At 44.7% G+C, this 57,671-nt stretch carries 51 protein-coding genes, 3 pseudogenes and 1 riboswitch (1 of these 55 running past the window's edge); of the genes and pseudogenes, 27 read left to right on the top strand and 27 right to left on the bottom strand.

The window, feature by feature from the left end:
* The 3 genes from MiSe_RS09815 to MiSe_RS09805 form a co-directional block, all read right to left on the bottom strand.
* Positions 1-13, bottom strand: the 5' portion of a protein-coding gene (locus MiSe_RS09815) for an AAA-like domain-containing protein (protein WP_226578168.1). Its footprint begins 947 nt before the window's first position; 13 of the gene's 960 nt are visible here — the first part of the coding sequence; its start codon is at positions 11-13; its stop codon lies beyond the left edge, outside the window.
* 484 nt (positions 14-497) lie between these two features.
* The gene (locus tag MiSe_RS09810) at positions 498-1,736 is read right to left on the bottom strand and encodes a threonine/serine exporter family protein (protein ID WP_226578166.1); all 1,239 of its coding nucleotides are present in this window, start codon (positions 1,734-1,736) and stop codon (positions 498-500) included.
* Between the two features lie 458 nt (positions 1,737-2,194).
* Positions 2,195-3,412: a sensor histidine kinase gene (locus MiSe_RS09805; RefSeq protein WP_226578164.1), complete on the bottom strand. Its 1,218-nt coding sequence runs from the start codon at positions 3,410-3,412 to the stop codon at positions 2,195-2,197.
* 350 nt (positions 3,413-3,762) lie between these two features.
* On the opposite strand from MiSe_RS09805, the gene gorA reads away from it, so the two are divergent.
* On the top strand, positions 3,763-5,205 hold the full coding sequence (gene gorA / locus MiSe_RS09800; RefSeq protein WP_226578162.1) for a glutathione-disulfide reductase: 1,443 nt from the start codon (positions 3,763-3,765) through the stop codon (positions 5,203-5,205).
* Between the two features lie 36 nt (positions 5,206-5,241).
* A pseudogene (locus tag MiSe_RS09795) lies at positions 5,242-5,841 on the top strand (ATP-grasp domain-containing protein); the annotation flags it as partial.
* 1,115 nt (positions 5,842-6,956) lie between these two features.
* Here MiSe_RS09795 and MiSe_RS09790 read toward each other — a convergent pair.
* On the bottom strand, positions 6,957-7,103 hold the full coding sequence (locus MiSe_RS09790) for a hypothetical protein (RefSeq protein ID WP_226578156.1): 147 nt from the start codon (positions 7,101-7,103) through the stop codon (positions 6,957-6,959).
* Positions 7,104-7,802: 699 nt separating this feature from the next.
* Between MiSe_RS09790 and nuoH the strand changes: the two genes are divergently transcribed.
* The 5 genes from nuoH (at position 7,803) to MiSe_RS09765 (ending at position 11,951) form a co-directional block, all read left to right on the top strand.
* On the top strand, positions 7,803-8,921 hold the full coding sequence (gene nuoH, locus MiSe_RS09785) for an NADH-quinone oxidoreductase subunit NuoH (protein WP_226578153.1): 1,119 nt from the start codon (positions 7,803-7,805) through the stop codon (positions 8,919-8,921).
* Between the two features lie 105 nt (positions 8,922-9,026).
* Positions 9,027-9,605 carry an NAD(P)H-quinone oxidoreductase subunit I gene (gene ndhI / locus MiSe_RS09780; protein ID WP_226578192.1) on the top strand — a complete coding sequence of 193 codons (579 nt, stop codon included), beginning with the start codon at positions 9,027-9,029 and terminating at the stop codon, positions 9,603-9,605.
* Positions 9,606-9,776: 171 nt separating this feature from the next.
* Positions 9,777-10,424 carry an NADH-quinone oxidoreductase subunit J gene (locus MiSe_RS09775; RefSeq protein WP_226578190.1) on the top strand — a complete coding sequence of 216 codons (648 nt, stop codon included), beginning with the start codon at positions 9,777-9,779 and terminating at the stop codon, positions 10,422-10,424.
* A gap of 68 nt (positions 10,425-10,492) precedes the next feature.
* Entirely contained in the window at positions 10,493-10,798 is a 306-nt protein-coding gene (gene nuoK / locus MiSe_RS09770; RefSeq protein ID WP_226578149.1) for an NADH-quinone oxidoreductase subunit NuoK, read from the top strand.
* Between the two features lie 232 nt (positions 10,799-11,030).
* Complete coding sequence (locus MiSe_RS09765; RefSeq protein ID WP_226578146.1) at positions 11,031-11,951, top strand: NAD(+) kinase; 921 nt, start codon at positions 11,031-11,033, stop codon at positions 11,949-11,951.
* 662 nt (positions 11,952-12,613) lie between these two features.
* Here MiSe_RS09765 and MiSe_RS09760 read toward each other — a convergent pair.
* A complete protein-coding gene (locus tag MiSe_RS09760) occupies positions 12,614-13,201 on the bottom strand; it encodes a PEP-CTERM sorting domain-containing protein (protein ID WP_226578143.1) in 588 nt (195 codons plus the stop codon).
* A 1,152-nt stretch (positions 13,202-14,353) separates the two neighbouring features.
* On the opposite strand from MiSe_RS09760, the gene MiSe_RS09755 reads away from it, so the two are divergent.
* Positions 14,354-14,527, top strand: coding sequence for a hypothetical protein (locus MiSe_RS09755; protein ID WP_226578141.1), 174 nt, complete (start codon positions 14,354-14,356; stop codon positions 14,525-14,527).
* Positions 14,528-15,299: 772 nt separating this feature from the next.
* Here the strand turns inward: MiSe_RS09755 and MiSe_RS09750 are convergent.
* The 3 genes from MiSe_RS09750 to MiSe_RS09740 all read right to left on the bottom strand — a co-directional run bounded on the left by MiSe_RS09750 (position 15,300) and on the right by MiSe_RS09740 (position 17,719).
* A complete protein-coding gene (locus MiSe_RS09750) occupies positions 15,300-16,022 on the bottom strand; it encodes a PEP-CTERM sorting domain-containing protein (RefSeq protein ID WP_226578138.1) in 723 nt (240 codons plus the stop codon).
* 536 nt (positions 16,023-16,558) lie between these two features.
* Entirely contained in the window at positions 16,559-17,227 is a 669-nt protein-coding gene (nblB, locus tag MiSe_RS09745; protein ID WP_226578134.1) for a phycobilisome degradation protein NblB, read from the bottom strand.
* Between the two features lie 249 nt (positions 17,228-17,476).
* Positions 17,477-17,719, bottom strand: coding sequence for a hypothetical protein (locus MiSe_RS09740; protein WP_226578131.1), 243 nt, complete (start codon positions 17,717-17,719; stop codon positions 17,477-17,479).
* A gap of 333 nt (positions 17,720-18,052) precedes the next feature.
* Between MiSe_RS09740 and MiSe_RS53730 the strand changes: the two are divergent.
* Positions 18,053-18,169, top strand: a pseudogene (locus MiSe_RS53730) (glycine betaine ABC transporter substrate-binding protein); the annotation flags it as partial.
* A gap of 21 nt (positions 18,170-18,190) precedes the next feature.
* Here the strand turns inward: MiSe_RS53730 and MiSe_RS09730 are convergent.
* The 3 genes from MiSe_RS09730 to MiSe_RS09720 form a co-directional block, all read right to left on the bottom strand.
* Entirely contained in the window at positions 18,191-19,927 is a 1,737-nt protein-coding gene (locus MiSe_RS09730) for an iron uptake porin (protein ID WP_226578128.1), read from the bottom strand.
* 77 nt (positions 19,928-20,004) lie between these two features.
* Entirely contained in the window at positions 20,005-21,021 is a 1,017-nt protein-coding gene (locus MiSe_RS09725) for a substrate-binding domain-containing protein (protein WP_226578126.1), read from the bottom strand.
* A gap of 138 nt (positions 21,022-21,159) precedes the next feature.
* The gene (locus MiSe_RS09720) at positions 21,160-21,741 is read right to left on the bottom strand and encodes a hypothetical protein (protein WP_226578123.1); all 582 of its coding nucleotides are present in this window, start codon (positions 21,739-21,741) and stop codon (positions 21,160-21,162) included.
* A 635-nt stretch (positions 21,742-22,376) separates the two neighbouring features.
* Between MiSe_RS09720 and MiSe_RS09715 the strand changes: the two genes are divergently transcribed.
* The 3 genes and pseudogenes from MiSe_RS09715 to MiSe_RS09705 all read left to right on the top strand — a co-directional run.
* Positions 22,377-22,853 (top strand): helix-turn-helix domain-containing protein, encoded by a 477-nt coding sequence (locus tag MiSe_RS09715; protein ID WP_226578121.1) that lies wholly within the window; start codon positions 22,377-22,379, stop codon positions 22,851-22,853.
* Between the two features lie 247 nt (positions 22,854-23,100).
* Entirely contained in the window at positions 23,101-23,319 is a 219-nt protein-coding gene (locus tag MiSe_RS51985; RefSeq protein ID WP_307731297.1) for a hypothetical protein, read from the top strand.
* Between the two features lie 225 nt (positions 23,320-23,544).
* A pseudogene (locus MiSe_RS09705) lies at positions 23,545-24,672 on the top strand (RNA-guided endonuclease InsQ/TnpB family protein); the annotation flags it as partial.
* 274 nt (positions 24,673-24,946) lie between these two features.
* Here the strand turns inward: MiSe_RS09705 and MiSe_RS09700 are convergent.
* The 3 genes from MiSe_RS09700 to MiSe_RS09690 form a co-directional block, all read right to left on the bottom strand.
* Positions 24,947-25,111 (bottom strand): hypothetical protein, encoded by a 165-nt coding sequence (locus tag MiSe_RS09700; protein ID WP_226578115.1) that lies wholly within the window; start codon positions 25,109-25,111, stop codon positions 24,947-24,949.
* Between the two features lie 276 nt (positions 25,112-25,387).
* Positions 25,388-25,834, bottom strand: a complete 447-nt coding sequence (locus MiSe_RS09695) for a hypothetical protein (protein ID WP_226578112.1) — start codon at positions 25,832-25,834, stop codon at positions 25,388-25,390.
* Positions 25,835-26,448: 614 nt separating this feature from the next.
* Positions 26,449-28,221 (bottom strand): AAA-like domain-containing protein, encoded by a 1,773-nt coding sequence (locus MiSe_RS09690; RefSeq protein ID WP_226578108.1) that lies wholly within the window; start codon positions 28,219-28,221, stop codon positions 26,449-26,451.
* A gap of 355 nt (positions 28,222-28,576) precedes the next feature.
* On the opposite strand from MiSe_RS09690, the gene egtD reads away from it, so the two are divergent.
* The 8 genes from egtD (at position 28,577) to MiSe_RS09650 (ending at position 38,493) form a co-directional block, all read left to right on the top strand.
* Entirely contained in the window at positions 28,577-29,548 is a 972-nt protein-coding gene (gene egtD / locus MiSe_RS09685; RefSeq protein WP_226578105.1) for an L-histidine N(alpha)-methyltransferase, read from the top strand.
* Between the two features lie 136 nt (positions 29,549-29,684).
* Positions 29,685-30,803 (top strand): mechanosensitive ion channel family protein, encoded by a 1,119-nt coding sequence (locus MiSe_RS09680; protein ID WP_226578103.1) that lies wholly within the window; start codon positions 29,685-29,687, stop codon positions 30,801-30,803.
* Positions 30,804-30,857: 54 nt separating this feature from the next.
* A complete protein-coding gene (gene ovoA / locus MiSe_RS09675) occupies positions 30,858-32,201 on the top strand; it encodes a 5-histidylcysteine sulfoxide synthase (protein WP_226578100.1) in 1,344 nt (447 codons plus the stop codon).
* Between the two features lie 164 nt (positions 32,202-32,365).
* On the top strand, positions 32,366-33,127 hold the full coding sequence (locus MiSe_RS09670) for a hypothetical protein (RefSeq protein WP_226578097.1): 762 nt from the start codon (positions 32,366-32,368) through the stop codon (positions 33,125-33,127).
* Positions 33,128-33,250: 123 nt separating this feature from the next.
* Positions 33,251-34,207 carry an amidohydrolase family protein gene (locus MiSe_RS09665; protein ID WP_226578093.1) on the top strand — a complete coding sequence of 319 codons (957 nt, stop codon included), beginning with the start codon at positions 33,251-33,253 and terminating at the stop codon, positions 34,205-34,207.
* Positions 34,208-34,312: 105 nt separating this feature from the next.
* Positions 34,313-34,567, top strand: a complete 255-nt coding sequence (locus MiSe_RS09660) for a hypothetical protein (RefSeq protein WP_226578090.1) — start codon at positions 34,313-34,315, stop codon at positions 34,565-34,567.
* Positions 34,568-35,217: 650 nt separating this feature from the next.
* On the top strand, positions 35,218-35,541 hold the full coding sequence (locus MiSe_RS09655; RefSeq protein ID WP_226578087.1) for an H-type lectin domain-containing protein: 324 nt from the start codon (positions 35,218-35,220) through the stop codon (positions 35,539-35,541).
* Between the two features lie 705 nt (positions 35,542-36,246).
* Positions 36,247-38,493 (top strand): pyridoxal phosphate-dependent decarboxylase family protein, encoded by a 2,247-nt coding sequence (locus MiSe_RS09650; protein WP_226578084.1) that lies wholly within the window; start codon positions 36,247-36,249, stop codon positions 38,491-38,493.
* A gap of 651 nt (positions 38,494-39,144) precedes the next feature.
* Here the strand turns inward: MiSe_RS09650 and MiSe_RS09645 are convergent.
* Positions 39,145-40,671: an esterase-like activity of phytase family protein gene (locus MiSe_RS09645; protein WP_226578081.1), complete on the bottom strand. Its 1,527-nt coding sequence runs from the start codon at positions 40,669-40,671 to the stop codon at positions 39,145-39,147.
* An 85-nt stretch (positions 40,672-40,756) separates the two neighbouring features.
* Positions 40,757-41,545 carry a 7-carboxy-7-deazaguanine synthase QueE gene (locus MiSe_RS09640; protein WP_226578078.1) on the bottom strand — a complete coding sequence of 263 codons (789 nt, stop codon included), beginning with the start codon at positions 41,543-41,545 and terminating at the stop codon, positions 40,757-40,759.
* Positions 41,546-41,547: 2 nt separating this feature from the next.
* Here MiSe_RS09640 and MiSe_RS09635 point away from each other — a divergent pair, with 2 nt between their 5' ends.
* Positions 41,548-41,841, top strand: coding sequence for a hypothetical protein (locus tag MiSe_RS09635; RefSeq protein WP_226578075.1), 294 nt, complete (start codon positions 41,548-41,550; stop codon positions 41,839-41,841).
* On the opposite strand, the gene MiSe_RS09630 is transcribed toward MiSe_RS09635, so the two are convergent.
* From MiSe_RS09630 to MiSe_RS09615, 4 genes are all read right to left on the bottom strand, one after another.
* Positions 41,838-42,731 carry a hypothetical protein gene (locus tag MiSe_RS09630; RefSeq protein WP_226578072.1) on the bottom strand — a complete coding sequence of 298 codons (894 nt, stop codon included), beginning with the start codon at positions 42,729-42,731 and terminating at the stop codon, positions 41,838-41,840. The two genes, MiSe_RS09635 and MiSe_RS09630, sit on opposite strands and share 4 nt — an antisense overlap.
* A gap of 406 nt (positions 42,732-43,137) precedes the next feature.
* Complete coding sequence (locus tag MiSe_RS09625) at positions 43,138-44,025, bottom strand: hypothetical protein (RefSeq protein WP_226578070.1); 888 nt, start codon at positions 44,023-44,025, stop codon at positions 43,138-43,140.
* A 156-nt stretch (positions 44,026-44,181) separates the two neighbouring features.
* A complete protein-coding gene (locus MiSe_RS09620; protein ID WP_226578067.1) occupies positions 44,182-44,694 on the bottom strand; it encodes a hypothetical protein in 513 nt (170 codons plus the stop codon).
* Between the two features lie 189 nt (positions 44,695-44,883).
* On the bottom strand, positions 44,884-45,189 hold the full coding sequence (locus tag MiSe_RS09615; RefSeq protein ID WP_226578064.1) for a hypothetical protein: 306 nt from the start codon (positions 45,187-45,189) through the stop codon (positions 44,884-44,886).
* A gap of 397 nt (positions 45,190-45,586) precedes the next feature.
* Here MiSe_RS09615 and MiSe_RS09610 point away from each other — a divergent pair, with 397 nt between their 5' ends.
* The gene (locus MiSe_RS09610; protein ID WP_226578061.1) at positions 45,587-46,558 is read left to right on the top strand and encodes an anti-sigma factor antagonist; all 972 of its coding nucleotides are present in this window, start codon (positions 45,587-45,589) and stop codon (positions 46,556-46,558) included.
* 106 nt (positions 46,559-46,664) lie between these two features.
* On the opposite strand, the gene MiSe_RS09605 is transcribed toward MiSe_RS09610, so the two are convergent.
* Complete coding sequence (locus MiSe_RS09605; RefSeq protein WP_226578058.1) at positions 46,665-48,632, bottom strand: HEAT repeat domain-containing protein; 1,968 nt, start codon at positions 48,630-48,632, stop codon at positions 46,665-46,667.
* A 607-nt stretch (positions 48,633-49,239) separates the two neighbouring features.
* On the opposite strand from MiSe_RS09605, the gene MiSe_RS09600 reads away from it, so the two are divergent.
* Complete coding sequence (locus MiSe_RS09600) at positions 49,240-49,665, top strand: nucleoside deaminase (RefSeq protein WP_226578055.1); 426 nt, start codon at positions 49,240-49,242, stop codon at positions 49,663-49,665.
* On the opposite strand, the gene MiSe_RS09595 is transcribed toward MiSe_RS09600, so the two are convergent.
* The 3 genes from MiSe_RS09595 to MiSe_RS09585 all read right to left on the bottom strand — a co-directional run bounded on the left by MiSe_RS09595 (position 49,654) and on the right by MiSe_RS09585 (position 52,448).
* A complete protein-coding gene (locus tag MiSe_RS09595; RefSeq protein WP_226578052.1) occupies positions 49,654-50,304 on the bottom strand; it encodes a response regulator in 651 nt (216 codons plus the stop codon). The two genes, MiSe_RS09600 and MiSe_RS09595, sit on opposite strands and share 12 nt — an antisense overlap.
* 260 nt (positions 50,305-50,564) lie before the next feature.
* Positions 50,565-51,755, bottom strand: a complete 1,191-nt coding sequence (locus tag MiSe_RS09590) for a sensor histidine kinase (RefSeq protein WP_226578049.1) — start codon at positions 51,753-51,755, stop codon at positions 50,565-50,567.
* Between the two features lie 21 nt (positions 51,756-51,776).
* The gene (locus MiSe_RS09585) at positions 51,777-52,448 is read right to left on the bottom strand and encodes an alpha-ketoglutarate-dependent dioxygenase AlkB (protein ID WP_226578047.1); all 672 of its coding nucleotides are present in this window, start codon (positions 52,446-52,448) and stop codon (positions 51,777-51,779) included.
* A 112-nt stretch (positions 52,449-52,560) separates the two neighbouring features.
* Between MiSe_RS09585 and MiSe_RS09580 the strand changes: the two genes are divergently transcribed.
* The 4 genes from MiSe_RS09580 to sipA all read left to right on the top strand — a co-directional run bounded on the left by MiSe_RS09580 (position 52,561) and on the right by sipA (position 55,396).
* Positions 52,561-52,977 carry a Spy/CpxP family protein refolding chaperone gene (locus tag MiSe_RS09580; protein ID WP_226578044.1) on the top strand — a complete coding sequence of 139 codons (417 nt, stop codon included), beginning with the start codon at positions 52,561-52,563 and terminating at the stop codon, positions 52,975-52,977.
* A 147-nt stretch (positions 52,978-53,124) separates the two neighbouring features.
* The gene (locus tag MiSe_RS09575; RefSeq protein WP_226578041.1) at positions 53,125-53,625 is read left to right on the top strand and encodes a Coq4 family protein; all 501 of its coding nucleotides are present in this window, start codon (positions 53,125-53,127) and stop codon (positions 53,623-53,625) included.
* Positions 53,626-53,839: 214 nt separating this feature from the next.
* Positions 53,840-53,985, top strand: a riboswitch (cobalamin riboswitch).
* Between the two features lie 38 nt (positions 53,986-54,023).
* Positions 54,024-55,019: a sirohydrochlorin chelatase gene (locus tag MiSe_RS09570; protein WP_226578038.1), complete on the top strand. Its 996-nt coding sequence runs from the start codon at positions 54,024-54,026 to the stop codon at positions 55,017-55,019.
* A 128-nt stretch (positions 55,020-55,147) separates the two neighbouring features.
* Entirely contained in the window at positions 55,148-55,396 is a 249-nt protein-coding gene (gene sipA, locus MiSe_RS09565) for a regulatory protein SipA (RefSeq protein WP_226578035.1), read from the top strand.
* Positions 55,397-55,614: 218 nt separating this feature from the next.
* Here the strand turns inward: sipA and MiSe_RS09560 are convergent, their stop codons facing one another.
* From MiSe_RS09560 to MiSe_RS52595, 3 genes are all read right to left on the bottom strand, one after another.
* Positions 55,615-56,373: a HEAT repeat domain-containing protein gene (locus MiSe_RS09560; protein ID WP_226578188.1), complete on the bottom strand. Its 759-nt coding sequence runs from the start codon at positions 56,371-56,373 to the stop codon at positions 55,615-55,617.
* Between the two features lie 61 nt (positions 56,374-56,434).
* Positions 56,435-56,971, bottom strand: coding sequence for a GNAT family N-acetyltransferase (locus MiSe_RS09555; RefSeq protein ID WP_226578032.1), 537 nt, complete (start codon positions 56,969-56,971; stop codon positions 56,435-56,437).
* Positions 56,972-57,001: 30 nt separating this feature from the next.
* Entirely contained in the window at positions 57,002-57,340 is a 339-nt protein-coding gene (locus MiSe_RS52595) for a DUF8624 family small hydrophobic protein (RefSeq protein WP_373872771.1), read from the bottom strand.
* Positions 57,341-57,671 lie beyond the last annotated feature (331 nt).

Genomic DNA, 57,671 nt, shown 5'->3' with positions numbered 1-57,671 from the left:
AGGAATTTGTCACGCTCTTGACACTATCTCCGATAAATGACGGGGGATTATTGCCTCATCTAGTTTATTTTATTCGCGGTTTATTTGAGTGTAAACCGAGCGATTATGATGAATTATTGGCGAGAGTCAAGCCTTCTTTTCGATTGCTCCTTTCCCGCCCGAAGAATTATTATAGCGGTTTGCGACTTGGTGAAATACAGCCCTTGTGGCGCCTTTTGTATAGCGGCACCCTTAAGGGTGCCGCTATACAAAAGGCGCCCGTCTACACGGGCTATTAACTTACGAAAAATCAAGTGTATTCTATTAAGTCACAATCCGTTATATTGAACCGCAAAGGCGCGTTAGCGTTCGCTAACGCTTGCGGATGCGCTTAGGGATTCAAGGGTAGCGAATTAGGACACGAAGGAAGAAGGAAGAAGGAAGAAGTAGATAATCTTCTAGCGGGAACAAAGTAAAAGAGAGGAATCATTTGGCTTTTGACTCCCAAGGGAGCAGCACTAGCGACGCCGCCCAAAGATGATAGAGGGAATACCTATCCCCAAGGGAATGCCCAAGGTCATCAGCACAGCGGTGCCAGTCATGACGATGGTATTAGCAATTAGGGGCAATCCCGCATTGCTTCCTAAAGTCATGATTTGAATAAAGCCACTGCCAGCGCGAAAGGCAAAGATGCCAGGAATCATTCCCACTACCGCCCCAAAGGAAATAGCGGCAATTGAGCTTTTAAACCAGCGAGAGAAATACATTGCCATTAAGCCGACAACGGTAGAGGCAATTAAATTACCCCAAATAATTCCAGGTCCGAACTGAATACACAACAGTCTTACCCCATGCCCAACCATTCCGCAAAGGATGCAAGCCCACAAAATCTTTTTGGGAACGTTAAAGGCAACAGCAAAACCGGCTGCTACCAATCCGGCGAAGATGATATCTTCACCCAAAGATAGTGCTGTAATGTTGCTACTGACGGCGATTAATGTTCCGGTCAAGTTGGCTGAGAGTAGCAAGCCAAATAAAATTGCCCCCAGTGTCATCAAGCTAAAACCTAAGCGGGCAATGCCAACGGACATATGATTCTCAACCATATCCAATCCGGCGTTAATTAGATGCACCCCTGGAACCAACATCATCGAGGGTACCAATAGGCAGACTTCAGGGGTAGAAGTCAAACCAAGTCGAATCGCCATACCTGCCAAAATGCCCCCAACAAAGGCGGCGGCGAAGACAATTGAGAAAAAATTGATCTGCCGCTTGCCTAACTCTTGGCGGAGAATGACTCCGATGGCGGTGGCAAATCCGGCAATCAAAAAAGACGACCAGTCGCCTCCAAAAATTTTGGCTAATCCCCCTGCTGCCAGTCCTAGCATGAGTACAACTAGCCAGCGATTGTAAAGTGGTGGTGTCTGTCTGATTTTCTCCAGCTGAGCGATCGCATCTTCTTGTTCTTTTCCTGTTTTCTCCACTTCCTCGATCAGGTGAAGCACTCGGTTTGTCAAAGCCATATCGATTTTCATCAGAGGAACAGGAGTGCTGACGCGCGCTGAGAAGTGGTAGCCCGTTTTTATGGTCAACATCAGCGCTTTGTACTCCACAAAAACCCGCACTTCAATGCCAAGTGCTTTAGCCAGTCGATCGACTGCTTGGTGGACTCCTTCAGTCCTGACACTATTCTCTAGCAGCAGTCTACCAGCTAAGGATAGAAGGTAAGCTTCTTGCTCTGAGTATTCCATTTTCATTCTCAGCTGCAACGTAATTCCATTGTTTGAGCAGGTAACTGGGATATTTTACTGTGCTAAAAGTCTGGAGTTTAGCTACATTGTCCTGGGTAAGTCCCGATCGAATAATGACAAAGTCGGGACTGATATCATGTCCGCTTGCTTCGGCATCGCGCGGGGGGCGGGTTTAACGAAATATCTCATGGTTCCGCAGAATAAAAAAACCGCACAGAGTCGTTGCGTAGGGACACGGCATCATAGATATCTCGGACAAACAGATAACTTTGATCTTGCCGTGTCCCGGCTCCCGATCTTGGGTAATAGACCGGATATGATATAAAACCCGCCCCTACAAAACTATTAACTGTAAGAGTCCGATCGTATCGGACATGATATTACGCAGAAAAATCTTTGATTTGGCAACCAGAGATCTAAGCATAAACCCGGTTTCTAGGTTGGTCGTGCGTAAGTCCTGAAAGTTAAGCAACTGATTCAAGAGTTTTGATTTCTATCGGCAAGATAACAGTGAAAGTGGTTCCAACTCCTACCTGAGATACCAGTTCGATTTTGCCTTGCATTAGATTTACTAACTGGGAAACAATTGCTAACCCTAAACCAGTGCTATTGAGGGCGTAATTTTGGCTATTACCAGCGCGAAAAAAGGGTTCAAAAATATGCGTCTGGTCTTCTGTAACCATCCCGATCCCAGTGTCGCTGACTGCAATATACCACAGGTTATTAGGTAACATCTGGCAGGTTAATTGGACAGTTCCCGATTCTGTGTAGCGAATCGCATTGCTGATCAGGTTGGTGATAATTTGTTGCAATCTCAAAGGGTCTGTCACAACTTTTTCGGGACAGCTTAAGCCGCTATCTGCATCGCAATCAACCACCATTTGTAACCCTTTTGCAGTTGCCAAAGGCTGCAACATTTCAAACACTTCTTGGATTAAATAGCGTACATCCGTCGGGACTGGTTGCAGTTGCATTTTCCCGGCTTCACAGCGAGACATTTCCAGCGTATCGTTGATCAGCCGGAGTAAATGTCTGCCATTGCGTATCACTCGTTCGATGTGTTCTAGATGGGGAACGGTGTCTCGAACTTCACTGTTCTTGCGTGAAGATCGCAAAATCAACTCTGAATAGCCAATAATTGAATTGAGAGGATTTTTTATTTCGTGAGCTAGTTGAGAGAGGTTGTCTTGATTATCTTTTACCAAGCGAGTCAATTCTTGATTGGTTAGTTCTGCTTGAGCGTGCAGGTGCTGTAGTTCCTGCAAACGCTGTTCGACATAACTTTTGAAGCACTGGGAAATGGCTTCGTCAATCGTCGCGTCAATCAGATTATAAGTTCGGATCGCATCAGTAACAGTACCCTGCAATAAATCTGCCTCTAAAGTAGAAAAGATCGTCTGGCGTAGTAGACGATACTCCCGCGCAATTTCGATAGGCGTAAAACCTTGTGCAGCGCGCAAAACCCCATGTTCTAAACTATTCTGCACGATGGACTCGATATCGCTGTCCTGGTAGTGGGAAAGCACGGTGGCGATCGCTCTCAGCACATCGGGAAGATGATTCTGTATCGCTGAGTACGGTAAATCGTCGGCACTGGCAATCTGCCGATCGCGGCGAACTGTTTCCACCCAGCTTTTTGCGATCGCATCTATTTTTTCTACAAGCAATTGGCTAAAATCCATCTGGCTTAGGCGCAAAAGTAGATCGGAAAACCCTCTGGCATCATTTTATTTTACAACGACAGCGATCGCAGCCGTTGCAGCTTTGATGTAACGGCAAACTCTTGTATTAATGGTAACAAACTTACTTAATCTAAAACTATTCCTTTAGTCTAGGTAAGACAAGCTTTAAGGATGAAGCTGCGAGGGCTAGGGCTGTCGAGAATTTATTAGGAGCTAGTAAAGTAAGTTGCTAGTTACATCTAGCTGTACTGGTAATGGCTAATGGCTAATGGCTAATGGCTAATAATTACCTATTACCACTCGATATAGCTAGCAACTTCTTAGTAACTGAAATTTAACTCTATAAAGCCATGAAATTCGATTATAACCTTTTTGTAATCGGTGCGGGGCCGGGTGGTCTTGCTGCTGCGGAACGGGCGGCGGGGTATGGTGCGCGGGTGGCGATCGCAGAACAAGATTTAGTCGGGGGTACCTGTGTCATCCGAGGTTGCATTCCCGAAAAACTGATGTCATACGCCGCTAGCTTCTCGCAATTGTATCAAGAGGGAGTCGGTTATGGCTGGAAACAACCCCAAACCACTTTTGATTGGCATCAATTCATGATTGCTAAGAACGAGGAAATCCGCCGCCTCAGCGACCTACATAAGCGATCGCTCGAACAAGCAGGAGTTGAGCTAATTCAAGGGCGTGCTACCTTTATTAATCCTCATACTTTAGACATTAGACCTCTGCAAAAAAGCAACTCAAAGACAGGCGAGACGCCTATCCCACAAGAGTTTTTGGAGAAGTCTATTGAAGGACGCCAAATTACTGCTGAAAAAATCTTAATTGCGGTGGGAGGAGAAGCGGTAAAGCCTCAGATTCCTGGCATTGAAAGTGCTATCACCTCGCGGGAACTGTTCGATCTCAAGCAGCAACCAAAACATGTCGCAGTCATTGGCGGCAATTATATTGCGGTGAAATTGGCGGGGATTATGAGAATGCTTGGCTCGTTTGTGACTCTAATAGTTCATGAAGATGGCATTTTATCTGATTTTGATTCAGACATTTGCAGGGCTGTTACTGAAGGCATGACGAGGCGGGTTATTCAAATTATCAACAACAGCAACCTCAAAAAAATTGAACAAATCGACAAAGAGCAGTTGCATTTGACACTGTCGGGAACTTCTCCCGATACATCGATCGTCGATACAGTTGTTTGCGTCACGGGGCCTGCGCCTAATTTAAGCGGATTGAATCTAGAAGCAGCCGGAGTTAAGGTTAGTAAAAGTACTAATTGCTACGTCCAAGTTGATGCGAGCGCAGTAGACGAGCAAAATCAAACTACACAAGCGAATATCTTTGCAGTTGGAGATTGTACCAACCAATTTACTTATACTCCGGTTGCGCTCGCCAACGCGCGAGCTTTTGCCGATAACCACTTTGGTAATCAACCCAAAACTATCAGTTATGAATGCGTTCCTAGCGTTGTTAGTTTCTTCCCCGAAGCGGCTACAGTCGGCTTAAGCGAAGAAAAAGCGCGGCAAAAAATTGGTAATGCTGTGGGATGCGATCGATCTGAATTTCGTCCTCTTTTCCACAGTCTGGCTAAACGAGAAGAGAAAGTTATAATTAAATTAGTTATTGATAGTACAACCGAGCGATTACTAGGCATTCATATGGTAGGAATAGCAGCAATTGAAATAGTTCAATGTCTCGCACTACCGCTTCGCATGGGTGTAACAAAGAAAGACTTCGATGCAACTATCGGCATTCACCCTTCAGTTGCCGAAGAATTTTTCGCTCTGGTTTAATCCCGCATTCGTTCCCATAAGCAAAGGCAGTTTTCTATGAACTTAAGAGCTGAATTTCCATACTTTGAAGGTAATTCTTTCTCCGAGTTGTTTGCTAATGACATTACGGATGCACGTTATGCATTCATTTTAAATTATCCAGCAACTGCGAGTTGGGCAGCTTACCCCAACAGGAAAAAATACTTTATTCAAGAAGGTAGTAGCGCAGCCACTAAAACATCCTTTGACAAGATTTGCCAAAAGGAACCTTGGAAAAATCTCGCTGTATTAGGCGATGCGCTTCCAGGAGTTGTGATTATTCCACCCCAAAACTTGCTGATTGAATACTGGCGGGAGCATTTTGGCTTTAGTTACACCAATGCGGAAATGATAGATTGCTCGACTTATTTGGACGAACTCAGCCACAGTTTAAGCTTTGAAAAAATCATCACTTTATTTCCCTTCGATCATCTCAAACCTGAAAAACACGCCGTCAATCCAGATACCCACTACCACTTGATCAGCAAAGTAACCCTAGCCGATTTGGGAGTGCAATGTCCCAAATACTCAAGCTACAATCTGCACGAAATCAGTCTCAAAGATATTCAGTTACCAGAGCAATTCCCCTATTTTATCACAACCTCCCACGGACTTTCAGCTGTTTTTACGAGCAAAGAATCAGAGCGTTATTCCCAAAAGGATTTATCCCTAAGTCGGTCGAATTGACACTCGCACCCCTAGAAGCCACATTCCGCACCCTCAACTGTCACATTGAAGAGAATCAGAATAAAACTCTGTGGAGAGAGGGAAAGGGTAGCAGCGCTCCCCTTTCCCTCTCTAGCCCACCTTCCGCACCCTCAACTGGCACAAGGGTTTTCTCGTGATTTTTCGGATTAGCTGGTACTTTTAAGTACATAGGATACTGAAAATAAGGGGGGTTGTTATTACCAGCCCATCGTCCCCAATCGCCAAATCCCCTTGCATTCGGTAGTGTGACACTTCAGGGTGCCGAATGTGGCTTCTAAAGATCGTCTTTTTTTGCAGGGTGGAATCAAGAAAAGAATTAACAGGGGGTCGAGCCAGCGCTTGACCCCCTGAAGGGAAGATTCTTACTCTTAATTCAATTCAAACCATTGTTGATTCAACTCGTTCAATAATGGAGTTATCAGAGCTGAAATGACCGGCAAAATGTTTAGTTGGTTGCCAGATTGGTCGCTGTTGTTGTTCAAGTTACCATAATTTTAGAAAAACTTTTACCCGATGCGGCTACAATTAATTTGGCGATTGATTTGGTAAAATAATGCCAGTCCAATTCAATAGCGAAATTATTAACGAGACTTGGGATGCTAGCAAGTATCGAGCGGTTCTAAATTATAAATTGATATCAGTAGGCTAGAGGCAAGAGGCAGCATCTGGTAACGCAGCTGTATTTTCTTGGGATGCGCCTTTGTCTTCTGCTCCAAAAGATAGGGCATATTTAAAGTATTTGGTAGAACAGCCAAGCGGAACAAGCATTAAAGTTCAACTGTGTCAGCGATATGTAAATGACGGCTTAACGCTAACTACTAACACAATTGGAATCTCCAAGGATGCCAAATTTAATCACGATGTAAATATTAATTAACGCAAGTTGCTAGTTATAAAATTCGCCGGGGCCAGCGGGCTAATTGCCAGCTGGCTAATCTAGGATTTTTACTGACATTAGCCATTAGCAATTAACGATTAGCTGCTATGGATGAGATAACTAGCAACTTGAGTTAATTAGAGAATTTTCAGTCACAAGAAATTGCTATGGTCGTTGCGGTGAGAACCGATAATAATGCTGGGTTATGTTCGGCTGGGTTTATTTGTCCCGCTATAAAACCGAATTGGTCGCCTAATAATTCGCTGTATTCATTTGCTCCTAACGGAAATGACATTAGCAGATTTAGGGTGCTGCCAGGGAATCCGTTATCGCCCAATCACCACGACATTTTATTTAATCCCGAGAACTTCCCGGCGAACATTAATCCAGGTGGAACTAGGGATTTGTTGAAGCGAATAGTTCTATGCTCAAGCACTCAAGGTGGGATTGTTGGGTTGACTTCTTCCGATTTTGGCATTATTGCTTCTAACGGATTAAATAACCTGTCCCAATTGACTATTGATGGACACCTGGATAAATATCCGTGCAGGTAGTTGATCCTAACGAGACTCCTGTGGGCCAGTGGGATACTTGGGATTTTAGGGGGCTAGTGAGTCAGCCGATGCTGGTCTCGGAGGGTTTCTCCCCCAATAACTTGCCGCTATCCTACCCTGTGCCGTGGCAAGTCTACCCCCGGTAGTAAATTACTGGGGATTCGATCTAAAGATACGAGAGCTAACAGCGTCCCGCTACACTTCAGGTGGTAGTCGCGAAAAGCGGATGGGTGGGGGTCGCCGTCGCTCTGGTTGAGCGGTGGTTTTACGAGCTAAGGGATGATTAAAGGCGGGAACTTGTTCTGCCAGTCTTGCTTGAAGCCGATCCTCCTGAGTCCTATACTGATCAGTGGAAGTCGTACAAAAAACTTCACAAAAAAGTATAAACTGGCCTTGACAGTTTGTTGGATCTTGCCCAGTCAATACCATAAGCGGCAAAAATGAATTCAGGAATTGACCTCCAAGAAATTTTTATTCAATCCCTCATGGATCTTGGCATCCCGCCTGGTGCTGCCAAAGCCATTTGGTTGCCCCTACCCATGTTGCTGATGATTATGGGTGCAACGGTAGGAGTGTTGGTGTCGGTTTGGCTGGAACGGAAAATATCAGCCGCCGCCCAACAGCGGATCGGCCCAGAATTCATGGGGCCATTTGGTGTCCTGGCACCCGTTGCAGACGGCCTCAAGCTGATTTTCAAAGAAGATGTCGTGCCAGGGAAGTCGGACTCGTTGCTGTTCACCCTGGGGCCGGTTATCGTCGTCATTCCTGTGTTTCTGTCCTATATGATTGTGCCCTTCGGACAGAACCTGGTGATTACCAATATCGGCATGGGGGTATTTTTGTGGATTGCTTTTTCCAGCATCGCCCCGATTGGCTTGCTGATGTCGGGCTATGCCTCCAACAACAAGTATTCCCTGCTGGGGGGTTTGCGGGCGGCAGCGCAGTCGATCAGCTACGAAATTCCCCTGTCCCTGTCGGTGATAGCGATCGCTATGATGTCGAACAGCCTCAGCACCATCGACATCGTACAGCAACAATCCGGCTACGGGATTTTAGGCTGGAACATTTGGCGTCAGCCAGTTGGATTTCTGATCTTTTGGATTGCTGCCTTGGCAGAATGCGAACGCATCCCGTTTGACTTACCAGAAGCAGAAGAAGAACTCGTCGCCGGGTATCAAACCGAATATAGCGGCATGAAATTTGGTCTGTTCTATGTCGGTTCTTACGTTAACTTGGTGCTGTCGGCGCTGATTGTTGCCGTATTGTACCTGGGAGGCTGGGATTTTCCGATTCCGATTAGCGCGATCGCATCTTTACTCGGCATCAGCGAAACCAACCCCTTCTTACAGATCGTGACTGCCTCCTTGGGCATCACCATGACCCTGCTCAAAGCTTACTTCCTCATCTTCATCGCCATCCTCATGCGCTGGACAGTTCCCCGCGTTCGCATTGACCAGTTGCTAAATTTAGGATGGAAGTTCCTCTTACCAGTTTCGCTGGTGAACTTGCTATTAACCGCCGCCCTCAAGTTGGCATTTCCTTTTGCCTTCGGCGGGTAATTTGAATTTCAGATTGCAGATTTCAGATGGCAAATTAAAAATATAAATCAAATCTGAAATCTACAATCTAAAATCTACAATCCTCTAGAGAGTGAGAACACCATGCTGAAGTTTCTCAAACAAGTTGGCGACTACGCCAAAGAAGCAGTACAAGCCGGTAAATATATCGGTCAAGGATTATCTGTCACCTTTGACCACATGGGTCGGCGTCCGATTACCGTCCAATATCCCTACGAAAAACTCATCCCCTCCGAACGTTTCCGGGGTAGGATTCACTTCGAGTTTGATAAGTGCATTTCCTGCGAAGTTTGCGTCCGAGTTTGCCCGATTAACTTGCCCGTAGTCGATTGGGAATTCAACAAGGAAACCAAAAAGAAACAACTCAAACACTACAGCATCGACTTCGGGGTTTGTATCTTCTGCGGCAACTGCGTCGAATATTGCCCGACCAACTGTTTGTCCATGACAGAAGAATACGAAATTTGCACCTACGACCGCCACGAATTAAACTACGACAACGTGGCGCTGGGACGCTTGCCTTATAAAGTAACCAACGACCCAATGGTAACCCCGTTGCGCGAACTCGCTTACCTGCCCAAAGGCGTCGTCGAACCCCACGACTTGCCCGCAGGTTCCCGTCGCGCCGGTCTGCGCCCAGAAGAAATTATCGAACAGATGGAATGAAAAGTGGGAATGGGTAATTTCAGATTTGAAATTTCAGATTTCAGATTTTAGATAAAAGAAAAGCAGATGGCAAAGTTAAATCAAATATCCTTAAATCTTAAATCTGCCATCTTAAATCTCAAAGCTGAAATTACCAATTACCAATTACCAATTACCAAAGGAAAAACAGTAGTGAATCTAGCAGAAGGCGTTCAGATAGTTTCGTTTGCATTGCTGGCAGCGATGATGATTGGGGCAGCACTGGGAGTGGTGCTGATTACCAATATCGTCTACTCGGCTTTTTTGTTGGGAGGTGTCTTTATCAGCATTGCCGGGATGTATATCTTGCTCAATGCTGATTTTGTTGCAGCAGCGCAGATTCTGATTTATGTCGGGGCGGTTAACGTGCTAATTTTGTTTGCCATTATGTTGGTAAACAAGCGGGAAGATTTTGCTCCCGTTCGCAATGCTTGGATTCGCAAAGGCACGACGGCACTGGTTTGTGCTGGGTTGTTTGTGTTGCTCAGTACGATGTTTTTAGCAACGCCTTGGGCTATTTCAACCGATGTCCCAAATGCGGCTGAAAGTTCTATCGTCCAAATTGGCAAGCATTTCTTTAGCGATTATTTGCTGCCGTTTGAACTAGCTTCTGTACTGTTGTTGATGGCAATGGTGGGAGCGATTATTTTGGCGCGTCGCGAGTTCTTGCCCGATGTATTGCAGCAAGCACCCAACGTACAGCAAGAAGTTTTGACCTTGCCCGAACGTCCTAGAGAATTAGTACCCGCAGCAAGCGATACTTCTACCTTGACGCGAAATAAGGGCGCTCGCAACAAATAGCCCGATTTACCAGCGTTGCATCCCTCAACGCTGGCTGCAAACCATCGCAATTGGAAACAAGAGGATTCATGCAACTCCAGTACTTTTTGTTATTATCAGCCGCACTTTTCTGTATCGGAATTTACGGTTTGATTACCAGTCGTAATGCTGTGCGCGTGTTGATGTCAATTGAACTGCTGCTGAATGCAGTCAATCTCAATTTAATGGGGTTCTCTAACTTTCTAGACCCCCTGGGAATCAAAGGCCAGGTGTTTACCGTATTCGTGATTACTGTCGCCGCCGCTGAAGCCGCAGTCGGTCTAGCGATCGTGTTGGCAATTTACCGCAACCGCGATACGGTAGATATGGAGCAATTTAACCTGCTTAAATGGTGAATTTTGTCAAGTGCTAATGGCTAATAGCTAATCGCTAATCGCTCATGGGGAAGCGTAGCAATCAGAGAATTTTCTTTCCATTAGCCATTAGCCCCTACCGGAAATGAGTTAGTTAAATCTTTATAAGGCAAATCGTTTAAATAGAAATTATATTGGTATTTTGAACGTAGGAAATATTTTAGTGAGATTGGGATTCAAGCGCCCCAAGGGTGGCTGAATTTTAGGAAAGGCCGTGCAATTAAAGCAAGTGATTATTGCTCATAAGGCGGGAGATTCCAACAGCAAGCGCATGGCAGAACAATGCGCTAGGCAACTGGAAAAACGGAACTGTCAAGTATTGATGGGACCGAGTGGGGCAAAGGATAACCCCTACCCGGTTTTTTTAGCGTCATCGACGCAACGGATCGATCTGGCACTCGTATTGGGTGGAGATGGTACGGCATTGGCAGCGGCAAGGAATTTAGCCGTCGCTGGCATTCCCTTATTGTCGGTGAATGTAGGGGGACACCTGGGGTTTTTGACCGAACCGTTTGAGGTATTTCAAGATACAGAACGAGTTTGGGATCGCTTGGAAGAAGATCGCTATGCGGTAGAAAGGCGGATGATGCTTCAAGCGTCGGTATTTGAGGGCGATCGCACTAACCGCGATCCGGTGAGCGATCCCTTTTTAGCCCTCAATGAAATGTGCGTCAAACCCGCCTCCCCCGACCGCATGTTAACCTCAATTCTGGAAATGGAAATCGACGGTGAAGTCGTCGATCAGTACCAGGGAGATGGACTGCTGGTGGCAACACCGACGGGTTCCACCTGCTACACCGTTTCTGCCGGTGGCCCAATCGTCCATTCTGGCATGGAAGCAATCGTCGTAACCCCGATTTGCCCTTTAAGCCTCTCCAGCCGTTCGATAGTTTTACCCCCCGGCAGCGTTGTCAGCATCTGGCCTTTGGGAGATTACGAACTCAACACCAAACTTTGGATGGATGGGGTGATGTCTACTGCGATTTGGCCCGGACACCGAGTAGATGTACGGATGGCTGACTGTCAAGCTAAGTTTATTATCCTGCGGGAGAACTATTCGTATTATCAAACTTTACGGGAAAAACTCCAGTGGGCGGGGGCGAGAATTCACTACGACAATAACCATCGCCATTGAGATCCAGGGGTCAATCTCGCCTGTGTCTGCCTTCGCGCAGCTAGCCCTGGGCATATCGCTAGCTTCCATCGCCAATTTTTCGGCAATTTCTGGCTTGCAGCCGATTTTTGCAGGATATTGCGCCGGTATAAACCGGGTTTTTTTCGCTTTTCCCCCGTAAGTCTTGTATTTTCCTGATGACAGCCGGTTTTTTCCGTAATTTTGCCTAAGTAAAAATCCCCGATGCCTGCTGACAAGCACAGGACTGACGCAAATCACCTTTGTTTCTCAGGACTTACCCACGACCAGGCCAGAAACCCGGTTTCAGAGTCGATCTCTGGTTCCCTTTCCCAAGGATTTCTCGTATCACCTTAGTTTCTTTGCCTAAGTCCTGTCTATGAAAAATCATCGGTTTGGAACTAGAGATCGCAGCAAGAAACTTTGGTGTAATATCATGTCCGCGAGAGATCGGTAGTGTATGGATGGCTAATTGCTAATTGCTAATTGCTAATATAGTATTTTTCCTGACATTAGCCATTAGCGATTAGCTATTAGCAGTTACACAACCGTTGCTACCGGACATGATATAAGTCCTAAAGCAAAAAAAAGGGGCTAAAAGTCTTACCTTTTAGCCCCAAGTTGCAGGGAGATGACAATTAAACAAGCTGGCAAGGGATGTAAATCTATCTAGTTTTACGACGGCGAGAGGCTGCCAATAAACCACCCACCAAGGCTAAACCTGCAAGCGTACCTGGTTCGGGAACGGATGAAGATTTTAGTTCTGCACTCACCAGGGAGAAGTCACTATTCTGGAAAGAATTGAGCCATTCGTCAGTTGGATTGTAGGCATTATCAGCAGTAGAACCAGGGAGTGGTTTTAATCCCAGGCTGCTCAGGGAGGAGTTGCCAAAAGGATTGGCGATCTCGTACCAACCGCCGCCATCTGGATTAGACCCACTCACGGCATTGACGATTTGATTCAATATCCCTAAACCAGGCACGTTCCACAGAGCAGTCGTAGGGCTGGTAATCCTGAGACTTCCCGTCAGGTTAGTGTTAGAAACAGCGGCGGCTACCTCATAGACTCGATCTGAGAACACTCCAGGTCGATACATGAAGGAGAGTCCCAGGGATTGGAGGACACCCGTTTTGGGCAGCATCAAGTTTAATTCCTCGCCAGTATTGAGCTCGCCGACAACGGGGTCATTGGGACCGCTGGTTATACCCACACCCGTGACACCGTTGACGATCTTGCCCTGTAATGAACCCACATTCGCTGACAGTGTGAAACCGTCAGCTGTTGTACAGCTACCACTAGTGAAATTACTGATCTGTTGATTAGAAGGACCCGAATAAAAAGGACCCGCCAGACCAGAGCAACTTCCTAAACTAGAGCCGGTAGTAAAGTTAAAAGCTTGAGCTGGAGCAGTTGATAGAGCAAGAACGCCACCAGCGATTACGCTCAAGTAGGCCGAAACTTTGTTGAAATTCATCATTTTTCCTCTTTATACCCGAGCCAAACATGGATTAATTGGCATGCATTAGCAATAGTCTGAGAGTTTGGTTTTTTCGCCCATCCCTCCAACTGGATTGAACTTGAGAAAGGTGTTTTAGTTCAAACAAATCTTCTGAGGGTAGATGCATAGTGTTGAGCTGATAGTCTCTGATTTGCACTTGGGTATCTCAGACCTTGCGTGATGTACTTACGTCTCGATTATAGAAACCCAATTTGGGACTCGGTAGATCTCAGGATGTAAATTCACGGACTCTTCACGGTATCTTTAAATAACTTAGTTAGTAATAATAGGTGTTATAACTGTTGCGCCGCCTACAAAAATAGGGAAGTGGGAGAGGGAGAGGAAGTGTAAAGACGCACTTTGGCGCCTGCGTATCTAGTTATGCGTTCGGGCGCGGACAGGGACAACAGCGATCGCCTTCAGGGGGCAACAAGCGCCCCCAAACCATTACAACCAAAGGATTTGGCGGTTCAGCCCCCAGCTTAAAAATCTGGGCTGATTGACAAAATACTCTGAAAATATAAAAGAGTACTCAGTTGCGATCAAAAGGAAAGGTCTCGTTAATACACAAGACCACATTTATAATGTTGCCCTCATTCTATCAGAAGTTCCTGGAAAGATATCTGATATTGCCCAGTTAATTACCTTGAAGATGCTGGTGTGGTTATGACAATCTCAGCCAGCAAGTAAAAATAGAAAGATTAGCAGCAACGCTGCCGTTACCGATTTTATAAAATCGCCGCCTTCGTCACTTCCATTGGTTTTTATCTCTCAATTCATTAAGTATACTTGCACTCTAGTTTCCCATTATTAGAGAATTTCTCTCTCGCCAAATCCAAGCCGGAAGTCAACTGATTATCGCCTGGGATAGAACCCAATGTCAACAGAATAATGTCTGGCTCGTGAGTGCAATTTATCAAAAAAGAGCTTGACCGATATGAAAGGACTTTGTTAGACAAACAAGGCGCCTGTAACTTAGCAGAGCAAAAACAAATATTACCTCCAGTCATTCTGGTGTTACAAAAATATAAATTAGTCATCATTGGGGATAGAGAATTTCACAGTATAGAACTGGCGTAGTGGTTGCACAGGAAACGTCTTAGCTTTGCCCTCCGACAAAAAGGCCCGACGAATTTTCCAGAAAAAAGACAGCGGTTTCACCCTCTAAGTACCATCCCCATTCAACCAGGTATTCGTCTATTCTACTCTCATGTTAGCATGACTCAAAAGAAAGGTTTTAATCGGTTCAATTTAGCGGCTTACTGGAAAAGGAAGTATAAAGGTAAACCATCAGATGAACCTTGGTATCTGCTCACTAAACTCCCGGATTTGAAAAGTGCTATTGAGAGCAAAAGCCAACGTTATGGGATAGAGGCAATGTTCAAAGACTGCTCTCACTGGAGGCTATAACTTGTCAGGTGACAAAGCATCACCTGATAGAATTTGACAATGACTTCAGCCTGGTTACAAGGAAAAATAACCAAGTTACAGGGGCAGCAGCAATATGTTTGCCGTCTTCAATATCCAGGTATAACAAGGAAGTTGACATAGCAACTTTTGGATAGGTATATATGGTGAAAACTGGCTAATAGCTTTTTATCAATGCCAGTCATGGGTAGAGAAAATGCTTTGTTCTATTCGCAATAAAAAGTTTTTTTATCAAGGAGGTTTGAGATACAGCAACCTAGGAAAGCGACTTCGTCTCCCCCTGAAGCGAGCGCCATTCCCATAGTAAAAAGGGCTGTTTGATTGCAAACAGCTCATAATAAATATCGCTAAAAAAATAGGGTTAAAAGTCAAGTCAGACTTTTAACCCCAAGATTCAGGGAGATGACAGCTTGAAACTTAGCAATTAGGAAGCTGCGTTAGCTTTGCGACGGCGAGAAGCAGCCAACAATCCAGCTACGATACCTAGACCTGCAAGGGTGGTAGGTTCGGGAACTGCTCGTTCGGCTTGGGCGCCCATTAAGCTGAAGTCGCTGTTTCTGTAGTCTGTAGCAACACTGTTATAGACGGATGGCTCTAGCCTCACGCTGCTGACGACATTATTGCCGAAAGGATTTAAGATACTGTACAAGCCACCGCCAGATTGAGTAGAAGACGACAGAGCTGTCAGGGTTTGACTGATACCTAAACCTGCGACTTCCCACAGGGCTTTGGTATCGTTCTGGACTGTGAGGTAGCCCATCAAGCCGGTGTTAGTGGTAACGATAGCCTTCTCCAACACCTGATCCGAGAATACTCCCGGCTGATACATGAAACCGAGATCGAGGGATGCTAGGATACCACTACCCCCAGGCAGAAGTAAGTCGATAGACTCTCCGGCGTTAATCTCGGCAACAACGGTCTGGTTACCTACACCCACACCCGTAACGCCGTTTACTGTTTTGGATTCCAGGGTACCGCCAGTAGCTGTGATGGTGAAACCGTCGTTGGTGGTGCAGCTTGTGCCTCCGGTCGCACAGCCAGAAAGGTTACCGCTGGCGAAATTAAAGGCTTGAGCAGGAGCGGTGGAAAGAGCAATCGTGCTGGTAGCCAGTAAGCCGATAAAAGCCGAAGCTTGTTTGAAATTCATTGGATTCCCCCTTGGAATGTAGGCAAATTAATTATCGATCTCGATACGTTTGCAGCCGTTTGAGATTTTTATTCCCCTGTTTGAGCGATATGAACAAGGTTTTTTAACCCGAACAGATCTGAGTGTAGATGCAGCGAACGATTTAATAGACCCTGGTTTTGCGTGTATCTCTCGGTGCCTGCGTGTATCTTCTAACAATTTCATTATATGAACAACACTGGTGCAGCGGAAGTTACTAAGAGGCAAAATTGCTTATTTTTACCGATTCTTTAAATTAGGGGGGACATTTGTTGTTTAAAGTAAAGTTCGTGTAAACAAGCACTTATACGTCAGTTTATCGTCAGCCAGTTACTTGACTAAATTTTAATTTTATGCTTCTGCCTAAATGTTACTAAGGATACAATTTTTTCCTAGAGGGGTGAGCTGGTGGAAGTGGATAAAAATTGCTTTTCCCTTAGAAAAGATAATTTTGCGAGACATCTGTGTTATAATCCCACCTGCCCACCCACACTTGTTTTGCCTACCTGCTCGATGCCCTATGGCTTTGATTGCAAATAGGTTTGGGCTTCTTTTGCGACTAGCTCTACTTCGTCAGTAGCTAGAGTTTCTAAGGTATTGCGAGCTTCTTCTCCTCCCAGATGACCGAGTGCTTGGGCGACCCTATGGCGGATCTGCCAATCTGGATCTGTGGCGTATGGTACTAAAAGGGGAATTGCCCGTAAATCTCCCAGTTCTCCCAAGGAACCGATCGCCGCAGTTTTCACGATGTCGGTGCTGGAGTTGAGTGCTTCTTGGAGTAGGTCAAAGCATCGCGGATCGCCGAATACTCCCAAGGCGGCAATAATACTGAGCTGAAGTAGCCATTCGGAGGTGTTTTGATAAATTCGGCGCAAGTCTTCAAAGGCGTCGGTTAATTTGAGTGCGCCCAAACAGTCTGCTGCTGCTGCTTGCACGTCGGTTTCGGGGTCGTTGAGCAAGCGATCGCGCAATATAGTATAAGCAGTGGGCAAATCCTGCTCCCCTAAACTATCCAATTGGCTAACAGCGGCATATCGGATGCGAGGGTTGCTGTCTTTAATGGCGGTTTGCACCAACTCAAAAGCGATCGCCCGTTCTAGCTGTCGCAAGTGGTTCACGCCGCGTATGCGATCGCCCAGATTGGTCGAAGAAAGCAATTCTCTAACAGACTCAGGAGTAATGGTCATTGGTAATCGGTGATTGGTAATGGGTCATGGGTGAAGAGCCAGCCGCTTAGTCAGTAATTTTCACTATAATGATTTACGCCAAAATTTCAGCGCAGCGCGCGGGCAATTTTTCCTCAATCGTAGACAGCGAGAGCTTTTGAGCCTAGTCATCATCTCCACTGGGGGGAATTGCATGGGGAAAACTTTCCCTCGTGGCCCGAACAGCGGTAACCATCGGGGTCGAATTGCGCGTACGCATCGGGGAAAGCATCACCAACAGGACTTACGCACGACCAGACCAGAAACCCGGTTTCCGTAGAAACCGGGAACTTGCGCGTAAGTCCTGACCAAACTGTTTCTTAGCCAGGACTTACGCACGACGAGAAAAGAAACCCGGTTTCGACCGTCGAACGCGAGTGCGGAAGGGAGGCATATCTCTGGTTCCCAAACCAACGATTTTTCGTAGAAACCGGGAACTTGCGCGTAAGTCCCGATCCACTTTTCCTGGTGCAAGATGTGAGTTCCTGGTACTTACCAAGATTCTGGATCCAATTTTATAGCACCTGGTGTATTTATTTGGGAGCAAGTTGAAGGACTTTTTCAGCCAAATCCAAGTGTTAAAAGATAATTGGCCTTTAAAATATCTATTAACTCAAGTTGCTAGTTATCTCTCGAAGAGTGGCTAATGGCTAATGGCTGGCGAGATTGGTAAAAATCCTCTATTAGCAATTAGCCAGCAATTAGCAACCCCGAAGTTTATGACTAGCCACTTGCGTTATTATAAAAACCGGCGTTAAAAGAGGCGAATTTCCTAGATATCCTTGGGATTATGCTAGGGAAAGTGAAGCTATCAATCAATTGGCTGGGTTAATTTCAAATGCAGAAATGCCAAAGATGAATTATCAAGTAGATAATCAATCTCGTCCCGTTGAAGAAGTTGCCCGTGAGTGGCTGAAGTCTAAACTATTTGAATATTGGTCTGAATTAAAATATAAACGTAGTTTGGATCAATCCAATGCAAATAGGAGGGTTCGCTGCGTTATGTTCTGGGTTTGTAATTACGAAAAATCCCGGAGTTATAAAAATTTTCTCAGTAATTGGGTAGCGATAAGATAACTCAATATGTAAAGAAGTATCCCGATCTTCCCGAGCCACAATATCATTACTTGTCACTTTGGGAGGCATACCAAAGACAAAACTTAATTGACTGCCTAATTTGCCCAAATCTGCTAAGGATGCGGTAATTGCCCAACTCCAGATATCTGCATTAGAACCCTGGGAGCCATTTAAACCACTAACATTAGCTTCAGCTTTAGCGTTAAAGTAGCTAGCCCAACCGCCTAATATAAATTTATCGGTGAGTTTGTAAGTAAATTGTAAGCCAAAAGCATTGGAGGAAGTCGCTGTACTTGCACCAAAAGGTAATTGAGCGAATATGCTGCCCTTACCCCCAGTTACATTAATACCTGAACCCGGTTCGGGGGCATAGTAGTGACCATAGGTAAAAGCAATCCCGACTTTGTCCGAAGGATTATAGGTTAATTGAGTCAAGACAGTATATTGACCACCAAACAGTCCCTCCTTAGTATTGCTACCAGAACTGCTTAAATAACTGATACCTGCGGCTATTTGGTCGGTGAAATTATAGTAAACTATTGTACCACTGCCAAAAGCAAAGCCGTATATAGGACTTTCTGCACCAAAATTGGATATTGATCTGACAGGATTAAGCGCGGGAAAAATGCGCGTGGGAAAGTCCGCAATAGGAGCGATCGCTACTCTGCCGCGATTCCCTATGGGAAATTCATAAAATACCGTTCCTAAGAATATATCATTGCCAGTGTTGACTGCACCTGTAAAACGAGTCATATCTGTACCAGTGAGACTTCTGCCAGAACCCGTAATATTCCCTGCTAACATCTGGGTTCGCAATCTATCTTTACCTGTAAAACTGGTATCCAAGGTCAGTATCGTTGCTCCTGATAGAGTAGCATTTACATCCAATTCTTCCCTCCTGGAGTGACTCCCAGGACCAACTGCTTTCTGATCACCAAAAGCACTATTTAAATTAAAAATTCCCACACCCCGTAAAACTGTAGTAGTGCTAAACTGACGCTCTTGTAGATAAGTTACTCGCTGTTCTACGTTGCCTATTCTGTTAGTTATTTTTTGGATTTCTGTAGCAAATTCTGCTTGCAATCTTTCGAGTGTTTCCAATTCTTCTTGCTGAGGCAATAGATTGTTTAAGCTGTCAATTGAACGTCTAATCTTGAGCAGGCAATTATTGAATGCCGCAGCAAATTCATAACGGGTCATAGCCCTATTTCCATTGAAATTTCCGTCACCCGAACCACTAATGCAGCGGTATTTTTCTACTAAGCTACGCAGCGCTTGATAGGCCCAATGGTCAGGAGTAACATCTTCCAACTGATCGACATTGGTGATTTCCTCAAGTTCGGGAGGCTGATTGCTATCTAGTCTTTCGATTTGCTGAACAATATTTTCTTGAACTTCAGATTCTAAATCAGAAGTTACTAAAGGTAATTCATTCCTAGAGGATAGTTGGGAAACTAAGCGTGTAGGAATTACATTTAAATTACTTAAAGATTCTGACTCAATAGGATTTGAGTTTACTGCTTGGGCTAGGACTGGAGATAAAATTAGTAAATTACAACTCAGTATCACTGAGGTAAGAGAAAATGATACATTCAAGTTTTTCATGATTGTTTTGACTGATTAATCCTCACACCTACAACTGCTTTTAATATTCTGCCTAACACTTGCCAAATAGCAGAGTTTTAATAAGGTCGAATTCTCAATTCATTATTTACAGCTTCAATTGCTTTTTGGGTGACATCTTCGGGAATTCTTGTGTATTCTAACTCCTCATTAAATGTTTGACCCTTCGTTAAAATCCAGGTCAACAATTTTTGAGTTGCTTTCATGGTATCTGGGTTGAGATACTGTTTATAAATTAGCAGCCAAGTTAAACTCACCAAGGGATAACCATCTTCTGGATCTTTGATATCTTCAGTGGTGAAATCATCATTAAACTTGACCTTTGCTAGGGCTTTCTTGGTTTCTTCTAAAGTTGGTTTAACGTAACGACCCTTTTGATTTTCAATACTGGCAATAGAAAGATTGTTCGCCACAGCAAAGTTTCTTTGGACATAGCCAATAGCACCATCAACTCGTCGTACTTCTCCTGCTATTCCACCATCTTCGGCAAAGGAATTATATACCTTAAATCCCCAATCAGGGTTTCTACTGGCTGGTATTTTTCCCCCCGTTATTTTATTTAAGTATTTAGTCAGAATAAAGCTACTAGCGCAATTGCCAGAACAAACTACGACTTGGATTTTTTGACTAGGAAATCTGGGATCAACCTGTTGCCAATTGCTAATTTGACCGCTAAATATTTTTGCCAGTTTATCACGAGATATTTTCACCTCGTTTGTAGCATTTTGCAGGTTATAAACAACAGCTAAGGCACTTCCCCCTGTCGGCACCATTAGCAAACCATCTTCCATCTGATTTTGCTCAATAGGAGTAGGAATTAAGCTAGTACCTGCAAAGTCTACAGACTTATTAGTAAATAACCGAATGCCGCCACCACTACCAACAATGGTGTATTTAAACTTTTCACCTGTTTGCTGTTCGTATTCTCTGCTATAACGCTGATAAAGAGGTTCGGCAAAAGAATCACCAGCTCCCCTAAGTAATCCCGCAGCAGGATTGGTGGTGAAAGTAATTGTTGTTGTAGTTACGGCGGCAGTTAAAATTCTCTGCCAGTTACCGATTGTAAATGTCTTCATGACTATCTTTATTAGGTAAGGTTTGATAGCGATTAGAAATCGCGGCTACACAAGCAAAACTCTTGATTTTTCATTAGTCCGCGTAGGCGGACTTGGTTTGTGTAGCCCCAGAATTCTATTCTGAGGGCTTTTGTTTTACTAAATCCGAATTTTTTTGCGGTAAATGATGACTTTATTACCATCAGCAGCAATTTCTAACCAAAAATCCTGAATCACAAACTGATAGAAAAACTCACCCAGACGGGTACTCCGCCAAGTGCTGATAAGTTGGTCATTTGGTGCCCATCGTTTGAAAGCTTTTACAGCAATTTCAGGAACTGCACTCGGATCTATTTGCTCGTCAACTTGAGTAATAGTGCCACTGGGAGTAACTTGTACTTCAACTTCAAAGCCTTGTTGGTTTTTCCCTCTGAGTATGTATATTAACGAACCATCTGACTTCAGTTCAATTCGGGCTAGGTTAAATTCAGCATTTGTCACTGTTTTTGCTGAAGACATTGCTGGAAGTGGTACTTCTTCCATGGGGATTTTTCGTACTATTCCCCCTAGAATTTGGGCTATTAATAAATCTCCTTTTTCTCTGACAGATTCAGCCTGAGTATAACAGGGATAAATGGCGGATGTACAAACAGCCATTCCTGTAACGATCAGTATTTTCTGCCAATTATTTCTGGAAAACATCATGAGTTTTTTAGTTGGTTTGTGTTTTTTTGCAGCCATTTATTTAGATGAGACTCAATCAGACTCACTCGGAACATAATTCCCCGCTTCTTTCTAGGAGTATTCAGTTTGTTGAATCCCCTGTCCCAAAATCCATTACTACCATACTTTCCCTTGAAACAAGTGTGATGAATATCTTGAAAATCTAAGGGCAACAGCCAATCAAATATTTGTTTAACTATTGTGCAGGTAATCGCGAGCTTTAAGTTAAATTTTACCTCAAAACATAAATCAAATAATTTTTTCACTGTGTCCTAGGAGTATTTATTTGAACCATTTCAAATAATGCAATATCGGCATAATAAATCGTCTCGCAGAGAGGACTTTAGTCCTCACTACAAACAAAAATCTGATACCTCTTAATTTTGCATTGGTATTACCAACCCATTGTTCGTGGGTCACCAGTTGAGGTGTGACTAGCTGATCATTTACATAACAACCAAACATGAAACTGGCATCGAATTATCTCACAATGCTATTGCTAATGCAAGAGCTTGCTATAAGATTCTTTGCTAAGAATCGGATGTTCGTCAGGAATATAAGCCAACAAACCATATTTTGACTCCCAGCCAGCCCTCATGGATTGCAGATTTCTGGCATCCTGGAATAGCACGCTCACAAAAGGACAATACAGCATGAAGGAGGGCAGCAAGTACCAGCCACTCCTGGAGTTTCTGCGCGACAACAATCAGCCGGAAGTCATCCTCACCTTTGCGGAAATAGAGGCACTAATGAACGACAGCTTACCCGATTCGGCACGCAGCCAACGCGCCTGGTGGAGCAATCGCCGCAAAGGCGCATGGCAAGCTTCCGCTTGGATGGAAGCCGGATATCGCGTTGAAGATGTTGATTTTGAGCAGCAGCGCGTTACATTTCGCCAACCTCCTAGTAAAGTTAAAGTTCAGCGTCTTGGTGACACCGAATTATGGAATAGTGAACTAATCAAGGCACTGCGTCGCCATATGGGTCTGACACAGGCAGAGTTTGCCGAAAGACTCGGCGTGCGTCAGGCAACTGTTAGCGAGTGGGAAAAAGGTATCCACACACCAAGTCGTGCTATGTCCAAATATCTGACCATAGTTGGAGAACAAGTAGAGTTCTATCAGGAATAAGGAAACTAAAATTTCTGTCTTCACATCTTGACATAATAAGATTAATTCGTATAAATTGCTAAAAAACCCAACAAAGTTTTCTGGCAATAGTCAAGCATGAACAATTGCAGAGGTAAACCCAAAGCCCCGAAACCCTTACGCCACAGCATTAATCCCAGAACCTATCACCCTGGGGCAAATCGCCAAACACCTGAAAATTCCCCAAGAGCGCATCCTCAACTGGGAAAAATGGCACAACGTCCTCTGGGTGCATATCGAAGGCATCGGCGGTTACTTTGTCAGTTATCGCCAATTGGAACAATGGATTGCCGCAAGTCGCACTCTGATTCGTTACTGTCCCAACTTGAGCGCCCTTGACGCCCTTTGGCAGTCGATTTTGCATGAAGCGCAAAGATATAACGATGAGGCACTTGCTCGCCTCGAAGCCTTTTGGCAGCAACGATACGCCTCACTATCGAGCCGTTAAACAACTAAAAAATGTCAGAAGCCAGCATCAAGTTTCCTCGGCTTCCTGCTGACTTCTGGCTCCCCAAAAATAAGGATCCGTTAGATAGTTGTCATTAAAATATCTAAATGTGTTAAGATGTCTCCATTCTAGAGACATACAGACCAGGGAAATGCTCTCAATTGAATCAGAGCATTTTTAGTGCTAGACTTTAGAGCCTAAGAGCAGACAAGAAGGTGAGCAAAAATGCTGCTTTGTCAAAAGATCCGGCTGCAAATAAGTTAATCTGACCAAAAAGCCTTAGAGTTTATGCAGGCTAAGTGCAGAGGCTTGTATAAATGGTGGATTGGCAAGTTACGTCACGGGCTAAGGTGGAAACTCTATGAAGCCAAGAAAAGCTTGCAGGATAGCAAGCAACACGACCGGGAACTCAATCAAGTTTATGGCAAGCTATTAGCAGAAGTCTATTTTAGGATAGACAAAGCGATGCAAGCATTTTACCAACGAGTCAAAATTGGTGAAACACCAGGATTTCCTAGATTTAGACCTCGCCACGCTTTTTTCACTCTCTGCTATCCCGCAAGTTATTTGAAGGTGGAAAACAACCACATAATTTTACCTACAGGGGGAAAAGGAAAAAATAAACTCTTTCCCAATATCCAAGCTTTCCTGACAGAACAACCACCAGAAAAATTCAAGGAAGTTGCAGTGTCCCGCGACAGTCGAGGCAATTACTATTGCTCTTTTGTCTATGAAACTAGCTGCTCCTCATTAGATCAAGGAGGCACAGTTGCTTTTGATTTAGGCGTAAAAACATTGGCTGTCGGCGTCAACGAACAAGGCAGAAATTATCAAATAGGAGGATTTAAAGGAAATGGGTGGTTTAACAAGCAGTTAGACAAGATTCGTTCCAAACGCGACAAGTGCAACAAAGGTTCCCGACGCTATCTTTACCTGAGTAAGATTTACCAACGGGTTTCCGAAAAACGTCGAAATAAACAACTTGACTCATTGCATAAAGCCTCAAGCTTAATTGCCTACAAACTGGCTGAAAGTGCTGTAGTAATTGGCGAAAAGTCTGTGCGACAGATGGCAATGCAGTCGGAAAATAAATGGTTGAACAGGGCAGTGTTTAATGATTGGGGCTTGTATCAGTTTGTGCAGCTCAAGTACAAGTGCTTTTTAGCTGGTAAAAAACTGCAAGTTCTTAGTGAAAGAAATACTAGCAAGACTTGTTACAGATGCGGACATTCTCAAGATATGCCTTTACATCAAAGAACATATTTTTGCCCAGAGTGCAGTCTAGTCATGGACAGAGATCAGAACTCTGCCCGGAATATACTACTGCGGTATCTTGCTCGGCTAGAGCCACACAAACTGCTATCAGGCAAGCGGTGTACTTGGGTCAAACCAAGTAATCGACACGTTTACACAGGTTTAGAAAGGCAGAATATCCCTATGATAAACCTTGTCGGCGATGTGAACATACATCGTCCTTGGATACTGGTGCAAATTTTACCCAATTTGAAAACGCACGTGCTTGCCCGTTTCCGCAATCGCCAAGATGCGGATATCTGAGAGTCTTGCGTCGGTTTGTGCCAAAAGCAGCGAGAGCGATTGTTTTTGAACCGCCTGTCAAGCAAGAAGCCTAATATAATATGGCGATCGCAATTTCTTGAAGGATGCGATCGCTAATTACCTCATCCGCCAGAAACACAGCCCCAAATGCTCCTGCACCCAACAGTTTCTTGAGGCGATACTTGGGGGTAAACCATTCATTTTCAAACATGCGCCAGAAGTGATTTGGGTTCATCTAAAGCCTAACTTGCTGTTTGGTTTTGGACTGCACAAAAGTGCGACTGAAGGTAGCTGCCAAGCCGATTGTTGCCAAGGCACCGATGCCAAACAGTGGAGAGGGTTCGGGAACGCTATAGATACAATCAGATGCTACTTTAGTGGTAAATTGGTCAAACGTATACTTAACTCTTGGGTCGCGTGCATCTTTAAATAACAGGTAGGTTTGTTGACCGCCACCGGGGTAACATGTATTGGGAGCAGCAGGAGGAGCAGGTTGGGGACCGGCAACACCTTAATAAATAACTATATCTAGGGGTAAGGCAGAAATATCTACAAATTGTCTCGAATCTGCGTTATTGCCGAATTCTTTATCCAGCGCCAAAAACCTGACCGCATCCAAATTAATGTCGTATTTATCAGTTGTCAGATACGACCCTTTATTAATGCTTGGTACTCCCGGAACTGGAGCTGTAAAATAGCGATAAAACGTCAAAGATTCCCCGGCATTGCTTAACTCCTGAAGAGTTCTGGCTGCACATTGACCATTCAGGAATGATGATATAACATTATTGCGAATCCCAACTGTAGGGAATTGCTCTGGATTTGCACCTACAGAAGGTAATACATCACCACAGGGAACCAGAGTGGCTGCTATTGCTTTGGCTCCAGTAGCGACAATTAAAAAGGGAGAAAGACCGATAACGGCTACTCCACACAACCAAAAAGTACGCTGTCCCACCACGATAATTTTTACCTAACTTATGTTGGACTAAATTATATTCAGAGCTTCCTATTCCGTCAATAAAATTTTCAGGACTGACGCAAAGAAACTTTGGTGATATGAAAAATCGTTGGTTTGGAAGAGATATGCATACCCTAGCTTGCGCGAACGACGGTCTCACCTTTGTTTCTTTTCTCTTCTTGCGTAAGTCCTGCTCTCGTTAAAACCCCCTTGAAGTTTGCGTTCCCGATGCTACCGGACTTGATATCAGCAATTAGCGAATCAATTCCAGCGCCTGCTGATATCAACTTCGGATGATTACTTATAATAAAAACTTCGACCCGTCCGGTGCGTCCTTAGCCTCTGGGCGTCAGCCCTAATTATAAGCGTTCAACCGGACACGATATGACGGATCGTGGTTCGATTCTTTGCACAGGCAATCTTGAATCTAGTACGCTCTGACTCTGACAGGACTTACCCACGACCAACCCATCACCTTTGTTTCTGCGTATATCTCTAGTTACAAAGCGACGATTTTTTATAGAACCAAAGGTGATTTGTGTAATTCCTATCTGATAGAAAAACTCTGAAATTTACCTTCTTCTCGTCTTCTGACACAACCACTAAACAACCTACAAACTGTTTGCTGTTATCAGTAGTTGCTCTTCCAGATAAATCCGATACAATTCACATCGGAGCTTGGCTTGATTATTCTCCACCTTGATTAACCCTAGACTCTCTAATTTATAAGAAATTGCCGAGTCTAATTTGGCATCTTCTGGTTCATTTAACAATCGCTTGAGCGCGCCCATCATCTGGGGATGGCGATGCAAAATCATCCAAATATTTCGCAAATAATCCCGATAAACTTGCATTTGAGTCGGGGCAGATTGTAAGAGTTTATTCAGAGTAATTTCTCCCCGACTGAGATAGTAGAAGGCCAGCCGCACTAAATAAGGATGTCCCCCTACCATAGCCATTAATTTTTCCGCATTTTGATTCGATTGCCAATTGAGTTCATAGCGGTCAGCTAATGTTTGGATCTGTTTTAGATTAAACTCGGGCAATTCGAGTACTAATCCGATATTAAACGGAGATTGATTCCGGGGTAAATCCACATAAATTTCCGGGTATTTAACCATGACAATGCGGAGTTTTTCAAAAGCTACATTTGTCTGGGCCTGTTCGTACCAATAGCGCAGGAGTGGCAAAAATTCTTGAGCGATTTTGGCATAGTCAAACAGCCGATCCAATTCATTTAAGGCTAACACCAAAGGCGTGGTGATTTCCTCTAGTATGTATGCCTCAAAATACATGGTACAGCTAACTTTACTGCCGATTTCAACATCCCAATAATCATCTAATCGAGCCGGGAGTTTCAGTTGTAGGCTGACATTGGCACAAAACCAGCGCAGAAATTTATCGATACTCTCAAAAATGCTTTCATCTGCCTGCATAAAATCGATCCTTGCTGTGGTGTAGCCTTGCGCTTTACCATAGGAAAGGAGTTGATTGAGCAGAGAACTTTTCCCCATTTTTGGGGGCGATTTGATGCAGATGACGCTGCCTGGAAAGCTGATTTCGCTGTAAGCCAATTCTTCAATGGGAGGGCGTTCGATATAAAAGGGGGAATTGGGCGCTTCTGGTCGATTGGGGAATTCTAAAGTTCTTATACTCAGCCGCTCTTTGTCAGGTATCTCTCGCTTCGCCGCAATTGAGCCATTCTGGGGGGGTGTCTTAAGTCGATAGCCAATACCATAGACAGTTTCGATCGGATCAAAGTCCATTCCCCCTAGTTTCAGCTTCTGCCGCAAGTCTTTAATTAAGTTGGTGACCGCTGCTGGACTGGGGGACTCACCGATTGACCACAGGTGTTCGATAATCGTACTGCGCCCGAAAAGCTTTTGCGGGTGCAGCAGAAACAGCTCTAGTAACTGGTATTCTTTGGGCGAGAGGGAAAGGGGACGTTCTCGGTAGGTGACTTGTGTGGCGGTGGTGAAAAGACGCAAATCTCCCCAAGTTAGCACTGAAGGGGCGATTTCAGCTTTTCTGCGGCGCAATAAAACCTGCATTCGCTCTATTAATCGTGGCGGGTCGAAAGGCTGCATGATATAGTCATCCGCTCCCGCCTCTAATGCCGCGATCAGATTCTGCTTTGCCTCTTGGGAAGCCAGCAAGAGGATGGGAGTTTGCTTGTCTTGGGCACGCAATTGGCGGCAGAGGGCAATTCCATCCAGTTTGGCATCGGATAAGTCGAGCAGGATCAGGTCGTTGTGCAACCAAGTGGCTAAGTTTAAGCCTGTTTCACCGTCTGCTGCCACCTCCACCGTGTAATCCTGGCCACTCAGCGCTTTGGCGATTGTGGTCGTTGTTGTGGAGTTTTTTTCTACAACCAGAACTTTCATGGCAGATTGCGGTCAGGAGAGAATAACATCCTTATTATTACCTAATTTTTATGACATTCTGATTATTTGCTTATTTTTTGCCTAAACCCCGCTCAGTTTCTTATTATTTTCTTAGGTTCCGAGGGTCAATAAATTTGTGCATCAATAGAACGCTAAAAAATAAGAAATAAATCAGAAATGTCAGGAATTATAAGAATAGTATCAATAGAGATGTTAAAGAATTATTAATTCCTCGCATTGAGCGTGGGAATGTCTTGGAAACGTGATATTTTAATCGGGAACAGGTTTGGCACCCATCTTGGGGGATCAAATATACCCGGGTTTTCGATAGCAGAAAAGGAAAAAGACTCAAAAAATGCTCAGCAAATCTTTGACAATCGTTAATCAGCGCTATCAAGCTATAAAAGATGGTGAAGATGTCATTCAAGGATTAACTCAAACTTCAAAGAGTTTACCCCCCAAATATTTTTATGACGATCGCGGGTCGGAATTATTTGAACAAATCTGTGAGTTACCGGAATATTACCCGACGCGAACAGAAGCATGGATTTTGAGTCAATATGCCGATGAAATTGCTCAGATAACAGGCGGTTGTGAACTGGTAGAATTAGGCAGTGGCAGTTCCACCAAGACTCGCATTTTGTTAGACGCTTACCAAAAAAATGCAGGTGACTGTAGATACGTACCGATTGATGTCAGTGGGGGAATGCTCGCAACCACTGTGCGACAGTTACAACAAACATATCCTGATTTCTCGATTGCCGGATTACAAGGAACTTACGAACAAGCTTTGTCACACCTCAAATTGCAACCTTGGTCATCGCGGATGATTTGTTTTCTGGGCAGTTCCTTCGGAAATTTTACACGGCAAGAATCTGACGGGTTTTTGAGCAAAATTGCTCGGGCTTTAAAATCAGGGGATTACTTTTTGCTGGGCGTAGATTTACAAAAACCCAAGGAAATTTTGTTACCAGCTTATAACGACAGTCAGGGAGTAACGGCTGCTTTTAATTTGAATATGCTCTCCCATTTGAATTGGCGGTTTCAAGGGGATTTTGACATCAAGTTATTCAAGCATGAAGCGATTTACAATCAAGCAGATGGTCAAATTGAAATGTATCTGCATTGCCAAAAGAGTCATTGGGTATCCCTAGAAATGCTAGATTTACAAGTGTTCTTTGAAGTAGGGGAAAGTATTCTCACCGAAGTTTCTCGGAAGTTTGATTTAGGAATTATGCAAAAACAACTGGAGGTGCAAGGGTTAAAGACAGTGAAAATTTGGACAGATCCACAGCAGTGGTTTGGCTTAATTCTTTGCCAAGCTTAAGTTGCAATCACCTCTCAATAAGCCTAGGGTGGACGGTGCCAAAAACATAAAAATAAGGTTGTGAACGAACTATGAAAGCAGTGCCCAGCCTACAACTTTGTTAAATGAAAAACATCAACTACCCCCGCTCTAACCTATGGAAGCAATTTGGAACGCGCTGCAAAATCTCGATTACTCCGGCATACCCATTGGCAAAATTGCTGCTGCCATCATCATCCTGACCCTGACACAGGCGTTGAGACGATTTGTTGTTGCAGTTATAGTTAAAACTATTGAGCGCTTTACTCGCAAAACCAAGACCGACCTCGACGATGAGTTAATTGCGATTCTCAAGCCAGCCTTAAGTTGGTTGATTCTGATTGCTGGACTGTGGCTAGTCAAGGAAATTCTGGCAAAGGAATTAGGTTCTCAATTGAGCGAAACAATAGGCAGGACGCTCAATTTGGTAGTCGTTTTCATAGTTGCATATGTTGTTTATCGAACCTCTTCTATCTTTGGTCAGATAATTGCTAACCTGTTGCTACATACTGACACTGAACTGGATGAATTGCTCAGACCCTTGATGCCGAAGATTTTTCAATCGGCAGCAGTTATCGTAATCGCTATTAAGGTCAGTGAAATCTTTTTAGGACAATCAGCAGCAGCACTGGTTGGTCTATTAGGTGGTGCTGGTATTACTTTTGGTTTGCTGTTGAAGGATATTGTCTATGACTGGTTTTGTACAATTATTATCTACTCGGATCATCTCTATCGAGAAGGGGACTGGGTTTCAGTCTCAGGATTGCAGGGTTTTGTGCAGATAGTCAAGATTGGATTTAGAACCACAACCCTGCATGTCTATCAGTGGGGTTCTATTGTGAAAATGCCCAACTCTAGAATGATTACTGGAATCGTAGAAAATTGGTCACAAAATCCTGGTGATGAATTAAAGTGGGGCCTGAATTTAACTCTCAAGATTGATAATATTTCAGCCAAGCAAACCGCCAGAATATGCGATGCTATTCGAGAAATGCCCTCATTTATTAAGGGCTTATCCAAAGAGATAATCGTGAGGTTTAGCAAGATTGAAAATAATGCCCGCGTCATTAACATCGTTGCCTTTGTTAATGATGACAATCTCTACTTTGATGCTGAGAAAAACTTAAATCTAGCCATCTTAGAACTTTTAGAGCAAGAGAGCATCGATTTCTTGTATGTGGATCTCCGAACCGATCCGGAAAAATACAAACAGAGTCAAAAAGGAGCCAATAATTGAAGATAAAATATTTTTGGATTCAGTCTAGAACACCAATTCTGTTTAAGTTAGACCATGAAAACTCTCCAAGCTTATCCGCCACAACTTGATAATTGCGATCGCCAAACAATCCTGGATTATTTTGAGGATGCTTGGCAACTCGAAGACAGTCTGATGAAAACTCTGGTCGGTGAAGACACATTCTATCTCAATCCCGACCCCTTGAGAAATCCTCTGATTTTTTATCTGGGACATTCGGCGGTTTTCTACATCAATAAATTAATTCGGGTTGGATTATTAGAAAAACGCCTCTATCTTGAATATGAAATATTGTTTGAAGTTGGGGTTAATCCGGAAAAGCCTGAAGAATTGAATCAGGCGATCGCTCATTTGAATTGGCCACAAGTTGCTCTTGTTTGGGAGTATCGAGAACAAGCATATTCCGTAATTTCCGAATTCATTAAAACAACCCCAATTACTCTACCCATTCATCCCCATCATCCCCTATGGGCTTTAATGATGGGAATTGAACACCAGCGCATTCATGTGGAAACTTCTTCCATGTTATTTCGCCAATTACCAGTTGAGAGAGTTAAACGGCCCTCAAACTGGAAATATGCCCCTTTTAATGGTTACACTCCTCAGAATGAAATGGTGGAAGTTGCTGGTGGGGTTGCAAAACTTGGCAAAGCCTATAACGATCCAACTTATGGTTGGGATATTGATTATGGCTCGCGCACTGTTGAAGTTGCACCTTTTGTAGCCAGTAAATATCTGATTACCAATGCAGATTTTCTCTATTTTGTCAAGACTGGTGGCTACGAAAATCAAGAGTATTGGGATGAAGAATCTTGGCGCTGGAAAACTCAAAATAACATCAAACATCCGAAATTTTGGCTACCTGAAAATGGTAGCTACAAATATCGCGCCATGTTTGATGAAATAAACTTACCTTTAGATTGGCCTGTAGAAGTCAATCATTATGAAGCAATGGCTTACTGTCGCGCTCAAGGTAAGGGGACTCGGTTAATGAGTGAAGCCGAGTACAATGTAGCAACTTATGGTAATGGTTTGGTAGAAGATGTAGACAATTACAATCTCAATTTCAAATTTGGCTCACCTACTCCCGTCGGCATGTTAGAAACTGCAAAAAGTCACTCTGGGTTGTACGATTTGCGGGGGAATGTTTGGGAATGGTTGAGCGATAACTTAAATCCGCTCTCAGGATATAAGCCGCATTTTCTCTATGAAGACAATTCGGCGATCTTTTTTGATACCAAACATAATATGATATTAGGAGGATGTTGGATAACTAACGGGACAGAAGCTTTAAAATATTATCGCAACTGGTTCCGTCCCCATTTTTATCAGCACGCTGGTTTTCGGATTGTTCAAGACCAGAAATTACCCACCGTGTAGACGGATGGGGAAGCCGAGGAAATTAATGGAATATTTGATTCGGTGGCAAGCCGCTGTATTGCGTAGGAGGCACAGAAGCTGTAAAATATTATCGCAACTGGTTCGGTCACAATTTTTATCAACAACCAGGTTTTTGGGTGATTTAAGATATCAAGGAGTTGACAATGCCTTGCCAGATTTCCTATGAGGATGATACTGTTGAATTAGAAACAGCAGAAGAATTGTTTGTTGCCCTAGAACTGACTCCTATAGAGGCCGATAAGGAGATTTTGTCCCAAATTGAAGAGGGAATATTAGATCTAGTTAAAACTGATGAACAGTTTCTGCTGATTCTGGAAAAGGTGTTAGATACGCGAGGTGCCAGTAAAGCACCCTATCTCAAGTGTTTTGGCACAAAATTAAGCCAAGTGGTAACCAAGGGAAGTACCTTGTTCAAGGCATTATCCCTACTGGCGAATGAATCAGATCAGGAATACTTCCTGCACTGCTTGGGGCAAGAAGCAATTCGCAAGTGTATTTGTAATATCAATGATTTGGTAGAGGCACTAACTTGGCTCTATGGCAAGATGGATATCCTGTTTATCAATCTGATTGGCTGGGATTTTGTGCTGAGATTTGTCAATTCTGGTCGATCTCTGGGTGCTTTAATGAAGGTTCTATCCCAAAAAGAAGAACAAGAGTTACTGGAGAGAATGGGATGGCAGGCGGTGATCGATTGCATTCAAGATCCAGAGGATCTGATGGCAGCATTTATTGGCTTGGAACAACAAAGCGATCGACTTTTAATTGACAAATTGGTTGAGTTTAATAAGTTGCAGATAGTCATTCCATCTGTAGCTGAGTTAGAGCGAGTCTGTCGGCGAGGTTTGGGGGTAGATGACATCGCATACCTGCAGGAAATATATCAAAAAATCCTGGCGAATTAGCAGAGATTTTGGCTCAAATTATAGCTAATTGTCAGAAGTTTGGTGGGAGAGAAATATGGTTGTAAACACCAAGCTAATCCTCGGTTATTCCTGGTTAAGAAACATTTATTAGGAGCAAAAATTGTGGGAGTTTTAGCACCGCTGAAAGGATCGAAATACCCATGTATTGATGCCCATTTACATGTGGTGGATTTTCTGCAAGATACAGGTGGGCTGCGGAAGTGTTTAAAGTACATGGATAAGGCGAATATTTCCCACGCCTGTGTATTTGGTTTACCCGTCACGAAGCTCTGGGCAAGTTGGGAGAGGAGTTCGCCAGGATATTATTTGGGAGACAACTCCAAGTGTTACTATTACAGTGCCGTAGATCCGTTTATTGCTCGCGAGTACGAAACCTTATCTCCTGAAGAGCAACAACGCTTCTTCCTCTTCATTGGCGGATTCAATCCCTGCGACAAGTTTGCCTATAAGCACATTGAGCGGATGGTTAAGTATTTCCCGAATATGTGGAGTGGAGTGGGCGAAATCCTCTTCCGCCATGACGACTTAACCAACCTCACCTACGGTGAACCGCCCCGCAGCAACCATCCGGCGATGGACAGCGTGTTTGAGCTATGCGCGGATCTTGACATGCCAGTTTGCGTTCACCAAAATATCACCTCGGTGGGCACGAATACTTATCCAATGTGGTTGTACGAGTTGGAAGAGATGTTACAAAAACATCCCAAGGTGAGGTTTGTTTGGTGTCACTGTGGCATTTCTCGCCGCGTTTATTCTCCAGTCTACTATCAGATTGTTCAGCGTGTTCTGGAGCATTACGATAATCTGTGGGTTGATATTGCCTGGATTGTCTTCGATGATTATATTTGTCCCAAAGGTGTACCAGATCCAGATTGGCTACAACTCTGTGAGAAGTATTCCCATCGCATCTGCATTGGGACAGACATTGTGAATAAGTTTGAGTTCTTACCTGCAACCATTCAGAAATATGATGTATTTTTAGATGCTCTTTCTGAAAAAGCCGCCAAGAATTTAGCATTTGACACTGCTTTTAATTTGTTCTCTAAGGTGCGAGCCTAGTACAATTTTCACCAAGATATTTGGCAAGATAACAAAGTCTTAGGTTTCTTAGCCAATCATATCCTTGAACAATTACAGCAGATTGCAAGTTAGTGGAATCCATCAATGACGATGGAGAAGTTTGTGGAATCTGTGGAAAAAGCGGTTTCAGATACAAGTGACATCCACATTTTCAACTTCAATACCAAACAGGACTTACGCAAAGAAACAAAGGGCGATCCGAAAAATCGTTGGTTTGGTTGGGAGAGATATGCCTCCCTTAGCTTCGCGCTAACGCGCCGCTGCGCGAACGCGAACGACGGTCTCACCTTTGTTTCTAGGCTCGTGGTGCGTAAGTCCTGCCAAAATTGCTCACAATAACCCCAACCTGGAAGGAGGACTCTCACTTTTAGAGACTATAACTCTAGTTCTCAGAAAGTGACGATTGCAGATACAAATGCTAAGCGATACACTCGCTTCTGGAAGTGTTCTATAGAGCGGATTTGTTGTCGATAAACTCACATCCTGCACCAGGGCTAACACCAAAGTTTCTTGCAAATAGCTAAACTTGAAAGCCGAGATTTTTCATCAAAAAACAAGGGTTTCAAGGCTGGTTGAGAATGGTGCAAGATCTGAGTCAAGATTCTGTATGCGATCGCTCTCGTGGAATGATTGTTCTGCAAAAGAATAACAATTAAGAATTGTAAAAATTTCAGATGAAATTGGCTAGGGGATGTTATACCTAGTTGCGGCTGATGAACAGTTTCTGCTCATTCTCGAAAAGGTGTTAGATACGCGAGCAGCTAGCAAAGAACAGGAACCATGCCTATGAGCCATTAACTACTCAGTTAAGTTTGCTTGATTTAAATCAGTATAGGACGGCTGACAGTCGGATATCTAACAGATACGGCACTCGCAAGAGTTTCCCCGTCTCGCTCGCGATCGGGGAGTGTCAAAACGTTGAATTTGCCGAGTATGCAACTCCAAAGAAAGCTATCATTCACGCTCTAGAGAAGTGAGGAAATTAACATATGGCACAAAAAATTATCTATGGAACAGTGGGAGAAGATAGCACCAAACAGGGGGGAGAAGGATTTACAGTAGAATCGCCAGAACCAGGGATCTATACAATTATGTTTGCCCAACCTTTCGCGACTCCTCCTGCTGTAGTAGCGACTTTGAAGGATTGGGGCGCTGATAACCAAATTGTTGTTAAAGATATAGACACCCAAAAATGCCAAGTTTATATCTGGGATTTGGGACTTAAACAACAATCGGGTACTGGTTCTCCAGAACTGACAGTGACAAAAGAAAAGTCGGCTTTTAACTTTATTGCCATCGGCGAAGAGAACTAGAATCCCAGAGTTGAGTGACCAAAGGTTTCTAGGGGGTGAATCAAGTGGCGTTGCTCAATCAAGGGATGAATTTGTCGATGACAGTCAAACAAGATCGGTCTCGGTTTCACAAAATCATCCCGCTAATCAGTAACGCCAATCAAACCATCGCTGCCCCCTATCGCTGTCCATAGCAGGCGCGGATGGATTACTGCTGATATTGTCGGGCCATTTAAAGGTGGCCCAGGTACATGGGGGTGGTAATAACTAGAGTTGCTAGTTACATCGAGCCAAAGAAACCCGGTTTCTGACGCCAAAGAAACCGGGTTTCTGACTGGGGTTGACAGCAACTTCCGGTTAATCCAATTACCAATTACCCATTACCCATTACCGCTGTCACAACCTATTAACGCAAGTTGCTAGTTATAAACTTTGGCGTTGCAAGCTTGCAAGCTGGCAAGCTTGCTAATCTTGGATTTTTACCAATCTCGCCATTAGCCATTAGCCATTAGCCGCTCCCAGAGAGATAACTAGCAACTTGAGTTATTACCTAGCAACTTGATTTAATACCAAGGGCAGATGCAAAATTAAAAATTCAAAAGGCTCTCCCGAGATAAATCGACACAGATGATACCATTGACAAGATTGACGGCAATATGCAAGAATAAGTGCAGAAAAAGTTAAGTCTGACTGGAATCTGTTGGCTCTTAGAAGGAGAAGGTGATTATGAGAACTCCAAGAGAGATTTTCAGCAAAGCTTTTGAAAAAGCAACAGGCAGGATACAAAAGTATTTGAAAAAAGCAGACAACATAAACCTAAAGACAACTGGCTCAAGATCGGTAGAAGCTTGGTTTTTAGGTCCAAGAGCAGAAAATGCTGACCTGCTGAAAGAGTTGATAGAAAAGGCAATCGACTCTCAGGCAGAATGGAGAAAAAGTTATTTTCCTGAAGATCCTTGCCATATAACTGACGAAATCAAGCAATCACAGGACTACAAAGAAGCGATCGATATAATTGAAAAAAGTTATACCGATTTATTAGAAGAGCTGAAGAAGTCCGTTCCCTTTTTCAGTATGCGCTATCAAGGACACATGGGTTGGGATACAACCATTCCTTCGGTGATAGGCTACTTTGCAGGGATGCTGTACAACTCTAATAATGTGGCTTTTGAAGCATCGACTGTTACTACAAAGCTGGAAATCGAGGTAGGCAACGATCTTTGCCGAATGCTAGGATACCCCGTTGAGTCAGCATCAAAAGAAAATATAATACCCGCCTGGGGACATATCACTTGTGGGGGAACTGTTGCGAACATAGAGGCTATTTGGTCAGCCAGAAATCTGAAATTTTATCCCATTGCTATCCAACAAGCCTTGTTAAACGATGATACCTTGAAACAGGTAGCACAAGATATCAAGATTAATGCCTACTCACCCACTACTGGAAGTCGTGAGGACCAACTATTAATCAAACTCGATACTTGGCAACTGTTAAACCTCAAGGTTGATGGCATCCTAGACTTATCTACGCAAATCACCAAGAAATTAGTGGAAAAAGGCTTTGACGAAAATCAAGCCTCTAGCATCTTATCTGCTGCCTTATCCAAGTATTCGGTGCAAGATTTAGGCATACAGGAATTTTCCAATAGTTATCTGCAAGGAATTGCCTCTCCCGTCTTTTTCGTACCAGGAAGCAAACATTACTCATTCCCGAAAGCAGCCGCCGTTTTAGGAATTGGAGCCTCCCACATGATAGATGTGGAAGTAGACGAACATGCCAGGATGAGACTTGAGCTGAGTGAATCTCAACCTGGTGAAGATGGACTAAAAGGCTATAGTCTCAGACAAGATTTAGAATATTGCGTAAAAAACAAAATCCCTGTCTATACGGTGGTTGCAGTTATGGGTACCACCGAAGAAAGTGCAGTTGATCCGCTCGAGGACATTCTGAAATTACGAGACGAATTCAGTAAAAAAGGATTAGACTTTACCGTTCATGCTGATGCTGCTTGGGGGGGATATTTCGTTAGCCTAATACGCACCGACGCAGACTGTAATCGACCTACCCTTGGACGTACAGCACCCCCGATTTCTCCCTTGAGTGCTTATGTAGAGGCGCAATTTAAAGCACTTCCCCTTGCTGACTCGATCACCGTCGATCCCCATAAATCAGGTTACATCCCCTATCCGGCGGGAGCGTTGTGCTATCGCAACTCAGCGATGCGGAATTTAGTTACCTTTGTTGCTCCCTACGTTTTTCATGGAGAAACAGAACCGACAATTGGTATCTATGGGATTGAGGGTTCTAAACCAGGTGCAGCCCCAGCAGCGGTATATTTGAGCCATAAAGTCATTCCACCCACCCAAGATGGCTATGGCAGAATTTTGGGTCAGGCTCTTTTCAGTGGTGATAAACTCTATGCTCGACTGTTGTGTATGGTCAAAGAGCAAGATCCGTTTATTATTGTGCCTCTGACTTTACTTCCAGATTCTATTTCCATTGACTTTATTCGGGAAAGAATTGATCGTAAAACCAATGAACAGATTGCTCAAGATCCGGAGGCAATGGAGGCACTCAAAGAAATAGGACCGGATTTAAACATCTTGATCTACGCTTTGAACTTCAAGAATACTGACGACGGTAAGATCAATACCAGCTTAGAGGCGGCTAACCGTCTCAATAAGCGGTATTATGAGATCCTGAGTATTGATGAGGGTGATGATATTAACGATTATCCCATGATTGTCAGTACCACAGATTTCACGGCAGAAGCTTATGGCCCTGAGTTCATCCAAAAGTACCAGGAGCGTTTAGGGGTGACTCCAGACCCAACTAAACCTATTACTGTCATTCGTACCGTAGTCCAAGATCCCTGGAAGACAGAAACTGCTGAAGGTTCGTTTATCGATGTCATGGAACAAATAATTCGTGAATCGATTCTCAGGGCTATGATTATGCCGGTTGAAAAATGAAATAGAGGCACATTTTTTCTGCCAAAATTAGGATGCTTGAAGCAGCGATCGCTTTTACTGATTTAATATTGGTAGGAGCGCTCGCTGCTTCTCAATAAGGGGTTAGAGAGGCGATATGTTGAAAAAGTGCAGTGATGAAAATTGAAGTAATAAAAATAGATGAGTTGAGAATTCATCAAGAGCATCTAGACATCATCTATAGTGCAGATAAATTTAAGTTTCAACGAAAGGTTTATCTGAGGATGTATGTTTTTCAAGATTGGTAGAAAAGTACGATCGCCAAGTTATCATCCTGATTAGGGTAGTCGAAGAGGGTATGAATCGACATTATTTTCGCCAACTCCTGGGCAATTTCAGCTATAGTAGTTTGTTTTTTTGGCGTTAATTTTTGACGGCATTATGCACTATAAAAAAACAACGTACTATAAAACCATGTTTGATGTAAGGTATTAGATAAAAAATTTAATAATGGTGGCAGCTAATAAATTCGCCCGCGTCAGCTAGGGGCCACGCAATAAATTGACGGGGCTACCAGTCTCCCGTTTGATTTTCGTGTGAGGTACAGTCTTTTGGCTTGGTGTGCCAGCACGCTTAAGTGCTGGCACACCGCTGTCGAATGTGTACCTCATACGACTGCAATCCGCTATAATGTTACCTCTTGGGTCGCTTTAGCCAAAAACCGCTTAATCCTAATAACGCTAACCCAGCAGTTGCTGTGGGTTCGGGTACTTTTTGCGGTGGCACAAAGTTACCTAATTCGGCACTACTAGCTTTGAACGAATAGAGATAAGTTGGAATCAAAGGTTGCCCCGCCGGACAACCGCTATTAATCGGGACTAGCGTACGGGTTGTGCCATTCGTGCAAACATCTAACTGTTGATCTCCCTGACCTGAAGTGACGCTAAAATCGTTATCGGTTCCGATTAAAATTGCATAGGAACCATCTGCAAGTTGAGGCCCGATCGCCAAACCTTCCATCTTTTCTGGAATGATTTGTCCTTGTGTTTTCAAAATATCGGCAATGTCGAGAAACAGGGATTTGTTAACCGCCGTCACGCCCGATGGTAATGAATTTGTCCCGGCTAAACTAATACCGCTGACATTGGTTGCACCGGCGAGATTTATTTTATAAACGCGCTTGCTGCCAACGGGTAATGCACTTGTTTGGGCGTCTTCGCCTAAACCTCGGTTGTCTCTTTCAAGTACTAAAAATTCGTTGTTATTCAGTGCGGTAATCGCGCTGATTCCAATATTCCGCCCTTGTTGCGTGGCGCTAAAGTCATTGTCAGTTCCAGGGATGCGGGCGTTGATATCTGCGATCGCTTCTACCTGGTAAATATATTGCGCCGTACTTTGACCCGTTGCCGTATCAAATTCTATCAGTCTCAAGTTGCGGCTACGCCGTCCTTCGTTACTTGCGCCTTCATTCACGAGGGGGTCTTGCAGCAGGGTAAATAGTTTCGTACCATCTGGACTCAGGGTTAATCCTTCAAACCCTCGGTTATCTTGGCGACCGCTGGTAATCGTTGGGCGACCATCGACATAATTAAGGTTGCCGCTGCTATCTTTTGGCAGTAAGTTGTTTGGCTTCTGGAAAGCCCTGATAAATGACCCATTGGGGCTAAATTCATACACAGAGGGGCCGTATTCATCCGAGACGTAAAAATTGCCGTTGGCTGCGATCGCCAACCCTTCCGGGTCTAAACTTAAACCAAGCGTTCCTGCATTGCCGTTAAGTAGTCTGGGGTTCAACCCGTTAAAACTGCTACCGTCTTTGGTCAGCAGAATCGTCTCTAACAAATTGAAATTGCCAATCGCGCCCGTTGTGGGATTTACATCCAAAGTAAACTTTTGCACCCTAGTTTGGTAGGGAATCACGCCACTACCTGGCCCTCGGTCGGCGAGGCTGTAATACACGTTTTTGTGGCGGTCGTAGTAGAGATCGGAAAACAGCCCTAAACGGTTGACGTTGGCACTATTGCCACTGGTGGGAAATAAATCCGTACTTCCACCGGGTATTGTCAGCGTATTAACCAGGGAAACTGCGGATGCAGAGTTGGTGTTTCCGGCGAATAATAAGGCAGATGCCACCAGGGAACCCAACCCTGAAACACAATGTTTTAGTTGAAGCAAGTTCGATACCAAGGAATTCAGCTTTTCCCAGTATCTTCCATTCATATTAATACGAGGTTAAATTAAAACCTAGTATGCTTTTTTACACGAAACCTTCATAAAATCCTGCGATTGCTTCATAGATTCTCGCTCAAAGCTGACCGATCATTTTATGAGTTTGCGCGATCGCTCGTACCTGCTTGAGACTTTGCTTCATCAATCCCTGCCATGCCAAAAGCTGGTCTGGATCTGGCGGGTACACCGGCGCACACCCCAGCTTGTTCGATAGATCGATTGCCGTCACGGGTTGCAAAAATACCGGGATCGTCGGGTCACAAGCTGCCACCAATTGCGCCGCTTGTTTTAACTCTCCTGGATTGGTTCTGTTAGAAACAATCAGCTTGACAAAAACTTCAACTCTTGCTTTGTAACAGCTTTGGAGAAATTCTGCGTGTGCTTGCCAATGATTTTCACCGCTGACACTAGGCAGCTTGATATCCATCCCCACCGAATCGATATAAGGCAGAACCATTGCTAGCTGTTGCGGACGATGCCCTCCTGTTTCCAGGTAAATGGGCAACTTCGTTAAAGCACGCACCTGGGGCAAAAATTGCACCAAGAAAGGAGCGTGCAGCAACGGTTCCCCACCTGTCAGGCTAATGCTATCGTGCAACCCCGGTTTATTTTGTCGCTCTACCCATTCCAGTAGTTTTTCTAGGGGTACGGGGTTGGCGTGTAGTTCAAAATCCCGCCGTCCCGGTGTTTTCTCGATGGTGCAAGTCGGCGGCGCACCCCATGTGTGGGAACTGTCGCAAAAATGGCAGCGCAAATCGCAAATTGCAAAGCGGATAAAAATCTGCCGCGTTCCAACATTGAGTCCTTCGCCTTGAATCGCGGAGAACACTTCTATTAATCTCGCTTTGGAAGAATTTTTTGACATAGGTGATTTCATTTTTAGCGTATATCTATTTTTACCTTTTCTTTGAGGTTTTTGGTTTACCAAAGCAGGCTGATGCAATCTTCTTTCATACTTTACGAACAAATGAAAACTTAACGATTGCGCCTGTTTCACAACAACTGGTTAAATTATTTTTATTTATTTTTATACATGGTTTTAATTGCCACATAAACACGCTTACCAACAAAACCGGCAAATCTCTTCAGCTTAGTCAAAAAAATTACCTCGCCTTGCTGCGCCCCTCTCGTTTTAGGAGAGGGGTTGGGGCAAAGGTCTAAATCTCTCTTGCAGCGCGTTCAATTACCCGACGCGCAACGGTTTGAGTTCCTGTATGTTCGTAATAGTTAGTCGTCATGTCGAGAAATGCGGCGACGTAGTCTAATTTACTATCGGCGATGTCCATATATTTTTGCAGGTTGATCAGCAATCCTTGTTGGGTGATGTGATGGGAATTGACGAAATTACCCATCCAACCTTGCATCGCGCCGAAGCTTTGATTGATGAAACCTATCTTATCGTTGACACTGCCTCCTGGAATCATGTTGCTGAGGTTTTGGTACGTGGAATTTTGCTGTAATACTGCGGGATTGACGCTGCCCAAAGTAGATTGTACTTTCTTGATAAAATCGGGGCCAAGGGGGATAATGCCATCAACGCAAATCAAGGCAGCTATTCGCATCAAAGACTCGTTGTGATATTGAGTTAAAGTGCTTGCTAGCGAGCTGATATTGGTAATCGAAATGCGATTTATTGCGGATAATGCTAGCAATTCTGCGACCAATTTTAGGCATAAATCTATGCTTTGTAGCGTATCCGCTTTGGGAGTTAGTTTATTTAAGAAAGAGAGAAAGCCGATTTTTTCTCCTATTTTATTTGCCATTGCGGCGGCGCCGATGGCGCTATCGGCACTATCGACAGTTTGGTATATCCACATCGCGCGCTGGTATCCTTGGGCAGGATCTTCGTATAATTCTAGGGCGCGATCGTGTATTTTTTTAACTGTTTTTTTGTCGGTTTCTCCGGTAACAGCACGAATGGTATCTTTAAATCCCACCAAGTTCTGCCATTCGCCAGGAACAACTGAGTCCAAAGCGCGTAACATATAAACGGTCATGTTGCTCGTTGGCAGGTTATCAACCAAATCATCGATGGGTTTAGTTTTGCTCATAGATTTCCTTGGGAAGTGCTTCTCGCTTGATATTAACTACCGACTCGTTTGACCGCTTTTCGGATTCTCTTGTTAGATAGATTTAATCGAAATCCAAAAACCGAGTAGGGGCGCACTTTAACGAGATACTACTTTCACAGAAACCCGGTTTTTAGGCCAACAAAGAAGAGCGGGTTTAGTTCGTTTTTAGTAGGGGCGGGTTTCCCATATATTACGTGTTTCCACGGATTGATTGGTAAAGCCCGACCCTACTTGTACGCGGGTTTTCCCATATATTACGTGTTTCCACGTATTGATTGGTAAAACCCGCCCCTATTTGTACGCGGGTTTTACCATATATTACGTGTTTCCACGGTTTAATTGGTAAAACCCGCCCCTACAGCTCCCCTGCTCCCCTGCTCAAGAGCTAAATTTCGGCGACGGCGCGTTCGATCAAGCGGCGAGCCAGGGTTTGAATCCCGGTATGCTCGTAATAATTGGTCGAAACGTCTAAGAAAGCGCCGAGATAGTCTAATTTGTCCTCTGCAATCTCGATAAAGCTAGACAGGTTGTGGACAACATTTTGGGGTGTCAAACCGCGAGAGTTGACGAAGTCGCTCATCCACCCAGAGACGGAATCGAAGCTTTGGGTAATGAAACCCAGCTTACCAGCGGCATTTCCACCGGGGATGAGGTTGCTGACCCCTTTAAAGGTCTGGTTTTGCTCTAAGTCCGATGCCCCCATGCTGTTGACGGACGTTAGGGCTTTTTGGATGAAGTCTGGACCGAGGGGAATCAGACCATCAAAGCATACCAGCGCCGCCATCCGCATCAAAGACTCGCCGGAATAGTCGCCCAATGCGGCTAGAAAGTCGCCGATGCTGTCGCCGGGAATGCCGTTAATTTGGCAGAAAGCGACCAATTCGACGACTAATTTCACCGCGAGGTCGATGGTTTGCGCTTTTTCGGCTTTGGGAGTCAGGTTGCTTAAGAAACCGAGAAATGAGACTTGCTCGCCGACTTTGTTGGCTAAAGCTGCTGCACCCAACGCAGAAGAGGCGCTATCGACGGTTTGATACAGCCACAAGGCGCGCTGGTAACCTTGGGATTGGTCGTTGAATAGATATACCGCGCGATCGCCTATTTGCTGGATCAAGTCTTGGTCGGTTTCTCCCGTCACCGCCCGGATGGTATTCTCAAACCCAACGATGTTTTGCCACTCGCCGGGAATGACGAAATCGAGCGCTCTCAGCGAACTCACGGTTAAGTTGCTGGTTGGCAGTTCGTCCACTAATTGAAAAATCGATTTGCTCACGATTCTTTACCTTTTGTGAAGATTGCGATCTAATCCAATCAGGACTTAGACAAAAAAACTTTGGTGATAGGAAAAATCTTGGGTTTAGAGGCGCGAGATTGACCCAGAAACCGGGTTGCAACGCCCCGCCTGCGTAAGTCCTGCCAATGCTTTTTCTTACTTGATTGCCGCCAAACCCCCAAGATTGAATTTTGCCAGCCAAGCTTCGCGATCGCTCTTGGTAAAGGACGGATCGCGAGATTGGACTTTCACCTGGTAGCGATTCCCCACCAGCGCTGCGGTGATGTTAGCGCCTTGGTCAACGACTGGATAACCGCCAATCTGTTGAGTACTGTTCTGAAATTTAGTCCTCGCCTCTGGAGTGCTTGCTGTATCCGAGATCGACAGCATGGCTACGTTCTTGCCGCCTTTGTTCAGCTTTGCTTCGGCAAAACCTTTTTTCTCCTGGACGAAGACGCGATCAAAACCATCCCCATCTTTGGGAAAAAATTTGTTAAATTCGCTACCTTGTGTAGCTTCTTTGACAACCGCCGGTGTGGCTCCTCGTTGCGTGCTTTCCCGCTGCGCCTTGTCAAATCGAGAAGCAGGCTGAGAACTACAGGAGGTTACCAGCAGTAAAACTGTTAACAAGAGAGGAGCTATAGTTCTACGTAAACGCTGCCAAATCATCGCTTTCTCCCACTAAATGGGTTAACAGTTCCAATTCTGGCTTAAATTTTTGGGATTTGTTCGCGGAGAGCGAGCAGGTGTGCTGGTGTGCTGGTGTGCAGGGGAGCTATTTCGCAGCAGGGGAGATGGGGAGATGGGGAAGATGGGGAAGATTGCGAAGGTGAAGCAGGTGATCAAGATGATCGGGACTTACGCCAAGAAACCGGGTTTCTTTGAAAAATCGTCGGTTTGGCAACCAGAGATCCCAGTAAGAAACCCGGTTTCTTCGTCGAGAAACCGGGTTTCTTGGCGTAAGTCCGCCAAGAAATTACTTCCACTTCCAGAGTCTCCCTCATCAGAAAAATGGGTAGAAACCCCGTCCTTATCGGACGGCTTTACAGTTACCACTACTGCCTTGGGGTTGCTTGAATCGGTGTACTTTTGTGTTGTACTTTCAGCGGGACAGTTACCGCCTCGAATCTTGCAACCCTGTACACATAGTGTTTTGCTCGCCATCAGCCTCCCTTTCGGGGTAAAGTTAGCAAGGCCAATGTTTTAAGAGCTTGTTAGACTTGCAGCACTGTTTCAGTGACCTTAAAACTGTTTAACTGCAAATGACAGAGCAGGGAACTAGCTACGCATTCTCCGGTGTCGTGACTCAAAAAACCTAGACAAGGAAAGTCTTAGGCTGGTCAGGATGGCTTGTTAGATTTCTCTTCCAAGCCTCATGCCTTTAGGCTGAGGTTCCTGACCTCGTTCATCTCCCTCATCTCCCCATCTCCCCATCACCATAGCCCCTTTTGCCCACCTTCCTACCTGCCCACCTGCTCACCTGTCCCACATTGCGGTTTAGCATAGAATTGCAACTTAGCATTCAGTCTGTGTAGTTAGCGCCCTTGTATCAGTAGAGTTTATGGTTAAGGTCTTGGACGAGATTCCTCAAATTCCAGTACCCCCTCGCTTAACCGTGCTGGAGGCGGTCGCCTTTAAGCAATCTTTTCAAGCGCTTGTGCAAGGAAATTCGGTTCCTAGCAAGGTTATTCTCGATTTTAGCCAGACCACTTTTATGGACAGCAGTGGTTTGGGAGCCTTGGTCACCAATTTCAAAACCGCACAGCAGCAGGGAATTGAATTGATTCTGTGGGATGTCCGTCCTCAAGTGATGGCGGTGTTGTCGCTTACGGGACTCGACCAAGTGTTCAAAATCGAGCAGCGCACCCCCAGCGAAACGCCAGCACCAACTAAAGCGGGCGACGTTCAACCACCCGCTACCCATCCTTCTGTCCGTTCTTGGCTCAAACGGGTTATCGATGTTGTAGGGGCGTTGGTAGGTTTGGCAATTACGGGAATTGCGTTTATTCCGATTGCCGTAGCAATTAAACTGGATAGTCCGGGACCGATTTTCTTCGCTCAAACCCGCTGCGGCTGGTTGGGCAAAAAGTTTCGCATCTGGAAATTCCGCTCGATGTGTACAAATGCCGAAGCACTCAAGTCACAAATTGAAAATAAATTGGATGGTAACAAACTGTTCAAAAATGACAACGATCCTCGCATTACAAAGGTAGGTCGGTTTCTCAGGCGGACGAGTTTGGATGAGTTACCTCAGTTTTGGAATGTGCTTACAGGAGAAATGAGTTTGGTGGGAACCAGACCGCCAACGCCGGATGAAGTCGAGCGTTACGACGTTCCCGAATGGCAGCGTTTGGATGTTAAACCGGGGATGACCGGAGAATGGCAGGTGAACGGACGCTCGTCGATTCGCAAATTTGAGGATGTGATTCGCTTGGATTTGGAATACCAAAAGAATTGGAGCCTGATGTATGACATCAAGCTGATTGTGAAAACCGTCCTAATTTTGTTCCGGAAAAATAGCGGGGCTGCGTAAAATGGTAATGGGTAATGGCGTTCCCAAGGCTTTGCTTGGGAACGAGGGTATGGGTAATAGGTAATGGGTAATTGTTTGTTCTTTTTACCCTGTACCTTTTTCCCTTTTATTGTGAATGCCAAGCTTGATAAAAGGCTGGGTAAGTCATGTTTTCGGCGCAATACCACAGAACTTCGTAGCAAGCTCTATAGCGGTTAATGTCGTTTTTGTCAAGGTTATCCAAGTATTTTTTTAAGGTTGTAACGACTTTTGGAAAAGAATCACCTTGTAAAATTTTCCGCAAGTTATAAGCAGCAAGCTGAGGAATTGATTCATCTTCAGAGTGCTGAATTAAATCGATTAAAGCAGCGATCGCAGCTTCATTTCCCACTGCAATTTGCCACAAACTCCCAGCGGCTAGCCAGCGAATCGATTCATCTTCACAGGTTTGAATCAACTCTACTAACGCCGTAATGGCTGTTTCGTTGCCGTTGCCGATTCGCCCTAAACAACAAGCGGCTAGCTGTTGGGTATGTTTGTTAAGGGCGGTTTTGATTAGCTGCACCAAAGTGGCGATCGCAACGTCATTACCCGGAGCGATGCGCCCCAAACTATAAGCGCCTCGCCAACGGGTTTGTTCGTTATCCACTGTTTGAATTAGCTGCACTAAAGCTGCGATCGCTCTCGAGTTACCGCTGGCAATTTTACCCAAGCTAGCTGCTGCTTTTCTACAAATTGATTCATTATCGCAAATCTCAACTAACCCCACTAACGCTGCGATGGCGGTTTCGTTGTTGGTGCAGATTTGCCCCAAACTATAAACCGATAGCTGACGGATCGATTGATTGCTAGATGTTTCAATCAGCTTCACCAAAGACGCGATCGCAAATTCATTCCCTGAGTTTATTTTTCCCAAACTAGACGCTGCTTGCCAAAGCACGTATTCATTTTTAGTGGTTGCGATTAACTCGACTAAAGCAGCGATTGCGACGGGATTTCCTGGGTCTATTTTCCCTAAACTATAAGCCGTTTGCCAGCGGGTGTATTCGCTTTCTGATTTCTGAATTTTCTCTTCTAAAGCTGCGATCGCGCTTTGATTGCCGCTGCCAATTTGCGCCAAACTCGAAGCCACTTGGCAGACGGCAAAGTCATTCTGTGATGTTTGAATCACCTCAACCAGACTGGCGATCGCTGCTTCTAGTGCTTCTTCTGGCTTTCTTAATTCAGATGTTACTCGCCAGCGGATTTCTTCATTTTTACTCGTTTGAATTACCTGCACTAAGGTAGCGATGCCGATAGGATTTCCTGGATCTATTTTTTCTAAATCCCCAGCCGCTAGCTGACGGGTGGATTCCTGAACAGAGGTTTGAATCAATTCGACTAAAGTCGCGATCGCAAATTTATTTCCTGGGTCTATTTTTCCTAAGCTGTAAGCCGCTTGCCAACGGGTGTATTCGTTATGCGAGCTGCGGATTAACTCTACCATTGCTGCGATCGCTCTGGAACTGCCCGCACCAATTTGCCCCAAGCTAGAAATCGCTTCCATCCGGGTAGCTTGAGCTTGGGAAGTTTGTATTATTCGGATTAAAGCCGCAATTGCCGTTTGATTTCCCGTACCAATTTGCCCCAAATCGTATGCCGCGATCAGGCGGGTGGCTTCATCTGACGTATTCGAGATCAACTCTGCAATCGCTGCGATCGCTCGTTCTATATCCGTCTCTTTAAGAATCTCCCGCGCTTTTTGGGCAATTATAGTTGAAAATCTCGCCCAATCCCGTTCTTCCTCATCAAAGCAACCAAATTCCCACTTGACGATCTGCCTGACAATTGCATCCGCCAGACGCGAATCCCTGAATTTTCCCATCCCAGATGCTGCGAGAAAATAAGCGCGAATTCGATAAAAATCGCCGCATCCGTCGTCAAAATCCATTAAAGCTGCGATTAACGCTTCTTTCTGCTGCTTCGGCACATCTTCCTGCGAAAGCCACTGCAAAAGTTCCCAATTGCACTGCGGTTCAAAAACGCGGTAGATGCCCAACGCGGGGTTGTTGGGGACGTGGTTGAGTAAATAGTGGCTCTCGTTAATTGCCTGCACAGCTAAGTCCTTCCCAATCATCGGCTAAACAAAGGATAACCCTTTTAAGCTGAGTCTTCTGCCGCCACCGATAGCTTTTAGGGAAAGCAGACATTCACGCTATCGGCGTAATATCATGTCCAATAGCAACGGTTGTGTAACTGCTAATAGCTAATCGCTAATGGCTCTTTTGGCAATTGAAAAGCGAGCAATTAGCAATTAGCTATTAGCCATCCATACACTACCGATCCCTAAGGACATGATATAAAACCATGACAAAACCATCACAGACAAAAAACTTCCCCCCGTAATAGATGCAATGGGGTTATTCTTCATCGGGACCCCTGATAAAGTCTGGATGTTTAATTTCCACCTATCCATTGAAAACCATCCTTTGTATATTATGATACTTTTTCATGCTAGAGTTATACAGAGTTAAGCACTGGTTTGACCGCAAAAAGACTTTGGCTCTACTATAGACTAGAAAATCACCCTTACTCCATCAGGCGTTGTTAAGATAAATGATAAAATTTTTCACGCTCTACACATTAGCTGGGTAAATATTTGTTGCCAAACAATCGATAATTAGTATAAATAAGAAATTGTTGCAATTAATACAAAAAATCAGATGAAACGTGAAGATTTTATGAAGCTGGCGCTCCAAGAAGCGCAGCAAGGAGACGCACCTTACGGTGCAGTTATTGTGAAAGATAACGAAGTTATGATCAAAGCACATAACACGGTTCAAAGAGATAAAGACCCTTCCGCCCATGCAGAAATTAATGCGATTCGCCTTTTAACCGCTAAAATTCAAAGTACTTCCCTTGCAGGTTATACTCTATACACGACGGGCGAACCTTGTCCGATGTGCGCGACTGCTTGTGTTTGGGCGGGAATTTCTGAAATTGTTTTTGGGGCGTCGATTGGCGATTTAATTGCAGCAAATCAATCGCAAATCGATATTGATTGCGAAGAAGTTATTAAGCGGGGATTTAGAAAAATAAAAGTAACGAAAGGAGTTTTGAAAGACGAGTGTTTGCAATTATTCCAGTAACGGCAAAAATGTATTGGCAAAAATCGCCGCTTGCGTGCGAGAAGGCAACCCTAAACGATTTAAAATATTCGTGACGTGGTTCTTTACCGTGCCTTCTGTAATATAAAGCGATCGCGCAATTTCTCGATTACTCGCACCCGCAGCAATTAAACGCAAAACTTCCTTTTCCCTCGGGGTTAGTTCGTTCCATCCAGGAGGTAAGTTAATAGCTTTTGTCGGTGGGGGTGCAGCAACTTTCGCTATCATTTTTTCTATTAACCCCGGTGCTAGTTGAGTATAGCCTTTTTGCACCATCCGAATCGCCGCCGCTAACTCTTCAGAAGGGGTATCTTTGAGCAAATATCCTACCGCCCCAAAGCGCAGGGATTCAGATATATAATCATCATCAAACGTTGTCAAAACCAAAACTTTTGTACTAGGAAAGCGCTGACAAATTTCCCGCGTTGCTGCTACGCCATCCATTATTGGCATCCGCACATCCATTAAAACCACATCTGGTTTTACGATTTCTACCATTTGAATTGCCCTTGACCCATTCTCAGCTTCTCCGACTATTTCTAAATCAGGTTCTAACTCGAGCAAAGCTTTTAATCCCTGCCTGATTAAATGTTGGTCATCCACCAGCAATAAACGAATCATAATAGGTAATGGCTAATGGCTAATGGCTAATGGCTAATGGCTCATGGCTAATAGGTAATGGCTAATGGCTCATGGCTAATGGCTAATGGCTAATAGGTAATGGCTAATGGCTCATGGCTGGCTAATGGCTAATGGCTCATGGCTAATGGCTAATAGGTAATGGCTAATGGCTAATGGCTAATGGCTAATGGCTAATGGCTAATGGATTAATTACCAATTACCAATTAGCAATTAGCAATTACCAATTAGCCATTAGCAATTCACAAAGGAAAACTTGCTGTAATTCTACATCCCTTACGCAGCGAAGTTTGAATTTCCAATTGACCGCCCAGTGACTGGGTGCGTTCGCGCATTCCTTGCAGTCCAAAACCCGTAGTATTTTGTTTTAAATTAAAGCCTTTGCCATTGTCATCAATTATCAGATATATGTCGGTTGAAGTTGTCATGATTTGAATCTCTACATGAGTCGCTTGGGCATGTTTGCAGATGTTAGTTAAAGCTTCTTGTAAAATGCGATAGATGGAAACCTTTAATTCAGCGGGAATCGAATTAAGCAGATAAATACTGCAATTTGGCAATACACCCGTCGTAGAATGAAAAGATTGAATCAGGTGCGCGATCGCTTCCTGTAAATCCCTCCCCTCCAACGGATCGGATCGCAACTTCGAGACAGACTCCCTCACTTCTCTTAATGCCGTTGAACCCAATCTTTTTGCTTCTCCCAAAAAATACTCGGCTTTAGTAGGATGCGATCGCCACAATTTTAAAGCGGTTTCGATTTGCAAGTTTAAAGCCGTGAGAGAATGTCCTAAAGAATCGTGAATATCGCGGGCGATGCGGTTACGTTCTTGTAGCGTTGCCATATCTTCAATTTTTAAAGCATATTTGCGGAGTTCAGCATTAGCAAGGGCAAGTTCTTCCCGACTTTGACGTTCGGATAATACCGCATTGACCAATAAAAATAAAAATACCAAAACCAGTCCAAAAAACATAGCAAAACCCAATAAAATAAATTCTAATCTTTCTGGGACTGCGGGGCGAAGCGGGAAAGTGAAAGTCTGAAACCGATAAATTAGCGTCACCAGAAATAACACAAACGCTAACACCATAATAGCCAAGCATTTCCCTTTCCCAAAAATCAAGCAACTGCGGAGAGTTAAAATTAAATATAAAACTGGAAACAGGCGAATTTCCCCCACTATTGATGCTGCTAAAATTATGCTGATTTCGACAAGAGTATAGACTAATTTATCGATTCGCCCTACCTGGGGTAATTTTAACCCCAATATAAACAAAGAACCCACACAAAATAGATTTAGCAGCGACAACCGAGGCAATTTGTCAACTGGATCTGGCAGCAGTTCCGTTAGCGCCACGATAAACAGCAATATCCACTCAAGATATAGCAAAAACCGAATTGGATGCGTTTTAATTTCAATAAAGCGACTCATAGCAATCTTAGATTTTATATTTTAGTCTGATTCTTCGGACAAAAGCACTTTTCTAAATGTTAGAGAAACTCTTCTATCTCTGACAAATTCCCTACCTTGATACTTATCGGTTTTACGGGGGACAATGCCGTGTTGCCACTCATAGCGGGCGGCGCCTTGCAGGATAATTATACTTCTAGGCATTAATAATACTGGAATCTTTTCCTTTGTTTTAGCATGAGTAAATTCCATTACACAAGTACCGCCCAAGCTAAGTGAAATAATTGTATTGCCAAAGCAAGGTACGCAGTCGATGTGACTGGCAATACCTTGTCCGGGTTGGTATTCGTTGACGATCGCTTGGTCTGGGATTTTTTCCGTTAAACCTTCGAGGTATAATTTTTGGGCGATATCCTGGGCCCAATTTGGCAAAGCACCCAAGTTCATCGCAGGATCTACTAAACGCTTTTTGTAATCATATTTATATCCGTAATGTTGCACGTTTCGTTTTAATTGGGTAGACCAGATTTTTTGGTCAATCGTAAACAGCAATTGTTCGGCTTGCGATGCATTAATATAATCTGGAATGTAGGTCAAACCTGGAATATTTGCGGTATCAACCAAGAGGCTTTGTAAATTTAATTCAGTTGCGTCGGCGGAGAACATATATTTTTCCCATCCTGTGGCGGATACCTGACCCATGACAAAAGTCATGGTAGGATATCTTACTTTTGTCAGGGTTAGATTTGTGACTTTTTTCTCATGGAGTTAAACGTCTGATTTTTTACGATTGAGACATCAAAGCAAAGTCAAGGAGAAAAGCCAAATGAAACGCCAATTGATTTCAATGGTAGCTGCAACCGTTGTATTCGTCATTCCTTTCAATGCTCCTGCTATCCATGCCTCACCCCTGACGCCACCTGAAATGCTACCGCCAATGCTATCGGGGATCGAACTAACCCAGAAACAAGAAAATCAACTCGCTCAACTTCGCACCCAAACTCGCGCTCAGATGGAGAGCATTTTAACATCAGAACAGCAAAATCAGTTGCAGGCGGCGTTAGCACGAGGTGAGGGAATGCGGAATGCGTTCGCATCCATCGATATTTCCCCCGAACAGAAAACACAACTGCGAACAACTTTTGAGTCAACTCGCACCCAGATAGCCAATATTATCACCCCCGAACAGCGGCAGCAAATTCTGCAAAATGTCCGTTCTCTAATGCAGCAACAAACTTCCTAATCAAATTGGTTATGGGTCATTGAAAGTAGCAAATGACCCATAACAACTTAATCAATCTCATCGGTTAGTAGTGAGTACTTTGGTCCTCATTGCTGGAGAGTTAAGGACTGAAGTCCTTACTACAAACAAGCCTATAATTATAAAAGTATGAACTCTTCTGTTACTACACCCAACCCTACTCCCTTCGTTCCAGTATTTTTAGATTTAATCGATCGCAGGTCGGAATTGCTGCGAACAAACGTGCCGCAAATTGTGCAAATTGAGCAGTTGCGCCAGCTGACTATGGGCACTTTTGGACGCAGTTTAGCCGACTTTCTCGACCAGAATAACTTACAACCTTTCACAACGGGGCCGCGTCGCAAACAATTGCACGATGCCGTTCACGTCCTCACGGGTTACGGCACCGATCCCATCGGCGAAGCGGAAGTTCAAGCATTTTTACTCGGTTCCAAGTTTAGACTCGCTCACCTACTGCTGGGATTTGGACTTTTAAGAATAATTCACAAACACTCGCTAAATATAAGTTGGAACGCTCTATGGCGTGCTTATCAGCGGGGGCGAAATTCTCAGCTTGATGTGAATACCTGGCAACCAGAATTACTTTGGGAGGTGCCGTTAACCCAGGTGCAAGAGTTATACCAGGTTTAAGCTTGAGGCAGCGATCGCTTGCAGCAAGCGATCGCTGCCAACTTGATTAACAAATAAGACGCGGCGACGCGGCGAGTATTGATGATATTTACCGAAAATTTTAAAACTAAAATTTAAATAAATTTTGTATTTTTATCATTCAAAATGCTGATTGACAAAATCTAAAATCTAAAATCCAAAATCTAAAATCTAAAATCTTACCCCCTCCCCCGGATTCTGGAAGCGGAAGTTATCCGCTAAGATAACAAGGCAAACCCAAAGGTAACACAATAGGGAAACGTCGGTGTAAGTCCGAGGCTGTGCGGCAACTGTAAGCGAGCGATCGCGAGCCAGAATACCTAAATGTTACCCGTAACCTCTAATTTCCTGCCTGGCACGGGAAAGGAGCTTTAACCTAGATGCAAACTGTAGATCCAACCAATCTTACCCTACCCTCCCAGTTACTACCTCCCCTGCCCCTACAACGTCCGCTATTAATGATCGGTCACGGTACCAGGGACAATGATGGACGGCAGTGCTTTTTAGATTTTGCCGCTGCTTATCAAGCATTGGACAATTCGCGCCCAGTAGTGCCTTGTTTCTTGGAACTCACCGGCCCTACGATTGGGGAAGGGATCGATCGCTGCGTAGAACAAGGCTATACTGACTTCTCCGTGCTGCCAGTGCTGTTATTTGCAGCCAGACACAATAAGTTTGACATTACCAACGAATTAGACCGGGCAAAGGCGAAATATCCCCAGTTAAACTTTCACTACGGGCGGCATTTTGGGATTACACCCGGTATTTTGCAATTGTGGCGCGATCGCCTCGCCGCCCTCGACCATCCCCAGATTGACAGAAAAGACACAGTTGTGCTATTTGTCGGCAGAGGTTCCAGCGACCCCGATGCCAACGGCGACGTATATAAACTCGCCCGTATTTTATGGGAAGGCAGCCGTTACCTCACCGTTGAAACTTGTTTTATCGGCATCACCCACCCCCGTTTAGAAGAAGGTTTCCGTCGCGCCCGACTTTACCAACCTCAGCGTATTATCGTCCTGCCCTACTTTCTGTTTACAGGTCTTCTGGTGAAAAAAATATGCGATATCACCGCCCAACAACAGGAACAATACCCCGATATTGCCATGACCTGCTTACCAGAAATGGGGCTGCATCCCCAGCTATTTTCCGTCCTGCGGGAAAGGGAAATCGAAACCCAACTGGGACAGGTACAAATGAATTGCGAAATGTGCAAATTCCGCTTAGCATCTGTTAGCAGTAACGGTCACAGTCACAGTCACGACCACGACCACGACCACCATCACCATCACCATCACCATCACCACGACCACCCACCAGTTGATCCCCATGCCAATTTAGAAGATTACCATCACAAAATTTGGCAAGCACCCTGAGTAAATTTAGATTAGGTAATTGCTAATGGTTAATAGGTAATAGGAAAACTTTTCACCCATTACCTATTACCTATTAGCAATTAGCAATTAGCAATTAGCAATTAGCAATTAGCAATTAGCAATTACCAATGACCAAAGAATTTACCGTTGGCGATAAAGTCCGAGTCGTAGCACTACCAGCCTACGTTAAAACAGCCGAACCGATGCCGATGCTGCGTCCCCCCGATGTGATTCGCATTGGGGAAGAAGGTATTATCCTGGACAGGCGACCTGGGGGGTATTGGGGAGTTCGCTTCGCTAAAGGAGCTTTTTTGATGGAAAGCCAATATATCGAGGCGGTATCCGTCACCCCCCAAACTCACCAGTCTGACGAATAAGACGCAAAGACGCCCAGAAAGGGAGACGCCCAGAAAGGGAGGACAGGTTTTCTCCAGAGCGAAGCATCCGGCGCAGAGCCAGCAAATTTATTCGTGGATAATAAAAACCAATTTTCTTGTTTGAATCCCCTGACTTTAGACAAGGGATTTCTCCGCCTCCCCGCGTCCGGTGCCTCCCCGCGTCCGGTGCCTCCCCGCGTCCTCTTCAAGCCGACCCATCAGATTAACTCTTCTTGTTGCATCGCTTCAATCAGTTGTAAACCGCGAGGATCGCCAACTCGCAACAGCGAGGCTTTGGCGTCTTCTCGCACTCCCATGTCTTCGTCTTCTTCCAAAACTTGAATTAGGGCGTCGATCGCACCGGCATAGACTACGTTAGAGGGAAGTTCGCGGCACAGTTGCCCCAACGACCAAGCGCAGTTACTGCGAACTGCTGCTACTGGGTCTTGGATTAAAGCTTCAATCACCGGGGGAACGGCTGCTACAACGGCATCGTAGCCTAATTCTGCCATTTGGGCTAACCCACTAGCTGCCCACAGTCGCACGGCGGAAATATCCGTTTTGAGGGCATCTAGCAGGGGGGCTAAGGCGCGGCGATCGCGGCAATTTCCCAATGCCCAGACTACTCCCTTTCGCACGTAGCCGTTCCAGTCGCGGTTTAACTGAGTTATCAGCGGTTCAACTGCATCCGGGCTGGGATTTCGTCCCAAAGCATAAGCAGCACTTACCCGCACCAAGGGGCAAGCATCCGTCAACAAGCGAATCAGATGGGGAATAGCCCGTTCGTCCTGAATTTCGCAAAACGCTCGCGCTGCGATCGTTTTTTGTGGCGTTGCGCCAGACTCCAGTAACGCCAGCATCGCATCTGGATTGGGCTTAGTTTCTTCCGGTTCGGCATCGAGCGGATCTAGCCGATCTAAAGGACTGTCTAGATCGGCATCCGGATCGATTACGCTCAGGTCATCTTCGTCATACATATAAAGTAAAATTACCATCACCTGCGACCTGATGCCACCTGACTTTTGAGGGGAAATCCGATCAATTTATCGATTTAACCATCAAAAGCGACTCAGTTTGGTAGCCTAGCTGCTGATAAAGATTTACGGCGCCTTGGTTGGATAGAAACACTTGCAGGCTAATTTGGCGATCGCCTCTCGCCCTAGCCCAATCTTCAGCATGATGCATCAAAGCCGTGCCGATGCCTTTGCGGCGGTGTTCTGGCGCGACGTAGAGCAAAAAAATGTGGGTGTGGCGGGATCCTTTTAGCTGATCGACGGCGTTACCGATCCAGAGGGAAGCGATCGCTCTTGAACAGGTGAGCGGGTGAGCTCTTGAGCGGTTGAGCAATACTGCTTCCTTATCTTCCTTATCTTCCTTATCTTCCTCGTCTAAAAATTCTACCCACCAAAGCGGCGTATCTTTGGACAAATATTGCTCGACTGTTTGAGCTAGATGGGAAAAATCCCTTTCTGGGTCAAACTCTTGGTAAGTTTTTTGCATAAACTTTACCAGCATCGCCCGATTTAAACTCGATCCGCTGCGCAGCTGGTAGCCTGGTGGTAGCAAAATTGACATACCCAATAGCTAATTGTTAATTGCTAATTGCTAATTGGGTGAGGTAACCGATAGCTGGGTTGCTACGGGTTCAGCCGCTGGTGCTTCAACTTGGGGCGCGGGGGCTGCCAGATCGGCGGGCAAAAAGATGCGGGCGCTGACTGCTACTAGGGCAACCAAAAACATCGCCACAATTAAAAACGGAAAAACATACTGACGCAAGAAAGCCATTGTTCTAGCAGTTGGAGGGAAATAATTTTTGTCACCATTTCTAATGCTAGAAGAGAAATGGTTTTTACGGCGGTTTTGTATTGGGCGTGACGCAATATTGTAGGGAACATGCAAAAAACCAGGACTTACCCACGACGAGGCCAAACATTGTAGGGGCACGGCATTGAAAAAACTTTGCCCAAAGCGACAAAACTTACTTTAGCCTTAGCCCCTACTGCCGTGCCCCTACCGCCCTACCGCCCTACTGGGAGGGTTGCTGGCGACGCTGACGTCTTTGTTGCCGCATCTGTTCCAGCTGCTGCTTTTGTTCTGCCGTCAGCCAAACATGGTAGGGGCACGGCATTCAAAAACTTTGCCTTTAGGGACAAAGCTTACTTTAGCCTTAGCCCCTACCGATCATGCCGTGCCCCTACCTCATGTTCCCTACCGCCCTACCGCCCTACGGGGAGGGTTGCTGGCGACGCTGGGGTCTTTGTTGCCGCATCTGTTC

Source organism: Microseira wollei NIES-4236 (genome assembly GCF_020521235.1).
Classification (GTDB): domain Bacteria; phylum Cyanobacteriota; class Cyanobacteriia; order Cyanobacteriales; family Aerosakkonemataceae; genus Microseira; species Microseira wollei.
This window is presented reverse-complemented; position numbering and strand designations above follow the sequence as displayed.

Bases quoted from the DNA above. Each gene is read 5' to 3' on its own strand.
- MiSe_RS09680 (WP_226578103.1), top strand. From the start codon at position 29,685: ATGGAAGCAATTTGGAACGCGCTGCAAAATCTCGATTACTCCGGCATA.
- MiSe_RS09720 (WP_226578123.1), bottom strand. From the start codon at position 21,741: ATGGCTGCAAAAAAACACAAACCAACTAAAAAACTCATGATGTTTTCC.
- gorA (WP_226578162.1), top strand. From the start codon at position 3,763: ATGAAATTCGATTATAACCTTTTTGTAATCGGTGCGGGGCCGGGTGGT.
- nuoH (WP_226578153.1), top strand. From the start codon at position 7,803: ATGAATTCAGGAATTGACCTCCAAGAAATTTTTATTCAATCCCTCATG.
- MiSe_RS09630 (WP_226578072.1), bottom strand. From the start codon at position 42,731: ATGAGCAAAACTAAACCCATCGATGATTTGGTTGATAACCTGCCAACG.
- MiSe_RS09650 (WP_226578084.1), top strand. From the start codon at position 36,247: ATGAGAACTCCAAGAGAGATTTTCAGCAAAGCTTTTGAAAAAGCAACA.
- MiSe_RS09790 (WP_226578156.1), bottom strand. From the start codon at position 7,103: ATGTCATTTCCGTTAGGAGCAAATGAATACAGCGAATTATTAGGCGAC.
- MiSe_RS09715 (WP_226578121.1), top strand. From the start codon at position 22,377: ATGAAGGAGGGCAGCAAGTACCAGCCACTCCTGGAGTTTCTGCGCGAC.
- MiSe_RS09580 (WP_226578044.1), top strand. From the start codon at position 52,561: ATGAAACGCCAATTGATTTCAATGGTAGCTGCAACCGTTGTATTCGTC.
- MiSe_RS09575 (WP_226578041.1), top strand. From the start codon at position 53,125: ATGAACTCTTCTGTTACTACACCCAACCCTACTCCCTTCGTTCCAGTA.
- MiSe_RS09595 (WP_226578052.1), bottom strand. From the start codon at position 50,304: ATGATTCGTTTATTGCTGGTGGATGACCAACATTTAATCAGGCAGGGA.
- MiSe_RS09810 (WP_226578166.1), bottom strand. From the start codon at position 1,736: ATGAAAATGGAATACTCAGAGCAAGAAGCTTACCTTCTATCCTTAGCT.
- MiSe_RS09570 (WP_226578038.1), top strand. From the start codon at position 54,024: ATGCAAACTGTAGATCCAACCAATCTTACCCTACCCTCCCAGTTACTA.
- MiSe_RS09555 (WP_226578032.1), bottom strand. From the start codon at position 56,971: ATGTCAATTTTGCTACCACCAGGCTACCAGCTGCGCAGCGGATCGAGT.
- MiSe_RS09610 (WP_226578061.1), top strand. From the start codon at position 45,587: ATGGTTAAGGTCTTGGACGAGATTCCTCAAATTCCAGTACCCCCTCGC.
- ovoA (WP_226578100.1), top strand. From the start codon at position 30,858: ATGAAAACTCTCCAAGCTTATCCGCCACAACTTGATAATTGCGATCGC.
- MiSe_RS09660 (WP_226578090.1), top strand. From the start codon at position 34,313: ATGACGATGGAGAAGTTTGTGGAATCTGTGGAAAAAGCGGTTTCAGAT.
- MiSe_RS09655 (WP_226578087.1), top strand. From the start codon at position 35,218: ATGGCACAAAAAATTATCTATGGAACAGTGGGAGAAGATAGCACCAAA.
- nuoK (WP_226578149.1), top strand. From the start codon at position 10,493: ATGCAACTCCAGTACTTTTTGTTATTATCAGCCGCACTTTTCTGTATC.
- MiSe_RS09615 (WP_226578064.1), bottom strand. From the start codon at position 45,189: ATGGCGAGCAAAACACTATGTGTACAGGGTTGCAAGATTCGAGGCGGT.
- nblB (WP_226578134.1), bottom strand. From the start codon at position 17,227: ATGACCATTACTCCTGAGTCTGTTAGAGAATTGCTTTCTTCGACCAAT.
- MiSe_RS09585 (WP_226578047.1), bottom strand. From the start codon at position 52,448: ATGACTTTTGTCATGGGTCAGGTATCCGCCACAGGATGGGAAAAATAT.
- MiSe_RS09645 (WP_226578081.1), bottom strand. From the start codon at position 40,671: ATGAATGGAAGATACTGGGAAAAGCTGAATTCCTTGGTATCGAACTTG.
- MiSe_RS09640 (WP_226578078.1), bottom strand. From the start codon at position 41,545: ATGTCAAAAAATTCTTCCAAAGCGAGATTAATAGAAGTGTTCTCCGCG.
- MiSe_RS09730 (WP_226578128.1), bottom strand. From the start codon at position 19,927: ATGAAAAACTTGAATGTATCATTTTCTCTTACCTCAGTGATACTGAGT.
- sipA (WP_226578035.1), top strand. From the start codon at position 55,148: ATGACCAAAGAATTTACCGTTGGCGATAAAGTCCGAGTCGTAGCACTA.
- MiSe_RS09620 (WP_226578067.1), bottom strand. From the start codon at position 44,694: ATGATTTGGCAGCGTTTACGTAGAACTATAGCTCCTCTCTTGTTAACA.
- MiSe_RS09670 (WP_226578097.1), top strand. From the start codon at position 32,366: ATGCCTTGCCAGATTTCCTATGAGGATGATACTGTTGAATTAGAAACA.
- MiSe_RS09805 (WP_226578164.1), bottom strand. From the start codon at position 3,412: ATGGATTTTAGCCAATTGCTTGTAGAAAAAATAGATGCGATCGCAAAA.
- MiSe_RS09750 (WP_226578138.1), bottom strand. From the start codon at position 16,022: ATGAATTTCAAACAAGCTTCGGCTTTTATCGGCTTACTGGCTACCAGC.
- MiSe_RS09700 (WP_226578115.1), bottom strand. From the start codon at position 25,111: ATGAACCCAAATCACTTCTGGCGCATGTTTGAAAATGAATGGTTTACC.
- MiSe_RS09590 (WP_226578049.1), bottom strand. From the start codon at position 51,755: ATGAGTCGCTTTATTGAAATTAAAACGCATCCAATTCGGTTTTTGCTA.
- MiSe_RS09725 (WP_226578126.1), bottom strand. From the start codon at position 21,021: ATGAAGACATTTACAATCGGTAACTGGCAGAGAATTTTAACTGCCGCC.
- MiSe_RS09560 (WP_226578188.1), bottom strand. From the start codon at position 56,373: ATGTATGACGAAGATGACCTGAGCGTAATCGATCCGGATGCCGATCTA.
- MiSe_RS09690 (WP_226578108.1), bottom strand. From the start codon at position 28,221: ATGAAAGTTCTGGTTGTAGAAAAAAACTCCACAACAACGACCACAATC.
- egtD (WP_226578105.1), top strand. From the start codon at position 28,577: ATGCTCAGCAAATCTTTGACAATCGTTAATCAGCGCTATCAAGCTATA.
- MiSe_RS09600 (WP_226578055.1), top strand. From the start codon at position 49,240: ATGAAACGTGAAGATTTTATGAAGCTGGCGCTCCAAGAAGCGCAGCAA.